Here is a 57,671-nt window from a genome sequence, read left to right on the forward strand (position 1 = left end):
TTCCTAACTTACTTTTTTTCTTTCAATATACAATCCTTTAATTTCAACACTATTTGATATTGATGATAATTTAAACTCACCATTGGAAAATAATTGAATGGTAATTCAACGACTTGGATTATTTCCATATGATATTCCACTTGCTAATTGAACTTTAAAGTTTATATGCGTAATTATATATAGTTCTATCTCAAGCGTTGTATAACACCATAAACGATAATAATATTCTGACTTATTAAAATTTTTAATTTTATATCCTTTATAATCTTGAACAAAATCACTAGTATCAACAACTTTTCAATCATTTGATATTTTAGGTAAATCTTTTTTCTGTAAATAAAATTTATCTAAATATTTAGTAGTACCAAATGTATCATCAGTACTTTCAATTCCCGCAACTGTACTATCAATAATCATATAATCAGTAGTATTTTTATCACCTTCAAAACTAGGGTCTCAAATTCTTAATTCCCCGTTTTCAGCATTAAAATCAGCATTAACACGACCACTACTATTAGGTAATAAAGTTATTTTATTTTGTTTTAAATCTGAAACCATTAATTCATCAGCAGTATTTTTAATAATTGTTTTATTATCAATTTTAATATCACTACCGCCACTTTGTTTTGCTTTTCAGACACCATTTTTTTCATAAATAGTATCATTATCAAAGGGAACATTTATTTCATTATTGTTATTTTTAACAATAGTTTTATTGTCAATCTTAGTTTTTTCTTTTTCTATTAAAGCATCAACTTCTAATTGAGTATAATATGCTTCTAAATCAATCATTGTTAAATCAATACCTTCTTCTTGAAAAGTACGAAACATTTTCTTTAAAGTTGTTAAATTAGCCAATGATTTTGCATAGGTAGACAATAGACCTTGTCAAGTAATCATAGGGTCATTTTGCGATGAATAATTAATATCACCAACACTCATATTTGCCGAAGTAAAAAATTCAATTGGAATGCGGTTAAATGTTCAATGCTCAATCGTAATAAACACCATATTAATACAAATTTTCTTTAATAATGGATCTTTAAATGTTTCAAACTTTAGTTTTGAAAATGGATAGTTTAAGTAAGAATTAATCATATTTTGGGCTCTTAAAGCAAATGTTTTAAATCATAATTCTACATCACCTTTAAAAAACTTATTATAACGAACTGGAACTTGTGTAATTTTACCTGTCATTGGAATAAAATTATTATAATTTTCCAAAGTAACATTTTGTCATAATTCATTTAACATTTAATCATCTCATTATCATTTACTTTTTTTAGAATATATTTTCTTTAATATAAATTTTTTACTATTTAGTAATGTTTTTGTTTTAATTGTTTTGTTTAAATCTTGTTTTGTTCTGAGTTGTTTATATGCTTGAAATACTAGTCCATTACCTAACAAACTAATAACCACACTATCTTCTAGCGTATTTAACAATTTATATTTATTAAAGTTATTTTTAAATTGTTCTTTCATTTTTAATATCTTAGCAATTGTCCGATATATTTTAAAACTACCTTTTACTACTTGCTAATAAACAAGTGGGGCAAAAGAAACTAAATTAAACAAACTTGTTTTTTTAAATCCCCAACCAATAAACCATTCACTGTTCATATAGAATTTAAACAGTTCAGGAGCTAAAACAAACTGTTCTGCTTTGATTAAAGTTGTCATAACGACAATAGGGATATATTTAGGATTTTTATAATATATTGTTAAAGCAACTTCACCCGCAACTGATAATGGAACAATTTTAACTGCTAAAAAAACATCAGAACCATAAGCAAAAGGTAATAATTAACCTTTTTTAATAGCCTTAGTTTCAAATTTAGATAATATTTTTTTAGTTTTATCAGTAATTTTACTAATTACTTTTTGTTTAATAGTAATTATTTGTTTTTTAATTGGGGCTAATAATTTTTTAGTTACTTTTTGAATATAAAAATTTGGGTTTAAATGATTTAAAATTTTATTTAATTTAATTGGTGTTTGATGAAAAATATTTAATAATTTATTATTATATATTTTACTGCCCCACATTAAATTAGCATTTAATATCAGGTTTTTACCAACACCTTTTTTATAAAGATTAGTCATTATGTTATATCACTCATTAGTATTAATTTTGCTTATTTTATCAATATTTAATCCATATTCAATTCAGACAATCATTTATTAACATTTATTTCATTTATGCGTGGTATTTTTTGAACTAATATAGGACTTATTTTTTGAATATTTTTTTTTCAATTTTTAATAAATTATTAATTGTTTCTAATTTAGAAACTTTAAAACCCTTATAAAAATCATTTCGGGCTAATTTTCCAATTGTATATAATAAAGTTTCATTATTAGCTTGTTTTGTAAAATCAAATATTAATTTATCAGATAAAATCTTTTTACCTCTAACTTGTCTTACAACATCTTCTAAATTATTAGCAGTTATTACACCTAATTTTTCAAGTAGTTTAGTTTCTTTCGCTAATTTTAAAATTTTAGTTGTTCGAGCAGCACGCGTTAATTTTCCAATACCACCAATTGCTGGTAGCAAATTTAAGGCAGTACTTTTTACTGTCACTTCTGATGTTAATTTATCGTATATTTGATTTACGGCAAAATCGGTTGCTGTTTCTACTCCAAATGAGATAAATGCTGCGGCAAAATTAGATAATCCCGCACCAAGACCAACAGCCGAAGCAATACCACCAGTTAAAACTGATAAACCAAGTGCTAAAACTTGAATTCCTAAAAATTCTAATAACTGTAAACCAAAATTTTTTTCTTGTTGTTGGATTGACAATCTAGTTTGATTTTTTTAACAGCATAAATAAGGGCTGTTTTAGATGTTCCAATTGGCATATATATCAAACGAAAAAGTACTATTTTTTAGTACTATTAAGAATTTTTAATTTTAACATCAATCGGATTTGTTTGACCAGTAGCGTTGTTTTTACCTTCAATTTGAACTTCAATAGTTTTATCATTTGTAATATTAATTGGTCAGTCAACACCAGCACTTTCAATAAAGTAATCAAAATCACTTTCAGTTAAAGAACTATTTACTGCTTTTACTGCTTTTAAAACAACATCTTTAAATTGTGATTTTAACTGTTCGGCTGTTGCTTTTGTTGGGTCTGTAACATGAATATTGGGTTTATCTATTTTATTAATTTTACTAATATCAATTTTTGAAACAATATGTTTAATAATTCCCTTAGGTTCAACTACTACCCCACCTAAATATAAAACTCTTTCCATAATCAAAGTATTAACCATTCCAGTACCCAATGCAGCTGCACCAACTCTTAATGGAGTATGGTCTTTTTTGCGTAAGATAAGAGGGTCATATTTTTTACTAAATTTAAAGGCAATTGCATTAACACCATCTGGTAATAAAGTAATTGTTCCTTCTGAACCATCTTTATTAATAATTGGTAATTTTTTAGGAACCATATAATATGTTGTTCCTTCAACAGTTTTCATTGCTCCGCTTGTTTCAATTACATTGTTTATTTGGTCATTTGCTCCAAGTTGTAACTGTAATTTATTACGAATTCCACGAATAAAATCAGCCGAACCCAAGACAACTGTTTCTGATGGGGTAAATCCATTTTCATATATTTTATCCATAATTTCATCGTGAATTTGTAAAGCATTAGTATCATCTGCTTTTTGGCCTTGAATGGTTGTAACTACTCCTTTATTAATAATTTCTAAAATTTTATTACGTTTATAAGCAACCTCAGTATCCATTGCTTGTTCAATATCAGCAGCCCAAAGATTAGGGTTAAAATCACTTTCTACAGGGTCTAATTTACGAGCAAAAGTTAAAATTGTATCTAATTCAACAATTCCATCATCAAATTCTACTTCTGAATAATTTAATAATTTATCATCAGTATTAAATACTTTCCCATCTTTACCAGAACCTTCATTATATTTAATATTTTTCTTTCTTTTATATGCTAAACTAAATTTACTTGCATCTTTTCATGCAAATAATGCTTCTCAACTAAATTTTTGTTGATAAGTTTGTAAATATCATTGTTCAAATGTTTATCGATCTCGTTTTGTTGCTTGATTAGCAATATCTCCGAAAATTCTTTGTGGGTTTTGTGCCATAATTTACTTCCTTCTTTCTATTTATTAAATACATTGTCTGTATCTAAAATATTGTTTTCTTTGTTTTATACTTTTGGTACGCCACCAGTATTAACTGTTTGTACCTTAATTAATTCATCATACACACTTTGCAATTGTGTTTTAATGATTTCAATATCATCAGTAATATCATAAGACTTTAATAAAACATTTTTAAATTCTTCATTATCAGTTAAAGAATTAATAAAGTCAATTACTTCAATTTGTTTTAATTGAATTGTTTGTTGTTTAATTTGTGAAGTTAATTCAGTATTTTTTGTTTGTAGTTCGTTGATTTGCTGATTACTATTTTCTAAATTAATTGCATTAAATTCTTCAACTTCAGCAGTATTTTCTAAAATAATTTCAGCAGTTTTAATATCTAAACTACCATCTTCATTTTTAATAGGTTCACTATTTTCATTAATAAAAACATATTTTACATTTTTTAATGCCATTGTTTTTCCTCCTATTTTTTAATATTTGTATTTGTTCTTTTTCTAATCGCTTTTTGTATAATTTCAAAACTGTCTACTCTAAAAGACAAAAAATAGCGTTTAGTTTTTATATTTAACTGATTAAATACTGAGCCTTTAATTTTTATCTCATCATCTTTTTTTAATTTCAAAAACTCAGTTAAAATAGATGGGTTATATATTGATAATGTTGAGTAATTTAATCCTTCTCACTGACATTTAGCCGAACAAGCATCAACTTCAACACCACCAGCAACCAGTGCCTTAATCTTAGTTTTAATCGGATTTTCATGTAATCTAACAGTTAATTCTAACTTATTAACTTTTTTATTTTTTATTTTAGGTTTATTAGTTATTGATTTTTTAGGTAAATTACTTTTTGTTTGTGCCATTTTTATCAACTCCTTTTGCTAAAAAATACTGTAAATGTTTTCAAGCATCGTGTTCGTGCTCTGACATTTTAATATTTCCTTTATAAATATAATTTTTCTTAATGACTGGTGATTGTAAAACATAATTTAAATTAAATAGATATTTGCATAAAACTTTTAAACCACCAATAAATTTAGGAGTAGATAATGGATTTTTTATTTTTAAACCCTTATGAAGTTGATAATCTTCAATTATTACAATAACTTTATTTAAATAAGAACAAATTTTATTTTTAAACTCATTTAATATTAAATACATATTATTTATTGCTTCTTCTTCATTTTTGGAATTAAAAGTAATATTATTAATTATTTTCTTTTGCAAAACATTATAAATAATAATACCAGTTTGTCCAATTCCAGTAGGGTCAATTGCAATAATATATTTTAATTTATTTGTTTTATTTTTTTGTCAATTTGTAATATTTTTCATCCATCGGATGCTAAATCTAAAATATCGTTAATTTTATAATATTGCATATATGAAACAATAACATCTCACTTGTCTTTAAATAAATTTAAGTACATTTTGGCTCATTCTAAACATTGCAAATCATAATGCTTTTTATGATGTGAAATACGACAATTAATAATAGGTTGATAATTAACTCAATCAAATGATGTTGTTATTTCATTTCAAGTTTTATTAATATATTTACTTTTATATTCTGTCATTTATCTATACTCCTTAATTCTTTTTATTTGTTGCTCAAATTTCATCATTAATATCATTTACTGTTACCAGATAAGCTTGTATCATTAATTATTGTAATTTATTTTTAATTTTTTTATTTCATTTTTTCATCAAATATTTTCCTTTCTGTAAAAAAAACATAATATTCCTTTATTGGTTAATATTTTGATATTTAGTAAATAATTTATTTTAATATTTAATTTAATTCCTTCGCCGCCCGCTCCACTTTGAAGGTGAGCGGGGGGATAGGATATTTTGATAGAGTTTACCCCATACAGAAATAAACAAAAAAACAGTTTACCCAGTTATTAATTACGCTTCATCCATCCCTACACAACTTTATATAAAGAAAATAACCTTTTGGAGTTCCAACCCTCTTGTTTTTTTAATGTCCGATATTGTTTTTTTGGTTTAACAACACTCTTTTTATGAAAACAAGCCAAAAAACACATGCTCTGACATTTCGCAAGTGATTAATCTTGCCGAGAATTAAAAAAATAAATAGGAGTAGTAAATCCAATCGCTTTCACACTTTCTTTAAGGCTTCGTGCCATAGATGAGTTATCCATCTTTAAGCATCAAAAAATATTAAGTTTTAAAGATTGAATTTTGGATTAATCGTTAGATAGTATCTTTATTTTTTTATCTTATTATCTTTTTTAATTCTTTGTTTATTAAATATATTTTTTAGTAATTATATTTAATAATTAACTAACAACTAAATAAAACAATTATTCAAAATTTTTTAAGAAAAGAAAGAATGGATTTTTCTGAAAAAACATATTTTATTAAGTGTAAAAGATACTATCTAACGATTAATCCAATAAATATAAGTATTTTTTACAAAATAAAAAGCACTTTATTCTTTTTCAATAAAGTGCTACATTTGCATTTACAATTTACACATATCTAAAACAGCTTTTGCAAGAGCTGTATCTTTATTAACTGCTTCTAATTCAGTTTTTGTAAAGTTTTGTGGATCGTTTGCTTTAATTCCTACAGTTTGATCAGGCACTGTTACATCTGAAATATCTGCTTTTGTTACTTCACCATTTTTGGTAAAGTTACTTTAATATATTCTGATTTACCAATAACAACGGTTTTATCTTTTGCTGGAGTAATTTGAACATATACATCAACTTTACCTGCTTCTAAATTAACAGTTTCTAACGCTTTACCGTTGTTGTCTGCATAAACTTCATATACAAAGTCAGTTGCTTGTGCTGTTTTTACAACACCTTGTACTGCTTTTAAAACATTAGGATCAAATGCTTTTTTAATTTCATCTTTTGTAACTTTTGTTGCATCTTTTGCCGCTACAGTTGCGGGTGCTGCAATTGTTTTAATTTTTGATAAGTTGTTACTTTCAATTTTGTTACATGCCATTACTGATGTTGTCCCTACAGCTGATACACCAAAAACTGCTAAAATCGATAAAAGTCTCTTCATTTCTTATATTTCCTTTCTCTATTAAGTAGTGTTTTTATAAAAGCAAATGTAATTTAAAGGTCGTATAAAGAAAATTGTGGTTTTTTATAAAAACAAGAAAAAAATGTCTTTATTTTATTGAACTAAATAATATTTAAAAACAAAAACCCCAATCTTTTACATGCGACCAATTAAAATTACATTGAATATATAAGAGAAAAATAACATTAATAATAATTATTAATTGCTTATAACCCTACTTTATACAATTTATATTTTTCTTTCCCTTATATAAACAATTATACAATAAATATTTCTTTTTTTTTAAAAAAAAAAAAAAAGATTTTTCAAATAAATTGTTTAATCTTTTTCTGTATTTTTAGCTTCTTTTGATTCAGAAACCGGTTCTTCGCTTACTTGTTGTTCAATAACTTTTAATTCTGGTTTGGTCTATTCTGGAACAAATGGCATAATTTCTTGATTTAATAAATTAACATTATTAATCATAAATTGTCCTGCTTGACTTGCTAATGAAAAACGACATTTCTTTTTACTACGGGTTCCTTCGGTATGATAAATTACTAATTGATTTGTTTTATCATTGCGTTCAACACGAGTAATTTTTCGAATTAAAATTCGCTCCCCTAAAAAAGCAATTTCCTTTTCATCAATTCCAACAGCAATTAGTTGTAAAAATAAGAAAATATAAACTCCTACCCCAACTGTCAAGCCAAAAGCTAACACAATCATAATAATTAATGGTGCAGTTGTTGAGAAATCAATAACAAATTGGAATAAAAATCCAAGAATAACAACTGGTAAATTAATTCATAACACTGTAAATAAAATAATTAAAATTTTTTTATTAATAAAACGTGCTTTAAATTCTCGTTTTGTAAAACTAATTAAATAACCAATAATTGATAAATTAACTGCAACAAATAAAAATGCTGCCATCGAGATTGCAATTATTGTTCCTTTTTCAGTATTTTCCATTTTTAGGCTTTCCTTTCTATCACAATGATTATTATTTGCGAACTTGTGCCATTACTTCTGAAGCAAAATCAATTTCTTCTTTTTCAATTCCTTCGCCAACTTCATAACGAATCATATCAACAACATGAACATTATTTGCTTTTATAACATCACTAATTTTTTGATCAGGATTAACAACAAAAACTTGGTCTAAAAATGATATTTCTGCTAATTGTTTATTTAAACGCCCTTCAACCATTTTTTCTAAAATATTACCTGGTTTTTCAGCATTTTTTGGATCATTTTTTGCTTCAGCCGTTAAAATTGCTTTTTCACTATTTAAAAAATCCGTTGAAATATCATCACGTGAAATAAATTGTGGACGCATTGCCGAAACATGCATTGCTAATTGTTTTCCAATTGTTTCATCAATTTTACCACTAAAAGTTAAAACAGTTGCAATGCGATTATTAGAATGTAAATAAACTCCCATTGATTGATTTGCTTTTAAATGAATTATTTTAAAACGACGTAAGGTAATCTTTTCACCAATTGTTGCAATAGCATGAACAATAACAGTTTCTAATGGTTCACCATTAACTGATATTTTTAATGCATCTTCCACAGTTTTTGGTTCATTATTAATTAAAGTTTCTCATACAGTTGCCATTAAATCTAAAAATTGCTTATTTTTTGCAACAAAATCGGTTTCTGAATTAACTTCGAAAATAACTGTTTTATCACCTTTAGTTACTAAACCAACTAATCCTTCAGCAGCAACTCGATCAGATTTTTTGGCCGCTTTGGTAATTCCTTTTTCACGCAACCATGTAATTGCTTCTTCAATCTTTCCATCAGTAGCTTCTAATGCTTTTTTACAATCTAGCATTCCGGCTTCTGTTCTATCTCTTAATTCTTTTACTAATTGTGCAGTAACTGCCATTCTAATTCTCCTTTCAAATTTAAGGGTGCTTGTATTGAAACTAACCAGTTAATACAATTTAATTTTATGTTATTTTTTTACTATTTTATTATCAACAATTGTTAAATGTTTACTTAATTCACTAACCATTTCAGCTTTTTTTGCTTTTGGTAAGGCAAATCCTTCACTAAGAATTTCTAATTCATCAACTTTTAATTTTGATAATGATTTAGAAAAAACATTATCAACTACATTAATTGTATCGAAATTAAAACTTGGTGGTGGAACTGGAACTGGTTTTTCTTTAACTGCGACAGGTTCTGCTACAGCAGGTGCCTCTTCTTTTCTTGAAGGTTGTACTTTATGTGCAGAATATGTTTCTTTTCCACGTTCATTTCTTCCGCTCATTCTTCGATTATCATATTGCCCACCACGTGAATTACGATTGTCATCACCATCACGGCGCGTAAATTCATTTGGTTTAAATTGAGGTTCTGGCATTTTTATTCCCATTGCATCACCATATAAATCAGCAATATGATGAGTAATAATTGCAATTGAGCGTGAAGTATCATCATTTGCTGGAATAATATAGTCAATTGGGTCAGGGTCAACATTTGAATCACAAATAGCAATCACTGGAATTCGTAATTTGCGTGCTTCCCGAACGGCAATATGTTCCTCTTTTGGATCAACCACAAATAATGCTTGTGGTAATTCTTTCATTCCTTTAATTCCACCTAAGAATTTTTCTAATTTGTCTTTTTCTTTTTTAATTAACATTTGTTCTTTTTTTGGTAATAATTTTAATTCTCCATTTTTTTCTTGGCGTTCAATATTTCATAATCTTTTAACACGTAAATGAATTGTTTTTAAGTTTGTTAATGTTCCACCTAATCAACGTTGATTAACATAAAAACATTCGCAACGTTCCGCTGCATCCTTAACAATCCACTTGGCTTGTTTTTTTGTTCCAACAAATAAGATTTTTCCCTTACGTGCAGCAATACTTGCCATTAATTTTTTAACATCTTCTAATCTTCATAATGTTTGTTGTAGATCAATAATGTGAATCTTATTCTTTTCACCATAAATGTATGGTTTCATTTTTGGATTTCATCGTTTTGTTTGATGCCCAAATTGAGCACCAGCTTCTCATAACATTTCTCTTGTTAATTCTTTTGCCATATTTCTATTTAATTCTCCTTTTCGTTAAAACATCCATTTATTTCTAACATTTACCACTATCTTATTAAAACAAATAGCACTGGGCAAATGAATCCATAAATGTGTATTGTATATCATTAATTTTATTGAATACAAGCAATAAAATTATAACATATTTTGTTTTAAACAAATAAATAAAAATGTTATTTATCAAAGATAAATAACATTTTTGGCTGTTCATTTTAATTCTGTTCATTTTTCTATTATTATGTTTTAATTAAAAATTGTTTGTTTTTCAAGGTTTCATAATTTTTAATAAATTAAAAATAAGTAAATCAAAAACAAATATTTTTAATTCAACATTTTTAATGTCCAATGGTTTGGATTAATTTCTTACTTTGAAAAATTAATTAATGGTAAATTCGGATTAAGTTGTTGCAATGTTAAAATTTTAATTAAATATAAATTTTCAATTTGATGAATTTCATCTCTTGAGCGAGTTAACATTTGCTGCAAATATAATACCAAAATAAATAAGGCAAATAAATCGACAATTAATGTTGTAATAGAATAAATTTGTTGGAACAATTGACGCAATTTAATATTTTCTTCTAATATCATTGGAATTGATAATTTTGAAGTATTATTAATAATATTGAAAAGAATCAAAATAATAGCAAAACGAATAACATTGTTTTTTTCATCTTGACGGGTTAAAAGACCACATAATTGTAAACTAGCAATAAAAATCGTTATTACTAAAATAGTTAAAATAATAAATAATTCTTTATCATAACGAAGATTTACATCATTAAAATTATTAAGAATAACTGGTCCAATAATAACAAATGGTGAAGCATAAACAATATATAACAAAAGTGAAACTAAAGGCCGACTATTGAAAATCATAGCTGGGGTAATCGTTAATTGTACATATGAATATCCTGTTAATAATATTCGATAATAAATTGGATCAATTGAATAATTTGGTACTAACACTAAATTTCAAATTAATTTACTAAAGAAAAAGGTACTAATTCCTCCAATAATTGAAATACAATTTAGTAAACTACGCGAAGCACTAATTTTTTTACTTTTATAATGTAAAAAAGTTCATTATGAAAGAATTGTAAATAAAAAAAGGCAGCTAAAATAAACATTCATAAAAAGAACTTAAAGACACTATCACTGACATATCTATTTTCAAAAATTCATTGACGAATAAAATGGTTGCTACAAAAGTCTTTAAATAAAATATCATCAAATGAATAATTCATTAATGTTTTCTCCCCCTTTTTGTAAATTTCTCCACTATCATTATACTCTACTTTTGCAGAAAAAAAGAAAAACAATTATTAAAAAGTTGAAAAAATGGCAAAGCCAACGCTATACTCTCGCTCATGACTAATTGAAACATGAACAAGTTCATTTTGTTCTAATGAAAGTCCTTCAACATGAAGGTTATTATCATCTTTTAAACAAATTGTTACTTGGTTTAAAATTAACTTACTTTCTAATGCTTTAACTAAAGCTTCTTTTGCCGCTCATCGTCCTGCTAAAAATTGTCGTTGAGCATTTTTATCAAAAAAAGTTGCATATTGTTTTCTTTCAACTGGGCTTAATACTTTTTGAATGAATGCTATCGATAATTTAATTCGTTTATTTTGAATAATATCAATACCAACATTTTTAATCATAATTTTTTCCTCCGTTTTGATAACTTATTAATATTTTAACAAAAAAGGTTGAAAAACGATATAATAATTGTATAAAAGAAAATAATGAGGGCCATCATATGAATAATATCAGTTTTAAGAAAGTTGATTCCACAATTATTAAAGCAATTATTACTACTTATCAAAATTATGCAATTCATAATACAGATTCTAATAAAACTAATGTTTTTAATAAAAATGGGATTATTATTACAATTTATAAAACAAATAGTGTTTTGTTTCAAGGCTATCAAGCTGAAAAAGAAGCAAAACGTTTTTTTCCAACCTTAATGAGTCCTTTACCAAATAAAAATGTTTCTATTCCAATGACATATTTTCAAAAAGATGTGATTGGTAACGATGAAGTTGGTGTTGGCGATATTTTTGGCCCGCTAATTGTTACCGCTTCTTATCTTCCGCTTGCAACTTTTAATGAATTAGCAAAGTTACCAATTAAGGATAGTAAAAAGATGACAAAACAGCAGATTTTAAGTTTAGCCCCAATAATTAAAAAAATGGTCAAAAGTGTTACTATTATTATTAATAATGAACTTTATAACAAATGATATGCTAAATATCAAAATGCCCATATTATTAAAACCTTAGCGCATAATAAAGCTTTAGTTCAATTATTAGCAAAACATCAGTTGAATAATAAAACAATTTTTATTGACCAATTTGTTAACCAAACAAAATATTTTGAATATTTACAAAAAACTAAAACAAGTACAATTATCAAAGATAACCTTGTTTTTATTACTAAAGGAGAAGAAAAATCATTAACCATTGCTTGTAGCGCGATTTTAAGTCGTGCCGCCTTTCTAATTAAAATTAATGAACTTGAAACAAAATATCATTTATTGTTTCCCTTAGGGGCTAGTGAAGATGTTAAAGCGCTAGCACGTAAATATAAAGAACTGCTACCAGCAACTACTTACACTCAATTTTTAAAAGAACATTTTAATTTAACAAAAAAATAATCCTTCTAGAAGGATTATTTTTCATCTTCATCAAAAGCAATTATTTCATTAGGAATTATTTTTGCTTTATATTTTAATGGTTGCTGATGTGTTGCTAAATAAGCATCCAAATCTGCTTTCGAATATTTATGATTATTTAAACATAATGTTGCAATTACAATATCAAACACAGGACCAAGAATTCAAATTCAATTAAAACATACTAAAGCAATTGAACAAAAGCCAACCACAATTCAAGCTCAATAAAGATTTTTTAATCCTAAGATGGCAAAAACTAAGGTAATAATACTAAAAATGCTAATAATAATACTAAAAGCTAAGACAAGTTCTTTTTGATAAGGATAATTTAAGATTTTTGACCACATATCACGATAAACATAATATAAAACGGAAAAAATAATATTAAAAATAGCAACTACAATCGCTAGAATCATAGCAATTTTACCTTTTTGATCTAATTGGCGATGTTGTTTAATATTTATCATAATTTTAATTTGATAAACTTTGGTAATATTATTTTCTTTAATTTGCTTACGAAAATAAAATAAGTTATTAATTCAAATATAAAAATATTGAAATGAAGTACATAAGGTAAAAATTAACACTGAACCAACAGCAGCTTCAATTCCGGTTGGTGATCACTATGACGAATATAACCACGAATTAAAATACAAATTAAATATAGGGTTGGATATAAACAAATTAATCAATAATTAGTTTTATGATGGGTTTCAAATTTGTAAAATGTATCACCAGCGGTAACAATATAACTTAAAATCATTGCAATAGGAATAATAGTATGCAAAATAAATGTCGAAATTCATTCACAAACACTCATATTTGTTACTATATCACTTTGCACTACTAATCCTAATCAAAATACTAGCATTGTCATTGTAATATAAACTGTTACCATTAACCGAATAATAAAATCTGGTTTTGTATTTTTAAATTTTTTTTGAAATAAATAAAAAACAAAATAAACAAAAACTAGATAATTTGTTTGCGTTGTAAAATATGAATAATAATGGCTTAGGCGCTCTCCATAACTTGGTAACTGCCCATAAATGCCACTTTTTGTTTTTAACGCTAAAATAAAATCACAAACTAAAAAAGCAAAAATTAACATAATACCAAATAATACGATAAATTAATAATTTCCGATCTGTAAAAAAATGCTTCATCTTAAAAACCTTTCTTTCTCTAATATTTTATAAAAATAAGTTAATAAAGGATTTTGATTTTATTTGATAATTTATAGTTTTATTTGTAAATTTAATTATTTTTCCTCTTGTCGTTCAACTATAACATTAATAACTGGTAAACAGCGATAATGCACTTGTGCTTGATTAAACATTCGCTTTGCTGCTTGATTATCATCGCTGCCTTCATATTTGTCATCATCATAAATAACTTCTTTAATCCCGGCCTGAATAATGATTTTTGTACATTCTACACAAGGAAATAACGTTGTATAAATTCGACAATTTTCCAAATTTGTTCGTGCACTTAAAATGGCATTTAATTCAGCATGAGCAACATAAGGATATTTTGTTTCTAAATATTCCCCTTCCCGTGCTCATGGAAAATCATCATCATTTAAACCACGGGGTAAACCGTTATAACCTGTCGCAATAATTTGACCAATTTGGTTAACAACACAACTCCCAACTTGTGTATGTGGATCTTTGCTTCGCATTGCACAAACATGCGCAACACTTAAGAAGAAATCATCTCATGATAAATAATCATTACGTTTTTTCCCTGTTACTGTTGTCATAAATTAAAGATTCCTCCTTTAAAATTGGAAAAGATATCACTAAAACTAGACTGACTTTGTAATAAAAAGATTGGTCAATTTGCTCTTGGATAAAAATAATAATTATTTAACATTTCCTCAATTGCACTCTTTTCCATTAAACCTGCACGTCAATAACTTAATAATGCATCAATTACAGCACGATTATAGGGTGGAACATAACGTATTCATAATAATGCAATTGTACTAACCACTATCATTGTTACAATAATAAAAACTGGATATAATATTGTTCAATTAACACGATGTGAACGGTTAAATTCTAAACCATAACCAAGTGCACTACCAACAAAAAAACCAACAAAATTAATTAAATAAAATGAATAACCTAAAAAGATTGGCATTATTAGCAACCACAGCATAATAATTAAAATTCGTTGGTTTGCAATTAACGCCCCTAAATCCTCTTTACCATAGTTATAACTAAACAAACTTCCCCATAAAATAGCTAATAAAATAGTTGACCCGCCAAAAATTCAATTTGGTAATACGGCTGCTAAAAATACTCCGGCTAAGGGGATCCCAACTACTAAAATGACTGATAATCGTCAACGCCCTAACAAAGCTTCTACATAACGAGCAACACTAAAAATCATAAATAAATTTAAAACTACTAACAATGGGTTACTTGAAAATAAAACATATGTTCATAATCGCCATCATTGATTATTTCAAATTAATAAATCACGAGTAACACCACCATAAACTAATTGCGTTGCTCCTTCGCTTAAGCCTTGAGTATTAAAAATTTGTGCACCAAAAAATATTCCAACAATTGGAATAATTAATAATAAAGCAATTAAAACTCACGTAACATCTAGGTTATTGACACTTAATTTATCACTTAGTTGCTTTAAATTTTTTGTTAATTTACTATTAGGGTCTTTAATCCCATCTAAAATTTCCTCAGTTGTCATACCCGCCATTGAAGTATCATTTTCATTATTTTCTTGCAACATTGTAATGTTCGGATAATAAGTACTTAAACGGTCAAGATAATTATTTTTGTCAACAAATAATGTTACATCGCCACTATCATCTTTATAAATCTGCGAACGATTTTCAATTAAAATAATTGATAAAATAGTAAGTTTTGCGCGTTGAAATTTTTTATTTAAAAAAGTCTTTAACGTTTGCACAACCTCATCATTAATGATGAAGTCATTAAATTCACCACTAAAATTATCAATAATTTTAATAATTTGAAATTCTTTACTATCAACTTTATATAAATAAACATTATTATTATTATTATTATTATTGCGTGGTTTACTTTTATAAACATTGTATTTTTCTTGTTTTAAAAAATAATCAACTAGAGATAATTTATCTTTATCAAAACTCATTGTTTTCTATCCTTTCACGCGTAATATTGCTAATCTTTGTTCAAACTCTTGTGGTAAGGCTGCTGTAATGGTCAGAGCTTCTTTAGTAACTGGATGAATAAATCTTAATTGATACGCATGCAGATATTGTCCAAAACTTTCTTTTTTATCAGCGGCTGTGCCATATAACGGATCACCAACAATAGGATGGTTAATGTATTTTAGATGGGCTCGAATTTGATGAGTTCGCCCGCTTTCTAATTCACACTCTATATAAGTATAATCATTAAAGCGTTCAATTACAAGAATATTAGTTACTGCTTTTTTAGAATTTTTTGCTATAACTGTCATTTTCTTGCGATTATTAGGATCACGGCCAATTGGCGCATCAATTTTAGCTCGATTCTCAATAATTTGACCATGAACAAGTGCTAAATAGCGGCGTTGTAATTGCTTTGTTTGAATTTGTTGTTGTAGTTGATGATGAACAACATCATTTTTAGCAATAATTAAAGTTCCTGTCGTTTGGCGATCAATGCGATGGACAATTCCCGGGCGTTGCTCACCACTAGCAGTTGACCATTGCACTCCTCGTGCTAATAAAGCATTAACTAAAGTATCATTCTGGTGTCCTGGTGCTGGATGAACAACTAAATTATTTGGTTTATCAATCACCATTAAATAACTATTTTCATACAAAATTGTTAATGGGATTGGCACTGGTATTAATTCACTTGCTTTAGGATTTGGAAATTCAATGCGAACATGGTCTCCAATTTGACTAACATAATTTGCCGGCACAACTTGTCCATTAACTTGAACTTTCTCTTGCTTAATTAATGCTTGGATTTTAGTTCGCGAAAAAGGAGTGGGATTTGTTTTAAAATAATCAGTTAAAATTTTATCAATTCGAGCTGATGAAGAAACAATAAAAGTAATCTTAGTCATTTGGTTCAGAATGCTCTTCGCGTTTGCTTCGTGCTCGCTCACGATAAAACTGAATAATTTCAATAATAATAGCAAAAATTAAGACAATAACACCAAAGGTTACTCAAGTATCAGCTAAATTAAACACACTATAAGGGGGAAATAAAATTCATGCTAGAAAATCAACAACCCCACCATGGTTTCACATACGGTCAATTAAATTACCAAACCCACCAGTTGTAATCATCATTAAACCAACAGCAGCAGTTTTATTATTAATATATAAAAAAATACTAAATGCAAGCAAAGTAATAAAAACTGCACCAATAATAACAAGCGGAAAATTATCAGCATTTGTTCCAAAAGCAATTCCTTTATTAACCATAAATTTAAAATTAATAAATCCATCCAAAAATTTAACTTCGGGAGCTGCTGGATCATGGGACAATAAATGAAAAGCTAATTGCTTCGTAATAATATCTAATATTAATAACGAAATAAAAATTGGTAGACAAACTTGGAGTTTATATCTTCAAATATAATCTCGATTTTTAAAATGGTCTTTAAAATCATATCAAAATTGTTTTGTTCGTTCTTTCATTTGCTTTTGACTCCTTTTCGTTTTATACATTATCGCACATTTTTTGCCGATAAAACATTAAAACAACGATCACAAATTTCATTATTTTGGACATTTAAATAATTATAAATCATTCAACAACGTTGACATTTTAAACCAGTTTTTTCTTGAACTTTTAAAAAACTAGTTTCATGTTCTGTTAAGTTCTGATGGTCAGTAGTAAAAATAATTTCACTAACAATAAAAATTTGATATAAATCCTTAATTGTTGCTAAACTTGCATAGGCTGGTTTTAAAGCAATCGTTACTTGACATTCTAATGATTTTTTAATTTCTTTTTGTTCACGACGACGTTCTAATTCTTTATTAACATCATCTCGTAATTTTAACACTTGGTCTCATTTTGCAATTAATTTATCATTAATAGCCATTGTTAAGACAAAATTTTCTTCTAAATGAACCGAGCTTTGTTGGTCGGGATATGTAATAAAGCGATGACTTTCTTCAACTGTATGCGGAATAATTGGTTTTAAAACATCAACTAAAATCCGATATAAATAATATAATGTTGTTTGTACCGCACGACGACGTGGTGATTTCATTTCCTCAATATATAAAATATCTTTTGTAAAATCTAAATAAAATTTTGATAATGTTGTGGTAACAAAATTATTAATTAAAGTATAAACATTATTAAAATTAAATTCTTCATAACTTTTATTTACTTTTTGTTGAAATTCCTGTGCTAAATGTAACACATAATAATCAACCTCTCCTAATTTTGATTGTAAATCAGTTGCTGGATTAAAATCATTTAAATTTGCTAATAAAAACCGTAATGTATTACGAATTTTTCGATAAGCTTCCGCAATTTGTTTTAAAATTTCTGGCCCAATTTTAACATCATCACGATAATCAACCGAAGCTACTCACATTCGTAAAATATCAGCTCCATACTGGTTAGTAATTGCTAATGGTGAGATAACATTTCCCAATGATTTACTCATTTTACGGCCTTTTTCATCATTAGCAAAACCATGTGATAAAACAACTTGGTAAGGAGCATGACCTGTCGCCACAACCGAAGTAATTAATGATGAATTAAATCATCCTCGAAATTGGTCAATTCCTTCCAAATAAACATTAACGGGATGGGGTAAATGATATTCTTTTGTTATTGCTAAATTACTAACACCACTATCAAATCAAACATCCATAATATCTTGCTCTTTTCGTCAATTGCAATTTTGATAAGCTGGTGGCAACAATTGATCAGCACTTCATTCAAATCAAATGTCAGTTGTTTTTGCTTTGGCAAATAAATTAATTACATGTTCAATTAATTCTGTTGTAAATTGTGGTTGATTATTTTCATCGTAAAATGCAATAATTGGTACACCCCATAATCTTTGACGAGAAATACATCAATCTTGACGATTTTCAATCATTGTTTCCATTCTTTTTGCTGATCATTGTGGATTTCATTGTACTTGTTTAATTTCTTTTAATAATTCTGGTTTAATTTTTTCAATTGAAACAAATCATTGTGCTGTTGCACGATAAATAACTGGTTTTTTTGTTCGTCAATCAATTGGATAACGATGTTTTGTAAATTTTAATTTTAACAAAGCGCCAGTTTGTTCTAATCGTTGACCAATCATTTTATTTGCATCTTCATAATAAACACCAACTAAACTATCATCTGCTACTTCTGGAATATATTTTCCAGTATCATCTAATGGTGCAAAGATTGGAATATTGTTCGTACGGGCAATCAAATAATCATCTTCACCAAATCCCGATGCGATATGGACAATTCCTGTCCCAGCTTCAACAGTAACATGGTGGCCAAAAACAACAGAACTATCGCGGTCATATAAAGGATGTTTTGTAATAATTCCAACTAATTTAGCACCAACCACTTCTTGTACAATTTTAACTTTTTTCCAATTTAATAATGTTTGTAACTCGTCAAATAAAGCCTTAGCAAATAAGTATTTTTCACCTTCAACAAGAATTTCAACATAAACAACATCTTTTCCAACCGCTAACAATTGATTCATTGGAATTGTTCATGGTGTTGTTGTTCAAATTAAAAATTTTGTTCCTGGTTTAATCACCTTATTTCCTATTGTTACTGTAAAAGTTACATAAATTGATGGTGATGTTAAATCAGCATATTCAATTTCTGCCTCCGCTAAAGCTGATTCACTTGAAGGTGATCAATAAATTGGTTTTAATTGCCGATAAACTATTTTTTTTTGAACCATTGTTTGAAATAATCTTAATTGTTCTAATTCATATGGCAAATCTAATGTTACATATTTTTGCTGAAAATCACTAAACAAACCTAACCGACTAAATTGCGTAATTTGTTTTTCAATTTGGTCTAAAGCATATTGACGACAAATTTGGCGAAAGGCAACTGGTGGAGTTGTTTTTCGATCAACCCCGCTTTTAACAACAGCAGTTTCAATTGGCAAACCATGAGTATCTCAGCCACAAATTCATGGACTATAAAATCCTTTTTGATTATAATAACGAACAATAAAATCTTTTAAAATTTTGTTTAATGCATGACCAACATGTAAATCCCCATTTGCATAAGGAGGGCCATCATGTAAAATAAAGGGTTGGTTGTTAGTATTATGTTGATAGCGCCCTGAAACAACATTTGTTTTAAGTCACTCTAACTGAATTTGCGGTTCTTTTCCTGCCAAGTTAGCTTTCATCTCAAATAAGGTATTGGGAATTAATAATGTATCTTTATAATTCATCAGTGTTTTTTCCTTTCTGTCATAAAAAAAATAAGACTATAAGAGCGCAAATGCACGGTACCATCTTACTTTATAAATATTGTAATAATATTTACCTTTTTTTATTTTAAATTGTAAAAACAAGAGATAATTATTTGTCTTTTATGATTAGCTCACATCATCCTAATCTTGCTGTAATAAAACGAGCAAATAACCGTGGTTTGTTTTCTTATAAATAAATATTACACTATTTATTTAATTTTGTTAATAATTTCTTTTTTAATCAATTCTGTAATTCGTTCACCATCATTAATGGAAAAGGCATAAATACGCTTATTTCGTTCTAAAAAATCATCAATTACTTTTAGCACATTCTGGGGATTATGCCGATTATGATCAATGTCATCAAGTAATACTGCAATTTCTTCTTTAAAAGCATAAGAAAAATCAACTGCTTTCATAATAATCCGTCCTGCATTATGACTTGCAACTTCAAATGCTTCGCGTGATTTTTCAATATTATACCGTGAAATATGCTCTAAATGTTGTAATTCTTGTAAACGCAACATTAATTGGCGATTATCGTATGTTAATTTTTCTATAATTTCATTTTGTTCATAAATAATTGTCCGTAAATCTTTCTCTTGTTCTGCCATATTTTCCCCTACTTTATGCAAACTTTGCAATTGTAATCCGATAATGTTGATTTTTTGATGGTAAAATTGCATTAATTTTAAAACGACCATACCGTTTTATTGATATTATAATATCACAAGCAACTTGAAAAGTCTTATTATTTACCACTGAAAAATTAACATAAACATAATTTTGTTCAACATAATTTTGTGCTTGTTGACGTGAAACATTGCAAAGGGCACTTACCACAGCATCTAAGCGTAAACTTTTTACTGTTTTTGTAAAAACAAGTAAATTGATATTCAATAACAACAGGGGCAGGGTTAATAGTTCAAGTTAATAAGTTCTTTTGAATAATTAATGGAGCATTAATAAACACTGGCATAATTTTCTTTAAAACACTTAAATATAAATCATTTGCTGTGATATATAAATCACCAATCACTCGCATTTTTAATTGTAATTGGTTTAAAATAAAACCAAGCACTTGATGATGTTAAAAAAATGCGGTGTTGGTTGTTTCGCATGTAAAATAACCGTATTATCGTGCTTAGCATTAAAACTAACTGTTGCTCGAAAACCATTTGTTAATGGTTTATGAATAAAATAATTAGTAATGTTTTCTTGTGCCAAGATTGCTTGCAAAATTGCAATTTGACGTAAATCAAGAAAATCTGTGTTAACAACTTGCCCACGGTGGCTTGTTCACATCATCCTTTAATTTTATTAATTAATTCATAATCTTGCTGATAATGTTACAATAATTGTGTCTTATTAAGTATCTTTTTGAATTGTAAATTGATAAGTTCTATGTTCATTTTTTTGAACATCACCATTAAAAGCATACATCACACACCACTAATAAAATCTAATAGCCGTACCCACTCTTCTTTTGGTAACTTCTCTAAATGAACAATTAATTGCCCTTTTGTCAATAATAAATCAGCCATTTTGGGAGCATCATTATAACTATCAGCAATAAAACCAGTTGTAAGCACACTTGTATTACTACTAACTTCAGAAGAAGGCTGTACTTCGCTTTCACGCTCAAAATTCACCTTTTGAAAGGGTGTTTCTGGGGCAAGAACAGGTTTTGTTAATGGTTGATCTAATGGTTGATCACTATGGACAATTGGTGTGGTTGGGCTATCATTAAAATCAATTCGTGGTTAAGATTCGTAAATACTTCGTTGTTTTTTCTTAAAAATGCTCATTATTATCAACTACGACGAACAAATGGTGGTAAATCATCATCTTCATCGTCATGTTCAACGACTTGATTATTATTAACATGTTCTCGTCATGCATTAATTCGACGGTTTGCATTCGCTGTTTCACGTTCAGCATTTTCAGATAAATTAGTGAAATAACTTGGCCGTTTACGAGTAACATCTTGATCATTGTCATCACTAACCTCAGCATCCCGTGTTGGACGTGGTGCTGGTGCTTCGTATTCTTCCATTGAAGCACGATAACCATTATCTGGATTAGTAAAATTTTGTTTTTCATCGAACCCAGTTGCGATGACAGTTACAATCATTTCATCATCTAAATGCTCATTAACTGCTGTTCCAAAAATAATATTAACTTCGCCACCAATTGCTTGTTTAACAATATCAACAGCATCATTAGCATCATTTAAGGTTAAGGTATTACCACCAGTAACATTAATAATAGCATCACGAGCACCACGAATTGATGCTTCTAATAACGGAGAAATAATTGCTTTATTAGCAGCTTCAATTGCTTTATCTTTACCTGAACCAATCCCAATGCCAAATAAAGCATTCCCTTTATTTTTCATCACGGTCTTAATATCTGCAAAGTCTAAATTAATTAAGGATGGTACTGCAATTAAATCAGTAATGGTTTGAACTCCTTGGCGTAAAATATTATCTGCTTCTTTGAATGAATCTTTTAATGGGACACCACCAATTACTTCTAATAAGCGATCATTTGAAATAATAATTAATGAATCAACATGTTTACGTAGTTCTTCGGTTCCTTGAATAGCATAACTATTGCGCGCACGTCCTTCAAATGAAAATGGCGTTGTAATAATTCCAACTGTTAAAGCACCTTGTTCTTTGGCAAGTTTGGCAATAATAGGAGCAGCCCCAGTTCCAGTTCCACCACCCATTCCAGCGGCGACAAAAACCATATCTGCCCCTTTTAAAGCGTCTTTAATTTCCTCTGTTGATTCAATTGCTGCTTGACGACCAACATCAGGATTAGCACCTGCTCCTAGCCCTTTTGATGTTTCTTTACCTAATATAATTTTATTTTTTGACTTTGAAACACTAATAATCTGGGCATCAGTATTAGCAACAATAAATTCAACCCCTTGTACGCCTGCTTCAATCATCCGATTGACAGCATTATTTCCAGCACCACCAATACCGATAACTTTTATTGACGCGACTTGTTCATAATTATCAAAATTGTCCATAACCTTAATTCCTCCATTTTTTATATATTATACTATTTATTTAATATTTTGGTAGTATTTTTGTTGATATTGTTGCGAACCGTTTAAATGCTGGTTACTTAGCGGCATAACCCCTTGTGCCGGGTTAGCATTGCCACCTGGTTGATGATGCTCACCATATTTGTCATTTCGTGGTCCTTTTTTATCACCATTATTATTTAAATAACGAATATAACGATGATCAACCGATTGAATATTTGTTGCACTAACTTTATTTGCTAAATGTTGATAATAAATATTTCCCAATAAGCCAGTACATCATGTTTCTTTTGCTCCTAATGTTGAAGCAATATAAACGGTAACATTTTTATCTTTATTTAACGCCAACAAATTTTCTTTAAACCCACTAATTCGTAAAATTTCACCAACAACAACCACTGGATAGTTATAGCGTCCTAAGCTATTAGCTAACTTTTCACTCAATGTTTCCATTTCTTCTGTTAAAACATGATTAACAATTCGTTTTAAATCATAATGGGTAAAATTTAATTGTGTTTGTTGCTGTTGATCATATTTGCTATAAATAATTAAATTATCTTTACTATTATTATTTAAATTAATAATTTTATATAAATATTTTAGTGATTGCTTATTATCACAACTTAAGACATTACGTAATCGCGTAATTATTTTTTTAATCCCACCCGGAATAATAATTTGTTCACATAAAGTTTCACGAACAAAAACATAAGCGATAATATTATCATAATCTCAATTAATAATTGTAATTCCATTTTGCAAATCAACTGGTGATGCAATATTTCACGCAAGACTAAACCCTTCTGGAAGGATACCCATAACTTCAATTTTGGCATATTTAAGTGTCGCAAAAATACTTTGAATAATCTGTTTTTTTGTTACATAAACAATTGCCTTAATACTTACTTTGTGCGCCGCCTGCCCTATTGGTGGCGGTGATAATGCTTTTTGTTCATTAAGAATGTAACGATATGGTCTAATAAAAAAAGCAGTTTCATCATCTAATAAAGGAACTTCTTTTGCTAATGTAATTAATGAATCAATATCATTCTTCGTAATTAGACGATCATGTGTTAAATTTAGCATTTTGGTTGAAGTTTTAATTGTCATATTATTTGCTGGAATACTAATTGCCACCCGTTCAATTACAATTCCTAATTGTCGATTTGCATCTTTAATTAAATTAACTAATTCTTTAGCCACATTTTTTTCATCAATAATGATGCCATTATCACAAAAATGATATTCAAGATGCCTTTTATAAAGCACTTTAATTTGTGATTCAGTATAAACACCAACCATAAAACTAAAACTATAATTTTTAATTTCTAACACAGCATATACTTCTTTTAACTTATAATCCACTTCGTTCACCTCCTTTTCAAATTTTAGAATATTATTTCACCCGTTCTAATATTCTTAATTTAGCACTTGTACTTCGATGGTTGTTTGTTTGTTCAGTTACCGAAGGTACAATTGCTTTCTTAGTAATAATCTGATAATCACTTTCAAAATATGATATTGCTGGTAGCTGTTGATTTATTTCATAATTAGGATCTTTTGTTAAACTTTGAAAATATTTTTTAACAATACGATCTTCTAGTGAATGAAACGAAATTACAACTAACCGACCATGCACCGCTAATAAAGTTGTTGCTTGTCGTAATGATTCTTGTAAAACAAATAACTCTTGATTTACTTCAATTCGTAATGCTTGAAAAACTCGTTTTGCTGGATGTTTTGCCTTTTTTAAAATCTTTTGTGGCAAACTTTTTTTAATAATTTCAACAAGATGAAAAGTAGTAACAATTTCTTGTTCATTACGAGCAATAACTATGTTTTTTGCAATTACTTTTGCAAATGGTTCTTCACCATAATTTTGAAAAAGTTTTACTAAAGCTTCTTGCGAATAAGTATTAACAATGATTTTTGCTGTTAATCCTTGATGTTGATTCATCCGCATGTCCAATGGACTATCATAGCGATAACTAAAACCACGGTTATCATCATCTAATTGTGGTGATGATACTCCGAGGTCATATAAAATCCCATTAACTACTTTAACATGTCGTAGTTGTAATTCAGCAGCTAAATTAACAAAATTATTTTTAATAATTTCATAATTACGATATTTACTCTTATGCAAAATTTCTTCAGAAGCAACAATTGCTGCTTCATCTTGCTCAAAGCAATATAATTTTCCATTTGGAAGATGCTTTAAAATTTCAAGACTATGTCCGGCTCGTCCTAAGGTACAATCAACATAAATTCCATTGTTTTGAACATTTAAACCGGCAATTGCTTCTTGTAATAAGACTGTCTGATGTTTAAATTCCATACGTTAAATTTTTTCCTCAAAATTTTTTGCCGCTTCTTCAATTCCTGACGCTTGTTCAATGTATACTTCTCAAACTTTCGGATTTCATAATTCTAAGTGGTCATTGTTTCCAATAATAACAACATCTTTTGTAATATTTGCTTTATTTTGCAAAATGGACAAAATTTTAATTCGTCCAGCATTATCGAAAGTAGTTTCATCAGACATTGACATAATTTTTCGCATCAAAGCCCTTCCTTCGGCTGTGGCTTGTCCAATTGAAGCAACTTTTTCTGTTCACTTTAACCATTCAGCTTCATTACGAACATCAATACAACCATCAAAACCAAGAGAAATAAAGACTTTATCATCTTTAAACTGTTCTCTCATTTTAGAAGGAATTGTTAATCGTCCTTTATCATCTAATGTATGATTGTAAGTTCCTAATAATGCCATTTTGCCCCATTCTCCCCCACTTTCATACATATTGTATTATACTCTTTCCCATATTGCAACACTTTTCCCAAAAAATTTTTTACAAAAAAAGCCCTACTACTGGACCAATAATTTAAATGCTTTTTTAAACAAGATAAATTATAAATACAACATTAGTTAAAAAAAAAAAAAAAAAAGAATCTCTTGATCCTTCCTATAATTAGTTATTATAACCTAATCAACTCTAATAACTTCTTTATCCTTATAATATCCACATTCACGACAAACTCTATGTGGTTTAATTAATGCTCCACAATTTTTACATGCTATCAAAGTTGCTCCAACTAATTTAAAATGTGTTCGGCGTTTTCTTTTTGCCTGTTTGGATGTTTTTCGAAATGGTACCGCCATTATTTCTCCTCCTTTGTTGTTTTAACTAATTTTTCGTGTAATTGTTCTCATCGTGAATCAGATTGAGCTGCTTGATACGCTGTAAATTCTTCCTCAGAAAAAACTTGCCAAGTTGAATCACCATTAATTATTTTATCACTATTTTTAGATAAATTAATAGGAATATTCATAATTATTTCATCTCACGCATATTTTATTATATCAAAATTTTGCTCATTTAAGTAAATAATATCACTTTTTTTATAAAATTTAAAACTATACTCATCATTTCATTCTAAATTAATTGGAACAGCAAAATGTTCTAATGTCTGAGCATCATCAACAACAACTTCGCCAATAATTGTTGCAACAATATTAATTGCATTAAGATTTGGATGATAAGTAATTATTCCCTTAATATTAACATCTTTGATTCCTCTAATATTAACCGAATAATCTAGTAATTCTGGGCTAATATTTAATGGTATATCGACACTAACTTGCGGTTGTTTAATAAAATCTGTTTCTGTATAAATCATTTTGTTCCCTCATTATTTTATTGACTTTTGTTGCCGAATTTGAATAATCTTACCCTAATAAATCTTTTGTTAAATTATTCATTAATATAATATAATTATACATTTATTTTTATAAAATATAAATGTGCTGTAAAAAATGAGGAGTCAAAATGAAAATTATAACATACGAAAAAGAAAACCAATTAACTGATTTGCAAATTCAATTAATTGAAAAATTAAATAATGACATTCAGAGTGTTCTAGAGTTAACTATTAACGAATTAGCAGATAGTATTTTCATCAATATTTCGACCTTAAGTCGTTTAATTAAAAAATTGGGTTTGAAAATTATAGTAAATTTAAAGTATGAGTTGCTGGAAAGTATAATAATATCAAGGAATTTGATATCCAAGAAAATGAGACAACTCTCCATAATATTATTGATAATATTTATAAACTGCATACTTATGCATTAGATGAAACTTATCGAAATTTAAAAGTTAATCAATTAGAAAAATTCATTGATACAATTCATACGAATGAACGAATTGTTATCTGGAGAATTAGTTGCCATACTTTAATTTGCGAAAATTTAAATTTACACTTAAATGTTTTAAAATATAACTCAACTTATCTTGTTAATTATTATGCCACAATTCAATTAATTAAAACTCTTAGTGAAAATGATTTATTAATTTTAATTTCAAAAAGCTTACAAGATGCTGAATATCATTTCCTAATTGAAATTGCAACAAAACGAAATGTTAAAATTATTTTATTAACAATTAATAAAGAATATAAAGGACCACCTAATTTACAAAAACTAACCTTAGAGAATACTGAAATTATAAATTTTTATGTTGATAATCCCATTATGTTTCACGGTTGATGCTAATTAATATTGTTTTTGGAATGTTAATTTCAAAATATCATCCTACTCATAATGAAGAATATCAAGATTATTATGCAGCCATTGATGAATGACAAGAATATATTAAAAAAATAAAATAACTAGTGAACATCTGTTTCAAAGGATGTTCTTTTTATATAAAAAATAAACCAAGTTCTAATTAAAAGGATTAAGATTTAGTGTTCATAAATTACCTTAATCCTCAAATACATAAATTTTTTTTCTAGCGAATTTGTAATTGTAATTTCTTCAAATTCATTTTAATTTGTTCAAATTGTTGGTTAATATCTGTTTCAGTTAGCTGTTTTGCCATATCATTAAATGTAAAACTAATTGTTAAAGCAACATGATTAGGCATTTCTTTATGATCAAAATACTGGTCAATCACTTCTATTGCAACAACATTTTTAACTCCTGTTAAAATCTTTTTCTTAATTTGTTCGTAGGTTACTGTTACTGGTACTCAAATTGAAATGTCACGACTACTTGTACTAAATTTAGAGGGCGGTGTGAAAAATGTTTGTTTCTTATGCGGATAATTAAACATTACTTCAAAATTAATTTCACCAAAATAAGTTGTAGTTTTTAAATCAACTTCTTTTTGATAACTAGGATGAATCACACCAATAATTGCTAATAATTGTTTTCCTAAAAAAACATGACTAGTTTGATAAGGATGGTAAATTTTATTTTTTGGTGCTGATTGATATGATAATTCATCAATATCAATTTGTTCACTTTGCAAATAAGCTTCCAATAAACTTTTAATATAATAATACGAATTAGAAAGACTATCGCCTTTTATTTTATTTTGAACAATTTCTGCTTGACTTACAAATGCCCCATGATAATAACTTTTCTCATTTACATAAATTTTTTCAACAGTAAATAACTTAACATTTTTTTGATTTCGAGCATTATTATATTTAACACTGTTTAATAAACTATTTGTTAAACTTAACCGCATTACGGCATGTTCTTCCGATAATGGCGATAGTAATTGATATGGTTTTTGATAATTAAAAAAGTTAAAATGAGTAATTTCTTCTTGTTTAACTAGCGCATATGTTTTTGCTTGATAAAAACCATTATTTAAAAAGAAAGTTTCAAAATTTTTAATTGTTTTTTCAGTAGGACGTTTAGCCTTAACTAAATTTGGTAAGACTGGTGGTTGAGCAACAATGTTATTATAACCAAATAACCGGGCAATTTCTTCAATCAAATCAGCTTTCTGAAAAATATCGGTACGAGTTACTGGTGGTGTCACAAATAATTGTTCACCTTCTGTTTTAAATTGGAAAGCTAATGATTCTAATAAAGCTTTAATTTCTAATAAGGTAAAAGAATGACCGATAAATTGATTAATCTCAAGTAAAGTAATGTTAATTGACTCAACTGTTTTCTTATATTCTTTAATAAAGTTTAAAACTGATAACTCGGCTAAAAAACCATTAATTTTTAATAAATACAAATAACGTGATAATCCTAAGCCAACAGTAGCATAACTAATGGGTTTGATATAACGTTGTAAATTAATGTTACTAATACCAACTTTTCGTTGTTGTTGACGCATTATAATATGATTTAAATGGAGTGCTAATACTGTTATCTCCGTTGTTGTAGCACTAATAGCATAAGTCGGATTAACGCGAACACCAATTAATTCTACAAATTCATTCCCATCAAGAACTACTAAATCACCTTTTTTAATATTAAAAGTTTTATTTTCATAATCATCAATAATTTTTAAAGGGTTTTTAATTTTATTAAAATCATAAAGTAATAATGGTTGCCCTGTTTCAAGGGTTGCTTTAATTGCTAAATCGCCAAATGGATCTGCTACATTTGATTGATATTCATTAATTTTTAACCAAATTCGATCTGATAATTTTAGCGGAGTTTTTTCCGGCGTTAATTTAATATTAACACTAATTGCTGATTCAACTGCTGATGTTGCAATTTCTACTTTTAATGGATTTTGATATTCTTTTAAATTTTCTGTTGATTCTAATTCTAACGGAAATAATTCACGTTTAAAATAGTGGGCTAATTCACGAGCTAATTCATAAGCACTTAAGCAATCACTGCGGTTTAATGTTAAATCAATCTCAAACAAATAATCAGTTAAACCAATTTTAGTTAAAGCATCTTCAGCACCAATCATATCATATGAACCTTCTTTTTCATTAAAAGTTAAAATAATTTCATCTTGTTCAGCTGGCGTTAAATATTTTTCAGCAATTCCTAATTCACTTAGTGAACACATCATTCCTTCTGAAGCATATCCTTTAATTTCACGTTTTGCAATTTTTGTGCCATCGGCTAACACTGCCCCTGGACGAGCAACGACAACATATCCATTTTCTGCTGGGTTACTAGCTCCGCAAACAATTGGGTCAACTAATTCTTGTCCTGTATCAACTAGACAAAACTTTAAATGCGTATCAGGAATTTCATTAACAACTTGAATTCGACCACAAACAATATTACTATTACGATCAAAATTATGCGTACGTTCTACTTCAAACCCTAAACTATTTAAAGCAGCAACAATATCAGCATTACTAATATCAGTAAAATCAATATATTTATTTAATCATCTTCTTGTAATAATCATTTTAAACCTCCTAATCAAATTTCTTAAATTGTTCTAAAAAGCGGATGTTATTTGTATAAAAACGACGAATATCATCAATTCCATATTTTAACATCGCAATTCGTTCAATCCCAATGCCAAAGGCAAAGCCAGTTAATGTTGGATCTTGTCCACATGCTTGATAAACAAGCGGATTAATCATCCCAGAGCCCATAATCTCAATTCAACCAGTTTGCTTGCAAATTGAACAACCTTTATCTTGACAATTAACACAAGTAACATCAACTTCAACAGATGGTTCTGTAAATGGAAAAAAACTTGGTCGTAAACGAATTTGTGTTGCTTCACCAAACATCCGTTGACAAAAGTATTGAATTGTTCATTTTAAATTAGCAAAAGTGATATTTGGGGCAACTAAAAACCCATCAACTTGCATAAATTGATGTGAATGTGTAGAATCATCATCATCACGGCGATAAGTATTTCCAGTTGAAATCATTGCAATTATTTCATTTTTACTTTTCATCTGTGAAATTGCACGGGCTGTCATATTGGTACAGTGTGTTCGTAATAATGTGTTTTTAGACAAATAAAATGTATCTTGCATATCACGAGCTGGATGTCCTAATGGTAAATTTAAGCGTTTAAAATTATATTCATCATCATCAACTTCAGTTCCAAACACAATATCATATCCTAATTCTTGAAATAATTGCGAAATTTCATCAATAACTTGGTTTAATGGATGCTTTGTTGCTAATACTAAATTATATCCTGGTAATGATAAATCAATTTTTTCTTGTTCAATTGTCGCAATTAATAAAGCATTTTCTAATTCGGTTTTTTTAACTTGACATAATTCAGTTAATTCTCCTTTAATTTGATTTGCTTTTTGACCAATTGTTAAACGTTCTTGATGTGTTAAATCTTTCATTTTTTTCAATAAATCATTTAACATTGATTTTTTCCCTAAATATTTTAATTGAACGGCATTAACTTCCGCCACTGTTTTTGCTGCTTTAATGTTTTTTGTTGCTTGGGTAAATAATAAGTCTAATTCTTTTTCCATTGTTTAATCCTTTCTTGCTGAAGTCTAATTAATTTAGAAAAATCCTTGTCTATATTAAAAAAATATAAACAAGGAGCAATTTCTTACGGTACCATCCTTTTTTTACTAATAAATAGTCTTAATTACAGTTAACGAATCATTAATATTAATAATCCGGCTGGGATTAGCAGCTCTCATTAGGTGAATTCCTTAATATCTCACCAGTTATTTGCACTAATCATAACCTCTCTGACGATAAGCATATTAATTACTATTCCTAAATCAACGATTTAATCTGAAATTTTATAATTTTATTATAACCTATTTTACTCAGTTAATTCATTTAGTTTTTGTTTTTTTACTAAATACATAGATAATAGTCATGATAGAACTAAAATAATACTAATAATAGTCCCAACTTTTAATGGTGTTTGTCAATTTAATGGTAAATTAATAACAAATTTAAACTGTTCTAAAATAATGTTAACAGCAAAGTACCAAATTAGTAAGGAAATAACATATGCCAGGAAGAAGGTAAATAAAACACCAAGAACATAATTACCAATTACAATAAAGTTTACTTGCCGTGGTTTATATCCTAAGGCTCGCATTGTTAAAATAACTGAGCTAGCTTCATCAATTACCGAAGAAGTAATAACTGCTAAAATAATGAAAATAATAATTCCATTTAATATTTGTAAAATTAACAATGAATCATTTAACATCCCCAAGCCTGACGATGCTAATAATTTTTGCAAGGTAATTAATTCAACATTATTTGGACCCGTAAAAATACTAATATCACTACCATCACTAGTTATTGTTGTCATAATTTTTCCTAATTCTGCCATAATATCATGGTTAAAAATATTAATTGTTAAGTTTTGCAATGTAATCTTATAATCTTGTTTCCCCATTAGCAATTCTTTTGGGTTGATCTTATCATAAATCATTTTTTCCTTAGAAATAACTCCATCATAAAAATCATTTGGGACTGGTTTTTCGTTAAAATCATAAAATAAAAACCGAATAGTATTAGCATTAATAAAAACATTGCTTCGTGTTGTATCATTTTTATTAATTCCCTTTACAACAATTGATATATTATACGGAGATCTTACATTTTTAACAGTAAATTCAAAAGTGTCATTAATTTTTAAATTATTTAATTTAGCTATTTTTTCTGAAATAATTGCAGGAATTTGTGTTCTTGTTAATGGTGCTGCAAACAATTCGTTAATAACTGTTTTGTTAACACCTTCCATTTGATAAAACTTTGTCCAAGTATTTGGTTCAATCCCTTTTAAATTAAGATCACTAATTACTGCTGTTTCACGATTACTTGGAGTTACAGCTAAATTAAGAACTGGCAATTCAGTTTGAGGATTATAATACAATATATTAAAACTAACAACTGTCTTAATATGTGTCTGGTCAATCAGATTACTTAAATTAACAATATTTTTTCCTCAATTTGGTAAATTTCCTCCTTTTATATTTGTTATATCTTTAACAACTTGAATTAAATCAGTTAAATAAACTGACTGATAAATTGGCTGATAAAGAAAGAGTTTTTGTCATAATTCCATATACATCGGATTATGATGAATGGCTGTTGCTAATGCATTAAATTTTGCTAATGAAACAGCTTGGGTTTGTTCAACATCACTTGTTGGTAACACTCGAAAATGATTATTATTTATTAGTTTTAATTTTTCTTCTCCTGTTGAAGTTCGATGCCTTGTTGCCATTGTTAATAAATTTGAAAATTGGAAGCGATGGTCAACATCTTTTTGATAAACATTACTAAACGAATAAACAATTTGTCGAAAAACATCAGATGCATTAAATTGAATGATAAAGAGTAATGAAGAAATAAAGAAAATAAACATTACAATCATTCATTTTCAAAATCCTTTTAAAGTAAATGCTAATTGAATTCGAAACAAGAAACTTGTTTTACTAAAAATTTTTTTAATCCCAATTATTAAACCATAAAAATGCATTTTTCCAGCACCATTAATTAATACTAAAATTGGTTTTTTTAAATAACTCATTGTAAATAAAAATGATAAAGTAGTAAAAAAGATGGGGATAACTAAAAACAAAATTAGCATAAATCATCAGGAAACATAAATTAATTTAAATGGAATTAATAATCCTGTTGTATATAATGTATTAACATATAACTGAATAGGAATACTAACACAATATCCTAAGATAATACCAAATAGCATCGTGACAAAAAACTTTGTTGAAAAAATTCATGATAATTCCGTTGTTTGATAACCAAAAGCTTTAAAAATTCCAATTTGGCGACGAGTTTTATTCATCTCTTTTTTCATTGTATAATTAATAAAAATAAAACCTAAAAATAACAACACTGAACCAATTGCACTATACAAAATAATTTGAATATTAATATTTTGCGTTTGCATTGCAATATCACTATTTTCATATGGAATTAAAGTTGCTGTTGGATTAATATAACCCTGTGCTAAATTTTCTTTTAAAGTTAAAATTGCATTTGTTGAATTTAATTTAATTAAAATTTTTTGACTTGGGTTTAAAGTAATATTCCCTAACTCACCACGAACATTTGCATCCTGCAATTGAGTTTGGAAACGCTCAGTTGTAAATAACACACCGTATTTCCGAATATCATTGCTACTATTAATTTTTAAACTTGTCCGCTTAATAAAATTATCTAAATTATTTCCAATTCCAACAATTTTTAAATTAAATTTTGGGTTGTTCGGAATGACTGGAAAAATATCTCCAATTTTTAAATGATTTTGCTCTGCAAATAAACTACTGACAACCGCTTCATCATCTACTGCTGGCAACTGTCCTTGGTATAATTTCAATTGGTTAAAATTAACGGCGGCTGTCTGTTCTAGATTTTGTACTACATTTTGTACTACCGCAGGAGTAATCTTTAAAGTATAATTTAAACCGCTTTCTTGTTTAAAAGAAATAGCTTCAAAAACACCAACAGAATATTCTGGCAAAGTTTTTTGTCGTAATAACCGTGTTACCATTTCTTTTGGTTGGTTTCAATTAAATTTTTTAAAATAAAGATAGCCAATCGGATTAACAATATCAATATTTTGCTTCATTCCTCGATATTGCGCAACTTCCGCTAATTTAGTAATAATTTGACTTGTTGAACAAATTTTCTGTAATTCTGTACTTGCAAGAGTACCACACACACTTTTTGTTGTTTTTCACCAACTACTGTTTTCATTTAAAATTGCTTGGGGAAATCCTGTAACATTAATTTCTTGCTTATTTTTATCAATAAACTTATTATGTAAATAATAATCTTCCATAAAATTAGGTTTATAATCTTCAACACTAAAATTATAATCTCATTGTTCAGATGTATATACTAAATCATTATATTTTATTTTATATTGTAAAGCACCTGATAAAATTCCGGCAATTGTTGCAATAATAATGATAATAAAAAGAATTAAACCTCCAGCTTCAATTCAATTTTTAAAATATGATTTTAAATAACTTTTTAAAATTTGGCGCATTATTATTCTCCATCTTTCATTTTAATCAATTATAACAAATTTAAAAGTTATCGAAATAATCAAAATAACTATTTTTTGAAATTAAGCGAATCGTCATTTCCAATAAGTTCTGCTAAAACAAAACCAATTTAATCAATAATGTCTGTTGGTAACACTGGTTTTTTGTATTGTGAAATTTCATCACCAGCTAACCCATGTAAATACGTTCCAACAATTGCTGCTTCAAACAATTCATAACCTTGACCAACTAAACTAACAATTAAACCAGTTAGCGTATCACCCATGCCAGCAACAGCCATATATGGATTACCGGTACCGTTAATATACACGCGATTACCATCAGTAATAATTGATTGATATCCTTTTAAAACAACAATAATTTTATACTTATTAGCAAATTCTTTTGCAATATTAATTCTATTACTTAAAATTTCTGGCACACTTTTATTAATTAAACGTGATAATTCCAATGCATGGGGTGTTAAAATTGCTCGTCCACGTAATTTACGTAATAATGGGACATCTAGAACATTAATTCCATCAGCATCAACAACAATTGAACCTTTATAATTATCTAAAATATAATTTAAAGTATTATATGTCCGTTCTGTTTTTCCTTTTCCCATTCCATAGGCAACTACATTAACTTTGTTTGTTAATAAATCTAAAATTCGGGCTCGATCAGAAGCATCACAAAACGTAATTTCTGGAGCAGTATTATTGGTTTTTTCCTAAATTATGGGGATAATGCTCAAATTACTAGACCAATTCCAGCATTTAATGCCATATTAGCAACTAAAGTCCCAGCATTTAAATATTCTAAACTTGAAGCAAAAATAAGTAAATTTCCATAAATGCCTTTGTGTGAAATTAGTGAGCGGTAATGTAATTGGACACTATCCGTATAAAATAAGTTGTTATCAATTAATTTTGCGCAAATCCTATTAATTTCTTGCTGATGAAACCCAAATTGTCATACAACAACCTTTCCTAAGTAAGGAATAATATCATAATTAATAAAAGCTGATTTATAAGTAAAAAAAAAGTAACAGTTTTATTAGCCTTAATTACAATTGTTGGAATTGTTGCACTATCATTTTCAATTCCACTTGGAATATCACATGCTAAAACATATTTTTGACTTTCATTAAATTTTTTAATAATTTCAGCAATGGCAGGTGGCATTTTTCCGTGATAACCAATACCCAAAATGCAATCAATAATAATATCAGTTCATAAAATTACTGCCTCAATATTATCATCAAGAAAGGTCATTGTTACATTTCGCAACTTTTTAACTAATGAATAATAATATGCCACTTCTGGGGTTTTAGCAGTATCAAAGGTTTTTTTATCAGTGCAAATATGAATATGGATCTTTTTTGTTCCATCATAATCACTAATTAATTTTGCTAAACAAAAACCATCCCCACCATTATTACCAATGTTAGCTAAAATTAAAAAACTATGAACTGCTAAATTCAAATGATGAAATAAACCTTCGGCTGCTTTCGCCATTAATTTAACTGCTGAAATATCAAATTGATTAAAAATAAAATTTTCAAGATTTTTAATGTCTTGTTGATTACTAATATAAAGCATATTTCTTAACTCCTTACTTATTTATGTTAAATTAAAAAGAAAACCATATTAGATTCCTGGTTTTTTTAAAATTTCAACTTTTTCACGATAATTTGGCATATATTTTTCAACATGATATCAAAACGCCTTAGAATGATTATGATGAACTAAATGTGATAATTCATGAATAATTACATATTCCAATACTGTCGGATCAAAATAAATTAACTTTGTATTTAAAACAATTTTTTCCGTTTGTGGATAACACACACCTCATTTACGAACCATTGCTTTAATTGTTAAATTTTTATAAGATAAATTCATTATTGTTGCTCATTTATTTAATAACTGTTCAAATTTATAACTAAATTTTTGTTTTAAAAAATGGTGTAACTTTTTAACATTTTCATCATAACTACCAGCATCTTTTAATAAAAAATATTGTCGATTAATAATTTTTGTATGAATATTTTCATTGGTTAATTGCAACGGATATTTTTCATTAAAAACATAAACATAACCTATTCCGTTTGGATTAATGACAATCTTTCGATAATTATCATGAACATTAATTACCGTAATAATTTTTTTAATATTTTTATAAATTAGAGCTTCAATTTCCCAATCATGGGCATAACTAGGAGCCGATACTTTAATTTTGCCATTATTAACATTCAACACAATATTCTTCTGTTCTTTAATAATTAAATCATATTTAATTAAGTTGCCCTGATATGGTAGCACTTTTTCCAATGCCATGCTATTCCTCCCCCTATCATAAATATAGATTAATTAATGATTATCATCTATTTTATCATCATTTTCATTTTCATTCTCAAAATTATGGTGTAAATCCGATGATTGTAAAGAATTATTAGTTGCTGGTTTTTTTGTAATATCTTCACGGTATTTTTTTCCTGCTGTTCAAATTTTATCAATATCACCTAAAAAAACTTTACCATCATAAGAACTATCAACACGGGCATTGGGATTAATGCGTTGCTTACCACTTGGTTTTGGAACCGAACCAATTCGTTCCGCTAATTCTGTTTTATCTAATGACATATGTTGTTTTGATTTTGGAATAATAATTGAATCATAGGCATTGAAATTTCCTTTTGAAGGCGAAGCTTCCGCACTAAAAATAGGGGCTGAATAATCACGATGTTTAATAATATCACCTTTTTTCACAAAATCACCTTCTTGTTCAATAAGTAATCCTGCTGGTGATTCATCAACAATTCCTTCACCCTCTTTAATTGTGCGTAAATATTGGCCTTCTGCACCAACACGAATTGTTGGTTTTGAATTATCAGAATTATTATCTTCTTTCTCTGGAACAAGATGTGCTTCACCTTGCTCATGTAAAAGAGAATTCCGAGCCATTTTTGCTTTCAATAATGCCATTTTTGCTTTTAAATCATTTGTTGTTGCAACTGATTTGTTGTTAAGAGGAGTTTTTGTTACTTCAATAGGAGTAAGTTCATCTTGATTAACCATTTCTTTTTGTGGTGTTAACCCACGAGCACCAATTTTATCAGTTTCAAAATTAATCGCTGTTAAACGATTTTTTTGATTTTGTGTTAATGATTTTGTTTTTCGTGTTGTATGATAATAAGCTATTGCAAATCAACTACCAAAGAAGGTTAAGACTGGTCCAATAAATAGTAAAATAAAACCTGAATTAATTGGTAAATTTAACTTAAAAATATTTAAACCAGTTTTAGCACTTATTGGTTGACCAGCAAACACAACAGCCATTGTTAATAAAATGCAAGATATTAATCCAATAACAAAAGCGCCACTTATGCCAAAAATTTTATAACCATTATTTTTTGATAAATAATTTGGAATTAAATACAGCAATACTAAAAAACTAGAAATTTCAATTAAAATCCCCCCAATTAATTCTGGGTTTGCCATCACATTATGATATACTGTTATATTTGAAAACTGTAAAATTAAAAGAGCAATATCGTGTAATAGCATATCTGCAGAATTATAAAGGAACATTTGATTATTAATTTTATTTGCTAGCATAATTAATATTCCGAACAGTAACGCACTAAAAATTCCGCCAATTGTTAAGAAAATTAATGACACTCTACGTAATTTCTCCATTTTTTTCACCTATCTTTTAACCATAACAAACCATACATATATTATTTAGGTATATACCGTAATTATACCCTATTTCTATCAAAACCAATAATAAAATGTAAAAATCGTTTGTTATTTATCATTTTAATTAAAACAAAATCCAACAGAAAAAACAATTTAAAATTTTAAAAATAAAAAAGATACTAGTTTTAATTTAAAACTAGTATCACTTCACATAATTGTAACACAACTTTCACTCAGGGTAATGTTTATTATTTTGATAATTATATTTGTTCAGAAATAATTAAATAATTCAGGGTATATATATTATGTTTATTAAAAATTGATTTACTACTTAGTTTAAAGGATAAAAAAAGAACGGACATATTTGTATCACAAATCATTTTACAGACTAGTTTGTTTTTTATGAAATAGACAAGGGAATTATTTTTAATTATTATTCTGAAACGATTGAAAGTTAATAGTTTTGTTAATTGATATTTGATATTTGATATTTTAATACATTAAAAAAATATCTACATCCTTTCGCTTAACATCCCAACCACCCTACCAGAACTCCAGAAGATTGATAAATTTAAAAGTAAAATGAATTAGCTACTAATTGCTAACTAACCATTAAATAAATGTTAAACTTTATAATCCTGCATCAAAATAACGTATATCCAATTACATTATATAATATATTATTTTATTTTCAACAAGATAATTTACTTTAAAAATTAAAAACTAATTTTATTTAAAACTAGTTTTATCCTAACACTTTTTTCAATTGTAATTACTTCTTTTTATTTTTTTATTGTAATGTTGCAATAATTTCATAAAACGGCTGTTTTGTTAAAATTGATGCCATTTTATTAGACGATGCTAAAATTTTTGAACCTGGTTTTGCTCGAAAAACAAGTTCTTTTTTATCTTGATTATATGGTTTGTCAACTAAAAGTTCATCATATCATAAGTCTTTATACTGCTCGGCAAAATCTTTTCCCAACAGTTCTTTAACAACAGCATAACGAATGTCATTTAAATTATTTCCAGTATATGTTTCAGTTAGGCTAACTTTAATTTGTGCCATATTTTTTGGTTTTTCATTATTATAATTTAAATATTTACGGTGATCTAAAATAACATGAAATTTAAAAGTAACATTCGAATCATTGAAAATATTAGGGACACTACCATTTAAGTAAAAAGTACCGTTGAATTGATTATCAATGGTAATATCTAAGATACCGCCTTGCATAAAGGCTTGCATAATAGCTTGACTATAAAAAACAGAAAAACAATTACGATCACCAGTAAATTCCATTAGGACTGCTGCCATAATTAATTTATTTCCGGTTGGATCTTTTTTTTCAATTATTATATATAGCGCTATTTAAATAGACATTTTCTAAGTTAACAACTGGATACACTTGGTCAAAAGTAACAGCTTCTGAAATAATTTCTAATTCACCAGTAAAATTACTGCCTTCTTTTGCAATCATTTTATAATTATTACCTTCCATAATAATTTGGACATCATCACTCGTAAAATTTGTTCCATTTAAGACATTAATCACTGCTAAAACACGAGCAGGATCAGCGGATTTACCAACTGCTTCTTCTGAATATGGTAATGAAGTGAACGTAATAATTTTTGTTAAATCATTTATTGTTCAATCCAAATTATTTTTTTTGTTAAAAATGGTTGATTCGTAACATCTGGCATTGAACGAATTATTGCTGTTTTCATCCCTGGGGCAAGATCAACATCAAAATTATCTGCATTATAATTTAACTTTTGAATAGTTTCTTTAATACTAGCAACATTGGGGATGACATGATAATTGGTTTTTTGTGTAATATCAACAACATTAGTACAACTAACAACTGAAGTAATAGAAGCCGAAGTAAATGTTAGGGATGCTAAAATCATCATTAATTTTTTCATACCTAAAAGCTCCTCTATTCTAAAAATAAATTATTTAAAAATATTATTATAAACAAAGCAATGGTGGATAATTATCCTTTTTGAACTGAATTAATAATTTTGTTTTTCGTAATTGCGCTTTTAAAAATGTGCGACAAATGAGTAATTTAATAATTACTACAATCTTCATTTGCTGTAAAAATCGAATCAGCGCAGCAAATGGATCAATTGTAAAATTATTTATAAATAATTCATTATAAATTTCAGTGTTAGTTCAAATAACAAAAAAAGTAATTTTTTTAAGATAAAATCCATAAATAATAACTAGTACAATTGTTAATAATAATGATAAACCAATAATAAGATAAAAAATATAAAATAAATTTAATAAAATTAAATACGGAATTCGTGCTAAATGTTGATTTTGAACTAAATTAATATAACGTTGAAAATTATAAGCTAATGTTATTGTTAATAAAATTAAATTTAATAATCATGTTAAAAGAACAAATCAATTTTTTTTAATCAATAATTTATAATGGTCAAATGATCATTGATATAAGCGGAAATTAATTAAAATTTGCATTAAAATCCTTAAGACAAAAACAGAAACAAAGGAAATTAATACTACATAGGCTAAATTAAAAAGAACATTATCGAAAACAAAATTATTTACTGGATAAATAATTCCAATTCCTCAAAAGAAAAAAATATAAAATAATAATGCTAATAAAAAAAACTAAGAAACTTATGATAAAAATTATTATGTTTTAGATTCATTGTTATCACCTTTTATTATAATTAATATCTTTAAATAATTATATCACTTTTTATTAATAAAAAATTGCTAACAATAGCAATTAATCATCTAACTTTAAAACAGCCATAAAAGCTTCTTGGGGGACTTCAACTGAACCAATTGCTTTCATTCGTTTTTTTCCTTCTTTTTGTTTTTCCAATAATTTCTTTTTCCGAGTAATATCACCACCATAACATTTTGCTAAGACATTTTTACGCATTGCTTTAATATCTTCTCGTGCAATAACTTTATGATTAATGGCTGCCTGAATTGGAACTTCAAAATTTTGCCGAGGGATAATTTCTTTTAATTTTGCACATAAGGCCTTAGCACGTCCATAAGCAAAATCACGATGAACAATAATTGATAAAGCATCAATAATTTCATTGTTTAATAAAATATCCATTTTAACTAATTTATTAGGACGATAACCAATAAAATCATAATCTAACGAAGCATAACCTTTACTAATTGATTTTAACCGATCAAAAAAATCAAACACAATTTCATTTAATGGTATTTCATAAGTTAAAATTCGCCGTGTATCATCAATATACTCTAAATTAACATATGTTCCACGTTTATTTTGACATAATTCCATTAATGAACCAATATATTGCTCAGGAGTCATAATCGTTGCTTTGACAAATGGTTCTTCAATGCGATCAATTTTTTGCACAGCTGGTAATTCACTTGGATTATCAATACTAATCATTTCCTTATTTGTTAAATAAACATGATAAATTACCGATGGAGCAGTTGCAATTAATTCTAAATTATATTCTCGTTCTAACCGTTCTTGAATAACATCCATATGTAATAATCCTAAAAAGCCACAACGAAAACCAAAACCTAATGCTTGTGATGTTTCTGGTTCATAAACAAGGGAAGCATCGGATAACTGAATTTTTTCTAAAGCTTCTTTTAAATCTTTATATTTAGCGGAATCAATTGGATATAATCCACAAAATACCATTGGGTTCATTTTTTTATATCCTGGTAATGACTGTTGAGCTGGATTAGCAACGGTTGTAATCGTATCACCAACCCGAACATCACGGACCATTTTAATACTTGCTGCTAATCAACCTACTTCACCAGCAACTAATTGGTTTTTTTTAACTTCTTTTGGTGTTTTAACTCCTAATTCAGTAACTTCATAAACAGCATCAGTATTCATTAATTTTATTTTTTCACCAACGCAAACAATTCCTTGTTTAACTCGAATTGAGATCATTACACCACGGTATTTATCATAATATGAGTCAAAAATTAATGCTTGCAATGGATTATTATCATCGCCTTCTAACGGCGCAGGGATATCTTTAACAATTGCTTCTAAGACCTGTTTAATATTTAACCCTGTCTTAGCACTAATTAATGGTGCATTTGTTGTTGGAATTCCAATTAAATTTTCAATTTCTTCTTTGACACGGTCTGGATCAGCAGATGGTAAATCAATTTTATTAATAACAGGAATAATTGCTAAATTATTATCAATTGCTAAATAAACATTTGCTAATGTTTGGGCTTCAATTCCTTGTGCTGCATCAACAACTAAAATTGCTCCTTCACAAGCTGCTAAACTACGTGAAACTTCATAGGTAAAATCAACATGCCCTGGTGTATCAATTAAATGAAAAATATACTCTTGTTGATCTTGAGCACGATATTTTAACTGAACAGAATTTAATTTAATTGTTATTCCTCGTTCACGTTCTAAATCCATTGAATCCAATAATTGTTCTTGCATTTCTCGTTTTTCAACTGTCCCTGTTAACTCTAAAATCCGGTCTGCTAAGGTTGACTTCCCATGGTCAATATGAGCAATAATTGAAAAATTACGAATTAATTTTTTATCCATTTAAAATTAAAACCCTTTCTATAAACAGTTACATCTCTGATATTATTATACATAATTTTAGCAAAATAACCTGAAATAGCAGGTTTTAATAATAAATAATTATAGTCACATTGAATTTTTAAAATAAATACGATATAATATATTATATAATTTAAAAAATGAAACTCTGAAACAATTATTTTTAAAAAAAAAAAGATAAAATTATTAGTGTTTATTAATATCACGGAATGGGGAATACTTGTGAGTACTAACTTTACAGAATATTACAATCAGTTAATGGCTGAAGTAACTTTAATTACGAATGTTGAAAAAATTTCTGATACAAAAAAAGATTGGTTGTATACATTATTAAAAAATTTAAAAACTTTTAATACAAAACAAATTAAGCTGCAACAACATGAAGGGTTAATTTACCAAATTATGCGTGTTATTAATCATAGTACGGAATTTATTCATAACCGTATTAATAATGCTCTTAATGAATATCGCAAATTATATCGACAACATTTTAAAGTTAATTTAAACATGCGACAAGAAAATTTACGAATTTTTGAGTATTGTGAAAAACAACTACAAACTAATTATGGCAACAAACTTAAAATTTTACGAGAATCAATCATTAATTATTATTACTTAAATTATTTAAAAGATAAAATTGAAGAAACATTAAAAATTATTAGTTTGTTCGCACGAACATTATAAAAAGAGTAATTATGTCCTAATTACTCTTTTTATAATGTCAAAATTGTTCATCATCTCAAATTTTATTTGTACTATGCTCATTAATTCGAACAAAAACAATTGCTAACGTAATTCCCATTATTGTTGCAACAGCAATTTGAATTGCATCAGCAATTAATTCAACAATTGCAACATCAGGTCCAAATAAGAAATAACTATACAAAACATATAATAATAACATTAAAGAACTAACAAAAATAGCACCATAGCGACTTAAAATGCGAGCATCAAAATAAGTAATTAAAAACATTAAAATTCTAATTAAAATTGAAATAGGAATAAAAATAAAACCGCCGGTAACAAGATCAATAATTGTTACATACAAAATACCACTAATTAATAACATTGGCCCTTTGATTAACATTATTAAACCTAAAAATAACCCATCTGCTAACTAAATAATCCCTTTACCAACACCAAAATTGAACTGAATAAATTGGGAAATATAAGCAATAACTACTAACAAAGCAGTAATTAATCCTGTTGTTGCTAAATATTTTAGTGATTTTAAACGATACATTTTAAATAAAAATATTTCCAACCATAATTTCTGACGAGGCATTATGATAGTAATTTTTAGTATCAGTTACTTTTTTTCCCTCGCGTTGTAAACGCGTAATTAGCAAATAACCATCTTCAACTTTAACTTTAATCCCTAATTTTGAAATATCAATAATTGTCCCATTTACAAAATCAGCGTCTTTTTCCGCTAATGGTTCTAAAGTAATCATTGCTTGGTGCAATTTATAATGAATATTATTAACAGTTGTATAAACAATTGGTCATGCATATAATCCACGAATTTGGTCAACAATTTTTTGTTTTGGTAAAAACCAATTTATTTTTTCTTCATCACGTGTAATATTATAAGCAAATGTTGCTTGACTATCATCCTGTGGTATTCCTTTAATTTTACCAGTAATAATATCTAATAAATATTTTTCAATCATTGTACCTGCTAAAACCATTAACCGGTCATGCAAAGATGAGGCTGTTTCGGTGGCACTAATTGGAATTGCTGTTTGAACATACATTTCTCCTGCATCCATTTTTTTAATCATTTTCATTAGTGTAATCCCTGTTTCTCGCTCACCATAAATAATAGCCTTATGAATAGGCGCCCCACCACGTAATTTTGGTAATAATGAAGCATGAACATTAATACAATTAATACGTGCTAATTTTAAAATTCGCTCTGGAATAAATTGCCCATAAGCACACGTTACAATAACATCTGGTTGGAAAGTTCCTAACTCTGTATAAAGATTATTAATTTTTTCTGGTTGAAAAACAGGAATCTGATTTGTTAAGGCAAATTTTTTGACTGGGGAAAATTGAACGAGTTGCTGACGTCCAATTTTACGATCAGGTTGGGTAACAATTCCAATTATTTCAATTGTTGGCGCTAACTTTTGTAAAGCTTTTAAAACAGCTGTTGCAAAGATTGGCGTTCCCATAAAAATTACTCTATATTTCTGCATCTTTTTTCCCTCCCTTAATTGGTGTTAAAGACCCCATTAAACGAACAATATGTTGATAAATAACAATCATTGCTAATGTATCCCGATTACAATATTTTAACATTTCTCCTCGAAATGATTTTTGTCAAATGATGATTGGAATATTATTCTCCACCCGGCGACGAAAGATTTCACTCGCCATATCACCTTTTTGTACCTTTAATGCTTGATAAGTAAATTGATTATCAAATGCTGGTTGTGTTTTTTTAATTGAAGCTGAACCATAAAATTCTTTTTTATAAATCATAAAGTCCTGAAAAAAATCCATTAAGTCAATTGTTTTATTTCGAATAATCCTTAATTTTTTTTGGCAATCTTGATAAGTTGTCATAAGTTCCTCATTGCGACTTTGATTAATTAAGATTGTTAAATAACTAATTAATTCGGCTAAAACCTTACATTCAAAACTCTTATAATAAGCTACATAAACTCCTCCGCCATGTCTAAATAAATCAGTAACTAAATGTTTAATTAGTGCTAAGCGTGGATCACCTTCACCATCTGCTAAAAAGGCATAATGTTCCATTGTCGTTTCATCTTGATAATCAAAGTGATTATCTTTAATAAGATGGACTGAATATTGAAACGGAATTTGCTGATAAGAATATGAATAATCAAAGTGAGGAACTGCCGCTTTCATTGTTTCAAAATCATACATATATATTGGATACTGATACTGTTCTAAAATTTGATTAATAATAGCAACCTTCTTTGGATCAACAACTGGGGCATTATCTTGAACAGCAAGAATTTGGCGTTGTTGTTTTTCTGAAAATAAAATTGGTTTTTTTTGTCGCGTTGATTGCTTAAAGGTAAATGGTAACACAATATCTTTTAACAAATCAATGTGTTCTTGATATTTTAATAATGTCTTTTTTTCCATCCCATGGGTTAACTCAAAGACACTATGATGCGGTGGTAAATAACTAGTAACATGTTGGCAATAACCATAACGATCACCTTTTCCATTGAAACATTGTTCCTTGCTAAATAACGGAAAAATTGTTTCAACTGGTTGCATAAAATAATGTTTAATTAAAGCTAAATCATCAGTAATGATGCGATTCTTTTCAACACGTTTGGCAAATTGTCCAGTCATCATTTGCTGACAAAATTCTAATAAACTAATAGCCGGTAAGGTTTTGGTTGGCAATTTATAATAATCTTGAAACATAAACAACTGGTCATCATCAATATCACCAATCCGTTGATACTCCGAATTTAACAACATTAACGAAACCCGACTAATTGTTAAGCCTGCCCCAGTTAAAACATAATACTGATAGGCAACATCATAACCATATTCATCCTTAACATCCTTGTCAACATACATTTGTGCTTTTTTATCATATTTTCGACCAGTTGAAGCTTTAACCTCAATTAAATGATAAGTACCATCTGGAAGTTTCTTTAAAATATCACACTTTGTAATACAATTGTTATAAACAAAAGATGGTTCAAAATAAACATCATAGTTTGGATTTGCTAAAACTTCAGTTGTCTTTGCAAAAGCAATTTTCTTGCTGTAATGTTCTAAATTAAAATAGGTATAATCACGCATAAAATATTCGCGCGCGCGTTGACCAACTTCATTCCCATCAGTAATTGTTTCACCGGGATAAAAATCAATTTGAACATCTGCCATCGTTGTTTGAATCTCATCTGGTAAAGTTCGAACATCATTACTATCCGTGTCCTCAGCTGCTGGTCAATAAGTTTCTAGCGCTAAATCATACAAATGTGGTTGAAATAAACCTTTTCCCTCTTCATTTTCATCATCATCAATAAAAATAGCTTCATCAATTTTGGCACTGTTAATATTATCTTGCAAGTCAAAAAAGACCGAAATTTTTTGAGCTGTCACTCATTCTTGCACTGTTTTTAAATTACTTCGTGAAGCTAATGTTCAAGCAATTTTAAAACATTTTTTAAATCGTTTAAAATCTTCTTTTTTTAAAGTGATTTCTAAATCCATTATTGCACTTCACTTTCGTTATTTCGGATTTGCTTTTTAAAGACAAAGAAAATAAGATAGAACTTATTTTCTAGGGACAAATTTCTCAGGTTTTGGTTTTGGGCGTTCATCAACAGGAAGTTGTCCAGCTTTTCGCAATTTCCGTTCTTCTTCACGCTTTTTAAGCATTTCAGCATGATGTGCTTCATATTCTTTTCTTGCCGCAATTTTTGCTGCTTTTTTTTCTTCTTTTGTTAACTTAACTTTTTTTTCACTAATTTCAATTCGATGTTTTGTTTCTTCTAAATCAATTTCTTGGTTAACAATTCAAGTTGTTTCATATTGTTTTTTACTAATTTTTTTTGAAATACCTTCAATTTCAAAAGCTTTTTGTTCTAAAAAAGCATTTGTTTTTGCTTCATAAATATCAACAATAACATCAAAAATATCGCGATATTTAAATTCTTTTCCTTTACGAGCAATAACTTTTTCATATTCTAATCTTAAGTTTTTACGATTATCAGTATCTTTAATATATTGTTTAATTTTATCTTTAACTTGTTTTTTTCGTTTTTCTCGTTCAATGCGTTGTGCTTTTCGTCCCATAATTGAAGAAACAATTGCAAAAATAATAACTGCGACTACAATTACGACTAAAATCACATTCATTGTCATACTACCACCCAAAAAATTTGACATTATTATCTAAACTCCTTTTTTTACTTTACTATTATTATGCACTATTAGCAATAATTTTTCAATTGTTTCTAATTTCCCAAGTTGTTTTCCTGCTTTTCACTCTGAACTAAACAAGAAAAACATTATGATAAACATCTTGCACATCATCAATGTCATCTAACATATTTAACATTTTTTCAAATTGTTCAGCGTCATCACCATGTAAAGTAATCCGGTCATGGGGAAGCATTGTAATTTCTGCCATTTGAAATGTTGTAATCCCGGCTTGATCTAATGCCGTTTTAACACTATTAAATGCTGTTCCTGGCGCATAAACAACAATTTGTCCATCTTCAGCAACAACATCATTAATATCACAATCTGCTAGTAATAATAATTCTAATACTTCTTCAACCGTTTTACCTGTAAAAGCAAACACTGTTAAATGATCAAATAAATGCACGACAGCCCCATTAACTCCTAGTTTACCACCTGTTTTAGTAAAACAATTGCGTACTTCTGCCACAGCGCGGTTAACATTATTTGTCAATGTATCAATAATAATTGCACTGCCCCCTGGTCCATACCCTTCATAACGAATTGCTTGGTAATTTTCATTATCGTTTCCACTTGCTTTTTTAATCGCACGTTCAATAACATCACGTGGAACTTGTTTTACTTTTGCTTTATCAATTGCATTCCGTAACGCTAAATTAACATTGGGATCAACACTTCCTTCGCGTGCTGCTAAATAAATTTCTCGAGCAACACGATTATATAATAATGCTTTTTTCGCAGCTGTTGCTGCCATTGACTGCTTGCGAACTTCAAATGCTCTTCCCATTTTTTCTTTCCTTTACCACCTAATTTTTTCTTATATATTATACCATAAAATTAAATAAAGTTAGTGATGATAAACTATTAAGTATCCATTTTCTGCACCATAATATTTGGCAATTGTCCGAATAATCTTAAACCCATGCTTTAAATATAATTGTTGAGCAACCAAATTATGTTCATTTACTTCTAAAAAAATTTGTTGATATGAAAAATGTGTTAGAATATATTTTAACATTTGTTGACCATAACCTTGATGGTGATGACGCTTTTTAACTGTTAAGCGTATTAATTCAAAATCATCCCCACTATGCATTAAAATAAAATAACCATAGAGATTATTTTTGACAATTAATTTATAAACAAGATAATTTGTATTATTAATCATTTGAATTAAATTACGATATTTATAATAATTATGTGGATAATTTTCTTGTTCTAATAAAAATAATAATAAAGCATCACTATTATTAACTGGTTTTAAAATAACCATTTAACTTCAATCCTTTTTTAAATACTGTGGCTCTAAAGCAAAAATATCTTCAACTAATGTAAAATGCTTTTTTAGAACAAGATAATTTTGAACAAAATTAATTTCTTGTAAATCATAACGAAACTCATAATCTGGAAATTGCTTTGTAATTTCAATACAAGTTTCATAATCAAGAACTTGCCTTGGAATCACCTCTACACCATTACTAATTACCGCAAAATATCGTTTTCCACTCCGCGCATCAAGCATTGAAACAACATTATCTATCCCAGCCTGATAAAGTAATGTATTAATTGTATAAACATTAATTGCTGGATTAATTACTTTAACTGTTTTCACAATCGTCATTGGAATCCGAACACCAGTATAACTACCTGGACCAGTTGTTAAATAAAAATTATTAATGTCTTTTAATTTTAGTTGATGTTGACCTAATAACTGGGTAATTGTTGGTAATGTTGCTTCAGTATGACGACGAGCATGGTTTTGATGAACTTGACCAATGATTTTTTGTTCTTTTTTTAAAATTAAAATTAAAAAATCAGTACTAGTATCAATAAATAGATTTAACATCTTATCCCTCTTTTCCTAATGCGCTTTGTAAATGTTTATTGTTGGTTTTAATGGTAAAAATTCGTTCATCCTCATTAATTATCTTAATGGTAATTTTAATTACCTCGTACTTTGAACTTAACTGGTTACTAATTCCCGCTGGTCATTCAATAATATTAATACTATCAGAAAAATGTTCAAAATACATTTCTCACTCTTCTTCTTGTTCTAAGCCTAACAATCGATAGCAATCCATATGATTAATAATAACCTGCTGATTTGTCCTATACTGTTGCATAATTAAAAACGTTGGTGAAGTAACAGGAGTAGTTACCCCTAACCCTTTTAATAAATATTTTGTAAAAGTTGTTTTCCCAGTGGCTAACGGTCCATCTAATAATAAGCATAAATTAGGATGTAAAAACGGAGCAATTTTTTCAGCTAAAAGTTTTGTTGCTATCTCATTTTTAACAATTATTTTCATCAATATCCCACTCTCTTTTACTAATTATATCTAGGAATTAATTATTGTGCTAGACTTTTAGAAAAATATGTAATAATTAAAGTGCAGAAAAATTAGAAAGGTTGTTATAAATAAATGAAAGATATTTTAATTATTGGGGCTGGGCCGGTTGGATTATATGCTTGGAGTTGTGCTGGCATGTTAGGATTAAGTGGCTATATAATTGAAGGAAATGATAGTCCTGGTGGACAACCATGAGAATTATATCCAGAAAAACCATTATATGATATGCCCGGATTTGGCGAAATCAAAACTAAAACATTTATTGAGAATTTAATTAACCAAGCAAAAAAAAATACGGGGCAAATAACATACATTGGTAAAACTAACATTAGTAATATCCTTACAACAACTGATGGATTTACTATTACTTTAACAACTAATGAAACATTTACAGTTAAAACAATTTTAATTACAAGTGGAAATGGTGTTTTTACCCCCATTCGCTTAGAACATCTTGACCATCACCAGGAATATGAAAACTTATGATACGCTGTTAAAAACCCAACTCTTTTAACAAACAAGAAAATTGTTATTCTTGGTGGTGGTGATAGTGCTGTTGATTGGGCAAATCATTTGATTGAAGATAACATTAGTAAAGATGTTACAATTATCCATCGTCGAACATTATACCGAGCTAAAGAAAACAATGTCCAAAAATTACAACAAAATAAGGTGACCGAATTAAAACCTTATCATGTTAAAACAGTTGAGACAATTGATAATAAAATTACCGCTTTAACATTAGAGCATGAAACAACACATAAACTATTAACTATTACAGCTGATTATTTTATTGTTCAATATGGAGCAAAAGTTGCACCAACAATGTTGCAACAATTAACTTTAACAACAACTCCAATGCTAAAAATTATTATTGCACCAACTGGACAAACAAGTCATCCTCATATCTTTGCGGCTGGAAATAGTGCTTATTATGAAGGAAAATATTATAATATGGTAACTGGATTTGGTGAAGCTATTAATGCGCTTTATAATATTACAAAAATTATTCATGGTCAAAAATACCATCCTGGTTATTTAAGTGATATTAAAAAATAAGTTAGGAATAACTTATTTTTTTAGCCTGTTAACTTATAAATTTCTTTATTAGGTTCATCCTTTTCTATTTTTTTCGTATTTTTACGTAAAGTTTCTTCTCGTTCTCAAATTTTTTGATATGGCATTTCTGGTTCCGTTAAGGTAATAAAATCATCTTCATATTTTTTACGACGTAGAATTCGCATTTTATCTTGGCGTTTAGTTCAAATTTTATAAACAAGTGGTAACCGTAAGAATATGCCACGAACAGAACCGGGTGCTCAAAAGATTGAATTAGCAAAAATAACAAACAAGGAAGCAAAGATTAAACCAAAGAAGAAATTTAATAATTTTTGTCATCCTCAAACTGGCTGTAAATCAATATTATAAATTTGATTAGGATTGTGTGTTTTTGATAAAAATAAATAATTAACTAAAATAGCAATAATCATTGGCACTAACAAAATCATTCAATTTCGAAAAACACCTTTAAAGTTACTATTATAAGTTAAAAATATTCAATTATAACATCACAAGTATAAAAACCGCAAAAAACTCATTAAATAAGTAATAATTAAAATACTATATAATGCAGCTGCTAAATTATTAAAGCCAAAACGTCATAGTAAAGCACTAAAAAAACAAAAGACAATGTTAAGACAGCCAATAATGAAAGTCGGAATTGCGGTTTGTTTATAATTTGCTTTAGCATATACCAAAACATTTGCAGGTTCAGCTAAGACAATAAAAACAGAACTTAAAGAAACTAATAAGGAGAAGGTTGGTTGATAAAAGATGCTTTTAAAAATTTCGCGTTCTTGTGATGTTCATGGATTTAATGTTGAATCGCTAGTTCGAATTTGTTCAATAATTTGTGGCGCATACAATGTTGTCACAAAATATGGTGATAAAATAAACTGGTTAACAAACAAGAATCCAGCTATCATAAAAGCGTATGTTTCAAATTTCATATAATTCTGTCAATCAACCCGACCATTTTTTGCTGTTCATGCGGCAAAAAACTCACGGAAGGAATTAATTAAAATCATCATAATGCTACGAACTCCAACCGTAATTGTCATATATAGCGATAAGGTTGATGATATTCGTAACCCTAATAACAGCGCCGTAATAATAACATCACCGTTAATTAACAATGTTTCTCCAATATTTTTAAATACAACAATATTACTTGATTTAACTAGTTGCATGTTATCGCGTTGGCGAGCAATACGAACTCAAGGATAATGTAACTTAATAAATAAATAAACTAAACTTCCTTTCATAACAGAATAAAGTAAGAAAATTAAAAAGACAAAAACAGGATCCACTGCAATTGAAATTAAGTAGAAAACAATTGAATATGAGATTAAATCACAAATCATTAAAATTAAACGGCGTAAATGATTATTTTGATCAGCTTGCATTAAGTTTTCATATGCTGCCGTTAAAAATAATGCAATTAAGTTTTTTGACCCAATAATAAATACAATTAAAATCATTTTTCATAACGGATAACTAATTGTTTTATCATTTTGTAAAATACTAAAATTCTTTTCAAATAAATAAATATAAGCACTATACCCAACAGCAATGCCAATTAATAAAATAATACCAATGTACCCTGATATTTTATATTGATGCTTTGCTGTATTAACCATTTCATTTGCTTTAATTCAATCTTTTTGTAACAATGGTTTTACTAAAAAAATAACAGTAATGGCTCCTAAGCCACCTTCCACTGTTCCTAAAAAAGCAACAATTGCAACGCTATTCTTTACAAACCCATTAAACTGCGAACCATAACTACGAATTAATAAATACATTAGCGTAAATTGAAAACATGTTCCAATTAACGAAGTAAAAGCCCCGATTAAAATACTAAAAATTCCTCTTCTTGTTGACAATTACTTCACCTCGTTCCTAATATTTTTATTTTATAATATTTTCTGGAATTTTAATAATCTTTTCATTTAAATAACTTAAATGGTCTGGCAATTGATGAAAGATTAAGGTTGTTACATATAAAGCAATCATATACTTCTTTGTTTCTTGTTTTGCTCCATATTTAACATCATTAATAATGGGGTGATGTAAATAACTTAATGAAGCCTGAATCTGATGTTTACGGCCAGTTATTAATGTTGCTTCCAATCACGTTGCATTTGATATATGAGCTTGAATTTTAAAATGTGTTTTAACTACTTTAGCCTGTGGTTGCTCTGTTTTAGTAAAAACCATTTTTTGTTTATCTTCATCTTTATATAAATAACCACTAAGGGTAAAATCAGTTTCTTGAATAATTCCTTCACACTTTGCTAAATATTTCTTTTCAATAAATTCTTTTTGGTTAATTTTAGCTAATAACAAATCTAATGTAATTTTATTTTTCGCATATAGCACTAATCCTCGTGTTAATTTATCCAATCGATGAACATGGGAAATGACAAACGACTGTTCATCCTGTGGATTATATTCATCTTTTTGGATTAAATAATGTTGCACCATAGCATCTAATGAAGTATGAAACTTTGAGTGCATTTCTACTCCATGTGGTTTATCAACAACAAGAATGTTATCATCTTCATAAACAACTTGTAATGGTAATGGTGCAACATTATTATAAGTGCTGTCTGGTTTCGTTCTGTTACAACTAAATTTTTATCAAAAATAATAATTTGGTCTCCTAATTGAAATTTATAATTTCGTTCTTTCATTACTTTGTTATTTACTTTAATTTTTTTATTACGAAATAACTTATAAATAACTGATAACGGAGTTGTTTAAAACATTTTTTTAATAAAATTAAAAATTGTTTGATTAACATCATTTGCTTTAACTGTTAAAGTAACAACTGTTTTTGGTTCTATACTTCCCCCGTTTTCCTAGTATTAATTATATAATGAAAGTTAACCATTATCCGAAGAAAAAATATTCTAAGCTATTATTTTAGAATGTTTATCATTTTTTGCTTTCTGTTTTTCTTCAACTTTTAAGATATTTGCTTTAATTTCTGCAATTTCAGCCATATCTGTAATTTGATTAAATAAATGATATAACATATAATTTTTTTCTTTTTCTTTCAAAAGATGTTTATCGAAGAAAGCAACTGTCTCATTAATTGTTTTCATTAACTCATAAGCTTGTTCACGAGTAATGCTATTATTTGATAATGGCTTTTTCACCAATGTTGGTAGTTGTGTTACAAAAGCATAGTCTTCCAATGCTTTTTCTTTTTCAGTATAATAGAAAATTCGAAAAGCACTCACTTTTGCTACAATTGTTTTAATAGCATTACGAAAACCAGTAACTTTTGTTGACAACATATTTTTGATAAAGACTGCAATAATAACAGTAATTGTCCCAATTGGAATAATAATTGAAACAATCAATTCTAAATCAACACCAAATTTTGTTGCAAACATTGCTTTAATTAAAGTATAACCATTTTGAATTAGTAAAACAGTAATAAAGAAACTAAAGTTAGTTGCTTTTCATCATTTATGTGGAACTAAAACTTCTGTTTGACGGTTCAACACATATCAGAAGAAATATGACACTAAGACTAATAAAATGCCATATATTAAAGTAATTAAGGTTGTTAAAAAGTTAAAAAAACTAAGAATTATTGTTAAACTTGTTAAAAAGTTTAAATACATTCGCGGATTAAAAATAACATAATCATTTGGAAAAGTTGTGGATAATCCATAACGAACTTCAAAGCGATGACGTTGTGCTATTTTAATAATAATGACAATATAATAGCATAACGCAATCAAGGCAATCATCCCCGTAATAAATAAATATTAATAAGCCATATTAATATTTGTTGCACGTTGATTTCATGCTGCACTTCAATCGGTTACATTATTGTTTTCTCCAAAAAAATTAAAGGATAACAATGAAAAATCAATTAATGGATATGTAATACTCATTAAATTCTTATATGTTTCTTGCACTTGTTCAGCTGATTTTTTCCCAGCCGCAATTTCTGCTAAAGTTTTTTAAACATCGTTTTCACTATTAATCCGATCACGTTCATTAATAAATAAAATTAAAAATGTAATAATTACGGCAGTATAAATAATCCAAAAAAGCATTGAAACTAAATACTGCCAACCAACTAATGCTGTTAGTTTATTGGGTTTTATCATTAGCATCTCCTATTTTCTATTTTTTTTTTTTTAAAAAAAAAAACTATAATTTTAAATGTTAAATTTTTAATATTATTTTGATAATAGCTGTTAATTTGTTTGTACTATAAAAATTGTAACAAAAAAAAGAAAAAATACAAATAAATTCTACTTGATGCAATATATTTTATATCGGTTGCAATTTTTTTATTATATTTCAATTATGTGATAAAATGAAAAAAAGTTAATAAGTTTTGTAATACGTCTTTTATTAATAATTTTCACAAGGCAAGTACTATTATTTTGATGATATTATTTTATGTATAATATTTTTAATTTTTATAGGAGAAAAATATGAAAAAAATGATTAATTTTATTAGGAACATTTGGGATTGTTGCAACTTTTGAAACAACAATTTTTGGATGTAGTATAAAAATGAAATTAACTGAAGAAGAAGCAGAAAATGAATTATTCGACGATTTACACACATTAGAAAATATTAGTTTTGAAGTAAAAAATTACTTACAAAATAATACTTTTTTAAATGATATTGAAATATAAAATGATTATCTTTATTCATTAGTACAAAATAATGAAGAAGAAAATATATATAAATTAGATTATAATAAAAAAGAAGATACTTTTATTAGAGATAATATTTTTTAAAGATTTAATACATTTTTAACAAATATTAATCAACACATTAAAAACAAATATTCTAATTATTATATAAATTATGAACCAATTAATTATGATATTAATGAACTTTATATAACAATTAAATTTATTGATTGGCGCTGTGTATATATAAACGGCAAATTTATATCTTGTTAAGTTAATAATAAAATATTTTTAATAAATTGCAACAACTTTTTCAGAAAAAATTAAATTTTTGTAATTTTATCTTATTTTATTCATATTTAAGCATACTAAAAAATAATTTATTAAATTTTAACTAATAAATTTATTTAAAATTTTGTAAAAACATTGTCTTTGCACTTAGTCAATTTAAACATGGTCGGAGTTTATCATTTATAACATTAACTACTCAATCTATCATTTTTTGACTAATATTATTAAAATCAATTCCCTTAGAAAGTCAATATCTAAATTCACCGTTCATATGCTCAATTAATGGTTTTTGTTGTGGTTTACCGGGGTCATAAAAATAAACTTGTGTTTCAGCAAATATTTCCATTTCTTTTCATTTACTAAATTCTTTTCCACGATCTGTTATTATTCCTTTAATTTTTCCAATTAAATTATTATTTTTAGCAATATCTTTAAATTTTTCTAAAACTTCATTAGCAGTATTATTTTTTAATTTCATTACAAAATAATTTTTACTTGATTGTTCTACTAAAACTAAATTACTAGATTGATGGTCTTTTCCTACAACAGTATCCATTTTAAATCATCCAACATTAGAAACTTTATTTTCAATATCTCAAATTGATTTAAAGTTAGTTAATTTACCACGATTATCAGTTTTTCCTTTTGTTTTATATTTTTTACCACGATGGGGTAAATTTTCTTTTTTTAATCAAATTCACCTAAGCGAATTCATTTATACAATGTTTTAACACAAGCAGGAAATTTAACACCAAACTCCAAGAAATAACGATAAATTAATTGTTAAGGTGTATCGTAGTATTTATTAAATCTTATTTTAATAAAATCTAACTGCTCTTTTGTAAATTTAGGTAGTTTTTTAATGCATT

General features: G+C 27.6%; 67 protein-coding genes and 1 pseudogene (1 of these 68 cut by a window edge). 6 read left to right on the plus strand and 62 right to left on the minus strand.

Features of this window, described 5'->3' with window-relative positions:
• Positions 1-3: 3 nt before the first annotated feature.
• The 18 genes from ABNT63_RS08310 to ABNT63_RS08395 form a co-directional block, all read right to left on the minus strand.
• The gene (locus tag ABNT63_RS08310; RefSeq protein WP_348735306.1) at positions 4-1,254 is read right to left on the minus strand and encodes a hypothetical protein; all 1,251 of its coding nucleotides are present in this window, start codon (positions 1,252-1,254) and stop codon (positions 4-6) included.
• A 12-nt stretch (positions 1,255-1,266) separates the two neighbouring features.
• Positions 1,267-1,485 (minus strand): hypothetical protein, encoded by a 219-nt coding sequence (locus ABNT63_RS08315; protein WP_348735307.1) that lies wholly within the window; start codon positions 1,483-1,485, stop codon positions 1,267-1,269.
• A gap of 54 nt (positions 1,486-1,539) precedes the next feature.
• Complete coding sequence (locus ABNT63_RS08320; RefSeq protein ID WP_348735308.1) at positions 1,540-1,683, minus strand: hypothetical protein; 144 nt, start codon at positions 1,681-1,683, stop codon at positions 1,540-1,542.
• Between the two features lie 123 nt (positions 1,684-1,806).
• Entirely contained in the window at positions 1,807-2,181 is a 375-nt protein-coding gene (locus ABNT63_RS08325) for a hypothetical protein (RefSeq protein ID WP_348735309.1), read from the minus strand.
• A 52-nt stretch (positions 2,182-2,233) separates the two neighbouring features.
• Positions 2,234-2,809 carry a hypothetical protein gene (locus tag ABNT63_RS08330; protein WP_348735310.1) on the minus strand — a complete coding sequence of 192 codons (576 nt, stop codon included), beginning with the start codon at positions 2,807-2,809 and terminating at the stop codon, positions 2,234-2,236.
• Positions 2,810-2,904: 95 nt separating this feature from the next.
• Positions 2,905-3,762, minus strand: coding sequence for a hypothetical protein (locus ABNT63_RS08335; RefSeq protein WP_348735311.1), 858 nt, complete (start codon positions 3,760-3,762; stop codon positions 2,905-2,907).
• A 434-nt stretch (positions 3,763-4,196) separates the two neighbouring features.
• Positions 4,197-4,607: a hypothetical protein gene (locus ABNT63_RS08340; RefSeq protein ID WP_348735312.1), complete on the minus strand. Its 411-nt coding sequence runs from the start codon at positions 4,605-4,607 to the stop codon at positions 4,197-4,199.
• A gap of 11 nt (positions 4,608-4,618) precedes the next feature.
• Positions 4,619-5,017: a hypothetical protein gene (locus ABNT63_RS08345; RefSeq protein WP_338991212.1), complete on the minus strand. Its 399-nt coding sequence runs from the start codon at positions 5,015-5,017 to the stop codon at positions 4,619-4,621.
• Positions 4,998-5,489 (minus strand): hypothetical protein, encoded by a 492-nt coding sequence (locus tag ABNT63_RS08350; protein WP_348735313.1) that lies wholly within the window; start codon positions 5,487-5,489, stop codon positions 4,998-5,000. The genes ABNT63_RS08345 and ABNT63_RS08350 overlap by 20 nt, the downstream gene beginning before the upstream one ends.
• Entirely contained in the window at positions 5,444-5,731 is a 288-nt protein-coding gene (locus ABNT63_RS08355; RefSeq protein WP_348735314.1) for a hypothetical protein, read from the minus strand. Before ABNT63_RS08355 ends, ABNT63_RS08350 begins: the two co-directional genes overlap by 46 nt.
• Before the next feature lie 911 nt (positions 5,732-6,642).
• Entirely contained in the window at positions 6,643-6,765 is a 123-nt protein-coding gene (locus ABNT63_RS08360) for a hypothetical protein (protein ID WP_348735315.1), read from the minus strand.
• Between the two features lie 26 nt (positions 6,766-6,791).
• Complete coding sequence (locus ABNT63_RS08365; protein ID WP_348735316.1) at positions 6,792-7,199, minus strand: spiralin lipoprotein; 408 nt, start codon at positions 7,197-7,199, stop codon at positions 6,792-6,794.
• Positions 7,200-7,628: 429 nt separating this feature from the next.
• Entirely contained in the window at positions 7,629-8,174 is a 546-nt protein-coding gene (locus ABNT63_RS08370; RefSeq protein ID WP_348735318.1) for a hypothetical protein, read from the minus strand.
• A gap of 31 nt (positions 8,175-8,205) precedes the next feature.
• Positions 8,206-9,096 (minus strand): translation elongation factor Ts, encoded by an 891-nt coding sequence (gene tsf, locus ABNT63_RS08375; protein ID WP_348735319.1) that lies wholly within the window; start codon positions 9,094-9,096, stop codon positions 8,206-8,208.
• Positions 9,097-9,165: 69 nt separating this feature from the next.
• Positions 9,166-10,263, minus strand: a complete 1,098-nt coding sequence (rpsB, locus tag ABNT63_RS08380) for a 30S ribosomal protein S2 (protein ID WP_348735320.1) — start codon at positions 10,261-10,263, stop codon at positions 9,166-9,168.
• A 372-nt stretch (positions 10,264-10,635) separates the two neighbouring features.
• A complete protein-coding gene (locus ABNT63_RS08385) occupies positions 10,636-11,241 on the minus strand; it encodes a hypothetical protein (RefSeq protein ID WP_348735321.1) in 606 nt (201 codons plus the stop codon).
• 62 nt (positions 11,242-11,303) lie between these two features.
• Complete coding sequence (locus ABNT63_RS08390) at positions 11,304-11,519, minus strand: hypothetical protein (RefSeq protein WP_348735322.1); 216 nt, start codon at positions 11,517-11,519, stop codon at positions 11,304-11,306.
• 78 nt (positions 11,520-11,597) lie between these two features.
• Complete coding sequence (locus tag ABNT63_RS08395; protein ID WP_348735323.1) at positions 11,598-11,939, minus strand: holo-ACP synthase; 342 nt, start codon at positions 11,937-11,939, stop codon at positions 11,598-11,600.
• Positions 11,940-12,037: 98 nt separating this feature from the next.
• On the opposite strand from ABNT63_RS08395, the gene rnhC reads away from it, so the two are divergent.
• Positions 12,038-12,937, plus strand: a complete 900-nt coding sequence (rnhC, locus tag ABNT63_RS08400; RefSeq protein WP_348735324.1) for a ribonuclease HIII — start codon at positions 12,038-12,040, stop codon at positions 12,935-12,937.
• 14 nt (positions 12,938-12,951) lie between these two features.
• Here rnhC and ABNT63_RS08405 read toward each other — a convergent pair whose 3' ends face one another.
• From ABNT63_RS08405 to ABNT63_RS08485, 17 genes are all read right to left on the minus strand, one after another.
• The gene (locus tag ABNT63_RS08405) at positions 12,952-13,542 is read right to left on the minus strand and encodes a hypothetical protein (protein ID WP_348735325.1); all 591 of its coding nucleotides are present in this window, start codon (positions 13,540-13,542) and stop codon (positions 12,952-12,954) included.
• Positions 13,536-14,066, minus strand: coding sequence for a hypothetical protein (locus tag ABNT63_RS08410; protein ID WP_348735327.1), 531 nt, complete (start codon positions 14,064-14,066; stop codon positions 13,536-13,538). Before ABNT63_RS08410 ends, ABNT63_RS08405 begins: the two co-directional genes overlap by 7 nt.
• A gap of 150 nt (positions 14,067-14,216) precedes the next feature.
• Positions 14,217-14,717, minus strand: a complete 501-nt coding sequence (locus tag ABNT63_RS08415; RefSeq protein ID WP_348735328.1) for a deoxycytidylate deaminase — start codon at positions 14,715-14,717, stop codon at positions 14,217-14,219.
• Positions 14,705-16,102, minus strand: a complete 1,398-nt coding sequence (locus ABNT63_RS08420) for a rhomboid family intramembrane serine protease (RefSeq protein ID WP_348735329.1) — start codon at positions 16,100-16,102, stop codon at positions 14,705-14,707. Before ABNT63_RS08420 ends, ABNT63_RS08415 begins: the two co-directional genes overlap by 13 nt.
• Before the next feature lie 6 nt (positions 16,103-16,108).
• Positions 16,109-17,029 (minus strand): RluA family pseudouridine synthase, encoded by a 921-nt coding sequence (locus tag ABNT63_RS08425; protein ID WP_348735331.1) that lies wholly within the window; start codon positions 17,027-17,029, stop codon positions 16,109-16,111.
• On the minus strand, positions 17,022-17,609 hold the full coding sequence (gene lspA, locus ABNT63_RS08430) for a signal peptidase II (RefSeq protein ID WP_348735332.1): 588 nt from the start codon (positions 17,607-17,609) through the stop codon (positions 17,022-17,024). The genes ABNT63_RS08425 and lspA overlap by 8 nt, the downstream gene beginning before the upstream one ends.
• A gap of 29 nt (positions 17,610-17,638) precedes the next feature.
• A complete protein-coding gene (gene ileS, locus ABNT63_RS08435) occupies positions 17,639-20,365 on the minus strand; it encodes an isoleucine--tRNA ligase (protein ID WP_348735333.1) in 2,727 nt (908 codons plus the stop codon).
• Positions 20,366-20,595: 230 nt separating this feature from the next.
• Positions 20,596-21,000, minus strand: a complete 405-nt coding sequence (locus tag ABNT63_RS08440) for a hypothetical protein (RefSeq protein ID WP_348735334.1) — start codon at positions 20,998-21,000, stop codon at positions 20,596-20,598.
• Positions 21,001-21,013: 13 nt separating this feature from the next.
• On the minus strand, positions 21,014-21,286 hold the full coding sequence (locus ABNT63_RS08445; RefSeq protein ID WP_348735335.1) for a S4 domain-containing protein: 273 nt from the start codon (positions 21,284-21,286) through the stop codon (positions 21,014-21,016).
• A 162-nt stretch (positions 21,287-21,448) separates the two neighbouring features.
• Positions 21,449-21,691, minus strand: coding sequence for a hypothetical protein (locus ABNT63_RS08450; RefSeq protein ID WP_348735336.1), 243 nt, complete (start codon positions 21,689-21,691; stop codon positions 21,449-21,451).
• 44 nt (positions 21,692-21,735) lie between these two features.
• Positions 21,736-22,038 (minus strand): cell division protein SepF, encoded by a 303-nt coding sequence (locus ABNT63_RS08455; RefSeq protein ID WP_348735337.1) that lies wholly within the window; start codon positions 22,036-22,038, stop codon positions 21,736-21,738.
• A 158-nt stretch (positions 22,039-22,196) separates the two neighbouring features.
• The gene (ftsZ, locus tag ABNT63_RS08460; protein ID WP_348735338.1) at positions 22,197-23,429 is read right to left on the minus strand and encodes a cell division protein FtsZ; all 1,233 of its coding nucleotides are present in this window, start codon (positions 23,427-23,429) and stop codon (positions 22,197-22,199) included.
• A 36-nt stretch (positions 23,430-23,465) separates the two neighbouring features.
• A complete protein-coding gene (locus tag ABNT63_RS08465; protein WP_348735339.1) occupies positions 23,466-24,812 on the minus strand; it encodes a cell division protein FtsA in 1,347 nt (448 codons plus the stop codon).
• Between the two features lie 31 nt (positions 24,813-24,843).
• Positions 24,844-25,785, minus strand: coding sequence for a 16S rRNA (cytosine(1402)-N(4))-methyltransferase RsmH (gene rsmH, locus ABNT63_RS08470; RefSeq protein WP_348735340.1), 942 nt, complete (start codon positions 25,783-25,785; stop codon positions 24,844-24,846).
• Between the two features lie 3 nt (positions 25,786-25,788).
• Complete coding sequence (mraZ, locus tag ABNT63_RS08475) at positions 25,789-26,220, minus strand: division/cell wall cluster transcriptional repressor MraZ (RefSeq protein ID WP_348735341.1); 432 nt, start codon at positions 26,218-26,220, stop codon at positions 25,789-25,791.
• 213 nt (positions 26,221-26,433) lie between these two features.
• Entirely contained in the window at positions 26,434-26,610 is a 177-nt protein-coding gene (gene rpmF / locus ABNT63_RS08480) for a 50S ribosomal protein L32 (protein ID WP_004027582.1), read from the minus strand.
• Positions 26,610-27,128, minus strand: a complete 519-nt coding sequence (locus ABNT63_RS08485; RefSeq protein WP_348735342.1) for a YceD family protein — start codon at positions 27,126-27,128, stop codon at positions 26,610-26,612. Before ABNT63_RS08485 ends, rpmF begins: the two co-directional genes overlap by 1 nt.
• A gap of 577 nt (positions 27,129-27,705) precedes the next feature.
• On the opposite strand from ABNT63_RS08485, the gene ABNT63_RS08490 reads away from it, so the two are divergent.
• Positions 27,706-28,002 (plus strand): hypothetical protein, encoded by a 297-nt coding sequence (locus tag ABNT63_RS08490; protein ID WP_348737173.1) that lies wholly within the window; start codon positions 27,706-27,708, stop codon positions 28,000-28,002.
• Positions 27,996-28,118 carry a hypothetical protein gene (locus ABNT63_RS08495; RefSeq protein ID WP_348735343.1) on the plus strand — a complete coding sequence of 41 codons (123 nt, stop codon included), beginning with the start codon at positions 27,996-27,998 and terminating at the stop codon, positions 28,116-28,118. The genes ABNT63_RS08490 and ABNT63_RS08495 overlap by 7 nt, the downstream gene beginning before the upstream one ends.
• 122 nt (positions 28,119-28,240) lie before the next feature.
• Here ABNT63_RS08495 and pheT read toward each other — a convergent pair whose 3' ends face one another.
• The 12 genes from pheT to lepA all read right to left on the minus strand — a co-directional run bounded on the left by pheT (position 28,241) and on the right by lepA (position 43,477).
• Complete coding sequence (pheT, locus tag ABNT63_RS08500) at positions 28,241-30,634, minus strand: phenylalanine--tRNA ligase subunit beta (protein WP_348735344.1); 2,394 nt, start codon at positions 30,632-30,634, stop codon at positions 28,241-28,243.
• A 10-nt stretch (positions 30,635-30,644) separates the two neighbouring features.
• Positions 30,645-31,682, minus strand: coding sequence for a phenylalanine--tRNA ligase subunit alpha (gene pheS / locus ABNT63_RS08505; protein WP_348735345.1), 1,038 nt, complete (start codon positions 31,680-31,682; stop codon positions 30,645-30,647).
• 305 nt (positions 31,683-31,987) lie between these two features.
• A complete protein-coding gene (locus ABNT63_RS08510; RefSeq protein ID WP_348735346.1) occupies positions 31,988-35,203 on the minus strand; it encodes an ABC transporter permease in 3,216 nt (1,071 codons plus the stop codon).
• Between the two features lie 128 nt (positions 35,204-35,331).
• Entirely contained in the window at positions 35,332-35,829 is a 498-nt protein-coding gene (locus ABNT63_RS08515; protein ID WP_348735347.1) for an ADP-dependent NAD(P)H-hydrate dehydratase, read from the minus strand.
• A 364-nt stretch (positions 35,830-36,193) separates the two neighbouring features.
• Positions 36,194-36,805 carry an NAD(P)H-hydrate epimerase gene (locus ABNT63_RS08520; RefSeq protein WP_348735348.1) on the minus strand — a complete coding sequence of 204 codons (612 nt, stop codon included), beginning with the start codon at positions 36,803-36,805 and terminating at the stop codon, positions 36,194-36,196.
• A 48-nt stretch (positions 36,806-36,853) separates the two neighbouring features.
• Complete coding sequence (locus tag ABNT63_RS08525) at positions 36,854-37,543, minus strand: M48 family metallopeptidase (protein ID WP_348735349.1); 690 nt, start codon at positions 37,541-37,543, stop codon at positions 36,854-36,856.
• A 33-nt stretch (positions 37,544-37,576) separates the two neighbouring features.
• Positions 37,577-38,905: an MFS transporter gene (locus ABNT63_RS08530; protein WP_348735350.1), complete on the minus strand. Its 1,329-nt coding sequence runs from the start codon at positions 38,903-38,905 to the stop codon at positions 37,577-37,579.
• Positions 38,906-39,698: 793 nt separating this feature from the next.
• Positions 39,699-40,226, minus strand: a complete 528-nt coding sequence (locus tag ABNT63_RS08535) for a hypothetical protein (RefSeq protein WP_348735351.1) — start codon at positions 40,224-40,226, stop codon at positions 39,699-39,701.
• Between the two features lie 7 nt (positions 40,227-40,233).
• Entirely contained in the window at positions 40,234-40,569 is a 336-nt protein-coding gene (locus ABNT63_RS08540; protein WP_348735352.1) for a hypothetical protein, read from the minus strand.
• Entirely contained in the window at positions 40,554-40,835 is a 282-nt protein-coding gene (locus ABNT63_RS08545) for a Vmc-like lipoprotein signal peptide domain-containing protein (protein WP_348735353.1), read from the minus strand. The genes ABNT63_RS08540 and ABNT63_RS08545 overlap by 16 nt, the downstream gene beginning before the upstream one ends.
• A gap of 46 nt (positions 40,836-40,881) precedes the next feature.
• Positions 40,882-41,400, minus strand: a complete 519-nt coding sequence (locus ABNT63_RS08550; RefSeq protein WP_348735354.1) for a hypothetical protein — start codon at positions 41,398-41,400, stop codon at positions 40,882-40,884.
• Positions 41,401-41,674: 274 nt separating this feature from the next.
• Positions 41,675-43,477 (minus strand): translation elongation factor 4, encoded by a 1,803-nt coding sequence (gene lepA, locus ABNT63_RS08555; RefSeq protein ID WP_348735355.1) that lies wholly within the window; start codon positions 43,475-43,477, stop codon positions 41,675-41,677.
• Positions 43,478-43,717: 240 nt separating this feature from the next.
• On the opposite strand from lepA, the gene ABNT63_RS08560 reads away from it, so the two are divergent.
• Positions 43,718-44,179, plus strand: a complete 462-nt coding sequence (locus ABNT63_RS08560; protein ID WP_348735356.1) for a hypothetical protein — start codon at positions 43,718-43,720, stop codon at positions 44,177-44,179.
• A 16-nt stretch (positions 44,180-44,195) separates the two neighbouring features.
• Here the strand turns inward: ABNT63_RS08560 and ABNT63_RS08565 are convergent, their stop codons facing one another.
• The 9 genes from ABNT63_RS08565 to tsaE form a co-directional block, all read right to left on the minus strand.
• Positions 44,196-44,582 carry a hypothetical protein gene (locus ABNT63_RS08565; protein WP_348735357.1) on the minus strand — a complete coding sequence of 129 codons (387 nt, stop codon included), beginning with the start codon at positions 44,580-44,582 and terminating at the stop codon, positions 44,196-44,198.
• Positions 44,583-44,612: 30 nt separating this feature from the next.
• Entirely contained in the window at positions 44,613-44,738 is a 126-nt protein-coding gene (locus tag ABNT63_RS08570; RefSeq protein WP_348735358.1) for a hypothetical protein, read from the minus strand.
• 1 nt (position 44,739) lies between these two features.
• Complete coding sequence (fmt, locus tag ABNT63_RS08575; protein WP_348735359.1) at positions 44,740-45,699, minus strand: methionyl-tRNA formyltransferase; 960 nt, start codon at positions 45,697-45,699, stop codon at positions 44,740-44,742.
• On the minus strand, positions 45,686-47,713 hold the full coding sequence (locus tag ABNT63_RS08580; protein WP_348735360.1) for a DUF2779 domain-containing protein: 2,028 nt from the start codon (positions 47,711-47,713) through the stop codon (positions 45,686-45,688). Before ABNT63_RS08580 ends, fmt begins: the two co-directional genes overlap by 14 nt.
• Before the next feature lie 63 nt (positions 47,714-47,776).
• On the minus strand, positions 47,777-48,391 hold the full coding sequence (locus ABNT63_RS08585) for a hypothetical protein (RefSeq protein ID WP_348735361.1): 615 nt from the start codon (positions 48,389-48,391) through the stop codon (positions 47,777-47,779).
• A gap of 106 nt (positions 48,392-48,497) precedes the next feature.
• Positions 48,498-49,214, minus strand: coding sequence for a YebC/PmpR family DNA-binding transcriptional regulator (locus ABNT63_RS08590; protein WP_348735362.1), 717 nt, complete (start codon positions 49,212-49,214; stop codon positions 48,498-48,500).
• A 60-nt stretch (positions 49,215-49,274) separates the two neighbouring features.
• On the minus strand, positions 49,275-49,700 hold the full coding sequence (locus ABNT63_RS08595) for a GNAT family N-acetyltransferase (protein WP_348735363.1): 426 nt from the start codon (positions 49,698-49,700) through the stop codon (positions 49,275-49,277).
• Positions 49,701-50,273, minus strand: coding sequence for a tRNA (adenosine(37)-N6)-threonylcarbamoyltransferase complex dimerization subunit type 1 TsaB (gene tsaB, locus ABNT63_RS08600; RefSeq protein ID WP_348735364.1), 573 nt, complete (start codon positions 50,271-50,273; stop codon positions 49,701-49,703). It lies immediately after the preceding gene.
• 1 nt (position 50,274) lies between these two features.
• Positions 50,275-50,736, minus strand: a complete 462-nt coding sequence (tsaE, locus tag ABNT63_RS08605) for a tRNA (adenosine(37)-N6)-threonylcarbamoyltransferase complex ATPase subunit type 1 TsaE (protein ID WP_348735365.1) — start codon at positions 50,734-50,736, stop codon at positions 50,275-50,277.
• 114 nt (positions 50,737-50,850) lie between these two features.
• Here tsaE and ABNT63_RS08610 point away from each other — a divergent pair, with 114 nt between their 5' ends.
• Positions 50,851-51,837, plus strand: coding sequence for an NAD(P)/FAD-dependent oxidoreductase (locus ABNT63_RS08610; RefSeq protein ID WP_348735366.1), 987 nt, complete (start codon positions 50,851-50,853; stop codon positions 51,835-51,837).
• Between the two features lie 20 nt (positions 51,838-51,857).
• Here ABNT63_RS08610 and ABNT63_RS08615 read toward each other — a convergent pair whose 3' ends face one another.
• From ABNT63_RS08615 to ABNT63_RS08635, 5 genes are all read right to left on the minus strand, one after another.
• Positions 51,858-53,723 carry a transporter gene (locus ABNT63_RS08615; RefSeq protein ID WP_348735367.1) on the minus strand — a complete coding sequence of 622 codons (1,866 nt, stop codon included), beginning with the start codon at positions 53,721-53,723 and terminating at the stop codon, positions 51,858-51,860.
• 25 nt (positions 53,724-53,748) lie between these two features.
• A complete protein-coding gene (locus ABNT63_RS08620; protein WP_348735368.1) occupies positions 53,749-54,357 on the minus strand; it encodes a pseudouridine synthase family protein in 609 nt (202 codons plus the stop codon).
• A gap of 395 nt (positions 54,358-54,752) precedes the next feature.
• Entirely contained in the window at positions 54,753-55,595 is an 843-nt protein-coding gene (locus ABNT63_RS08625) for a hypothetical protein (protein WP_348735369.1), read from the minus strand.
• 27 nt (positions 55,596-55,622) lie between these two features.
• A complete protein-coding gene (locus ABNT63_RS08630) occupies positions 55,623-55,775 on the minus strand; it encodes a hypothetical protein (protein ID WP_348735370.1) in 153 nt (50 codons plus the stop codon).
• Positions 55,776-55,820: 45 nt separating this feature from the next.
• Positions 55,821-55,970: a hypothetical protein gene (locus tag ABNT63_RS08635; protein WP_348735371.1), complete on the minus strand. Its 150-nt coding sequence runs from the start codon at positions 55,968-55,970 to the stop codon at positions 55,821-55,823.
• Positions 55,971-56,268: 298 nt separating this feature from the next.
• Between ABNT63_RS08635 and ABNT63_RS08640 the strand changes: the two genes are divergently transcribed.
• Positions 56,269-56,511 (plus strand): hypothetical protein, encoded by a 243-nt coding sequence (locus ABNT63_RS08640; protein WP_348735372.1) that lies wholly within the window; start codon positions 56,269-56,271, stop codon positions 56,509-56,511.
• Positions 56,512-56,914: 403 nt separating this feature from the next.
• Here the strand turns inward: ABNT63_RS08640 and ABNT63_RS08645 are convergent.
• Positions 56,915-57,671: pseudogene (locus ABNT63_RS08645) on the minus strand (IS30 family transposase) (it continues 223 nt past the right edge of the window).

This window comes from Spiroplasma endosymbiont of Ammophila pubescens, assembly GCF_964020965.1.
Lineage (GTDB): Bacteria > Bacillota_I > Bacilli_A > Mycoplasmatales > Mycoplasmataceae > Spiroplasma.